The sequence below is a fragment of the Thermogemmatispora tikiterensis genome (assembly GCF_003268475.1).
Classification (GTDB): domain Bacteria; phylum Chloroflexota; class Ktedonobacteria; order Ktedonobacterales; family Ktedonobacteraceae; genus Thermogemmatispora; species Thermogemmatispora tikiterensis.
Genome location: NZ_MCIF01000002.1, coordinates 4148413 through 4206083, shown reverse-complemented (window position 1 = coordinate 4206083; position 57671 = coordinate 4148413). Strand labels below are relative to the sequence as shown.

The window sequence follows — 57671 nt, the reverse complement described above, 5'->3', positions numbered from 1 at the left end:
TAACTCTTCGAGCTGGCGCAAGGTGGCAAAGACCAGGGGGAAGCTACCCTCCTGATAACGGGCCAGGGCTTCGGCGGGCCTGATCCAGAGGCCGTCACTGGTCTCCAGGTGGTCGTAGACAGCCTGCTGCTCGCCAGGAGCCAGGGCGAGAAAGAAGTGGGTATCGAAGCGGCGCGGCATGCCTTCCGGCGTCAGCCAGTGAGCAAAGTAGTGGAGCCGGTCGGTGGCTAGCTGCAACCCCTCACGCTGGGCCAGCTCGACCAGTGAGCCTCGTCGCTCATGAAAGGCACGGCGATAGTCGGCGAAGCGCGCCCTCTCGGCCTCATTCTCCGTCAGGGCCAGCAGCGAGCCATTGCGATAAGCCAGCAAGACCCCAGCTTCCTCAAATAGCTCGCGAATGGCCGCCACTCGTGCTCCCGTGCCCAGGGCTGTCTGCCCCTCGGGGTCGGCCACAGTTTCACGGGCGGGAACAGGGGCGCAGAGCTGAGCGCTCTCCTCGACGGCGCGGTCATCAGCCTTGATGGAGCCACCGGGAAAGACGTAGACATCAGGCATAAATTCGCTTTGGACAACACGCCGAACCATAAAGACCTCCATTCCGGTTCCAGCGTGTCCGTTCCTCAGCAGCATCACCGCTGAGGCCAGGCGGGGCACAACTGCCATAGGTTCTCTCCATCTCCCTTGAGGAAAGTTTCTGTTGACCTGGACATGATACTGTTATAGTACCATATGTGCAGCATCCCCGCAGGCACTGCTCGCCCCCTTTACGGAGGCCACGGCCTGTGGTACGCTGAACATGTTCATGCTCTTTGTGACAGCGATAAACAGGATGCACCCGGCAGAGTAGGATCTATCAGCTCTCGACCGAAGGCAAAGCAGGGCCGAAAAAGTAACTATGGATGCAGAAGCACCAGTGATTAAGCAGTTGCAGAATCGGCACAGTCGTTTCCGCCTGGGCCTGATCGGCGATCCCGTGGCGCATTCGCTCTCGCCGCGCATGCAGCAGGCGGCTCTCGATGCCCTGGGTATCGATGCGGTCTATGAGCTATGGCAAACGCCCGCCGATGAGTTGGCCGCCTGTGTCGCCCGCCTGCTCGATCCGCTCTATCTGGGGGCCAATGTGACTATTCCGCACAAGCAGGCAGTGCTCCCTCTGCTTGACATCGTCGATCCGCTGGCGGCGCGGATCGGGGCGGTCAACACGATTGTGCCGCGTGATGGCTACCTGCATGGCTATAATACCGACGCGCCTGGTCTCTTACATGCCCTACAGGAGCTAGGTGTTGGTAAGCCAAGCGAGAGCACAACGATCTCGCTGACGGGCTATACAGCTATCATCTTAGGAGCGGGCGGCGCGGCGCGGGCGGCAGCTTTCGCCCTGGCCAGCACCGGCGTCGAACGATTGATCATCGTCAATCGCCATCTGGAGCGCGCCCAACATCTGGCGGCAGAGGTCGGCGACTTTCTGACGGCCCAGCGTCAGGAGCTGAGCGTCCCCCAGGTCTTCAGTCTCAGTGATCCCGAGTTCCTGATCCCGCACCCGCTCTCGCTCATTATCAACGCCACCCCGGTCGGTATGCACGAGGATCTCAGTCCGCTCCCCGGCGAAGTGCTGGCGCGTTTTGGCAACGAAACCTTTGTCTTCGACATGATCTACAACCCGGCGGAAACAAAGCTGCTCTGTCAGGCGCGGACCCTGGGAATGCGGGCATCCAATGGTTTGCCGATGCTGCTCCATCAAGGGGCCCTGGCCTTCACGCTCTGGACCGGCCAGCCTGCGCCGCTGGAGGTCATGCGCACTGCCCTCACCGCCGAGTAGAGCCTGGAGCCGCGTGCGCATCAGACAGACCACCCTCCGCATCCTCTTCTTTCCTTGAGCGCTCCCTGAATGGCCGCAGGTTGCCGGGCCCAAGCCAGGCCTGGGCAGGGCAGGGCAGGGCAGTTCCCCAGTGCTGCCAGCAGGAATGGAGCCGCCTAGCACCTTGCCTTTTCCTGTTGGGGGACATACTATTATGCAAGAGGGATCCACCAGCCAGAATAAGGGAGGAACCATCATTGAAACTGGCAAGCTTTTCAACACCTGATAACCCGCGTGTACGCGTGGGTCTGGTGCTCAACGACGAGATTGTCGATGCCGCTCAAGGAGCGCGTGCCCTTGGCTTCAGTGTCCCTGACCAGATGCAGACCCTCATCGAGCAGTATGGGCAGGCGGAGCGGGGTTTGCGGGCCCTGCTAGAGCAGGCCCAACAAGCCAACGGGCGTTTGAGTGCGATTCCCGCTCTGCAGGGAAGTGGCCTCGTGCAGCCACTCTCCGCCGTCCAGCTCGCGGCCCCGATCCCTCGTCCGCGCAAAAATATCATGTGCCTGGGACTGAACTACGCCGAGCACGCCCGCGAATCCGCCGCAGCCCGCGGGCGCGAGGCTCAGCTTCCGCAGCATCCCGTTATTTTCACCAAGGCTCCCACTACGGTCAACGGGCCTTACAGCGACGTGGTCATCGATCCCATCGTCTCGACGCAGATCGACTGGGAAGTTGAGCTGGCCGTCATTCTCGGCAAGGGAGGCAAGCACATCCGCGAAGACGAGGCCCTCAGTTACGTCTTCGGTTACACTGTGCTCAACGATATCTCGGCTCGTGACCTGCAGGCCCAGCACCAGCAGTACTTTCGCGGCAAAAGCATCGACGGCTACTGTCCGATGGGTCCCTGGATCGTCACCGCCGATGAGATCCCCGACCCCCAGCGGCTTACCCTGCGCCTGCGCGTCAACGGGGTCACCAAGCAAGAGGCCACCACTGACCAGATGATCTTCTCTATCCCCCGCATCATCGCCGTGCTCTCCAACGGGATGACGTTGGAGCCTGGCGACATCATCGCCACCGGTACACCGAGCGGTGTGGGCTTCGCCCGCACGCCGCCCGAATTTTTGCGCCCCGGCGACATCATGGAGACCGAGATCGCCGAGATCGGCGTTATGAGAAACCGCATTGTCGGTGTCTCAGAGGCTCGCTAACGCATATTGAGCCTGCCTTTGCCCTACTGCTGAGGCCGACGCTGGTGAGGCCGACGCTGGCGTCAGCGTTGGCCACGTTGGCCATGCCCCAAAAACGCGACGAGGCGACGGATCACGAGAATCCGTCACCTCGTCCGGCCAGGGAGAGGGTTAGCTCTTCTACTTAGTTACCCGACTCAACCTGGCCAATCAACTCACCAGCTTCGCCGCCTTCCCTATCTGCCCGGCGTTCGTACTCCTGGACACTTCTCTACGCCGCCTCCTCATTGCTCCTACCCAGACCAGGAAGGACCACGGTTGGACAGCAGGACGATGAGGGAAGATCAGACTGAGACCTCTTCTTTAATCCAGGGCGGCAGCGTCCCCCAGAGATTGAGCGCGCGAGGGCGAGCATGCCAGAGGCGCGGCGGCGTCGTCACATCTTGATCATAGTACTGCTCCAGCTCGGCAGATAGCTCAACGTGGCAGCCCTCCGGATCGGCGAAGCGCAGGAAGAGATCGTGACCAGCGCCGTGGCGCCCGGGTCCCCAGAGAACGGGTGTCTCCTGGCGGCTGAGATAATCGGCCCAGGCCAGCAGATCGAGGCCGCTGTCGATGCGGAAACCGATGTGATCAACATCGGGGCGCCCCTGGATCAGCACCAGGGTATGATGATCGGTATTGCAGCGCAGCCAGGCCCACTCGCGCAGCAACCAGTCTGAGATATCAAAGCCCAGAGCCTCGGTATAGAACTCGACCATCGTCTCCAGATGTGGCGTCTGCAGGGCCAGGTGCTGGAGAGCCAGGGGGCGCAGACGCGCCTGCCGACGTCCGCTAGCGGCGGCGTACTGCGAGAAGGCCTCATCGGACGCCACCGAGATCTCAATACGGTTGCCATCGGGATCGCGGAACCAGAGCGTATCGCCGCGCTCGCTCTCGCCGTCGCGCGGCTCGAAAGCTAGCTCCACGCCGAGCATATTCAGGCGAGCAGCCAGGGCCGCCAGCTCCGCCTCCGTATCCACCTCGAAGGTCATGTGATGCAGTCGACTCTGAGGCAGCGCAAAACGGCTATCGGCTTTCCCAGGACGGGAATCGCGGGTATCGGCGAAGAGAGCCAAGCAGTGATGTTCATCGCCCAAAGCAAGGAAAGCGCTGGCCGCCTCCACCTCCATCTCCTGTCCCACGGTACGGATCTCGCTTGAGCGCAGATCAAGGCCCACCACCTGGCGATAGAAGCGGGCCTGTGTTGCCACATCGCTGGACCAGAGGCCCACATGCGCTAAGCGTCTGACTTTTACCTTCTGAATCTGCTGCTCGCTCACTGCTGCCTCCAGGGAAAGGAACTGCTGCCGACTGCTGCCGGTGGACCTGCCTGCCGGCTGGTCTAGCTCTTGAGCACCAGCCAGACGGCCAAGGCTCTCTTTTTCTGGGGAATCATACCCAGTATGAGCGAGCCAGGTCAACAGATCTCCCCCAAAGGTCATAGCTTCTCGCCCTCCCCCTCCTCACCTTTACTCTCCACGGCGGCAGAGGGAGCACCCCCCGGCTCGTCTTGTCCGTTGGCCTCAGAGCTAGCGAAGGGCCGCGTCACGGGGATCTCCCCCGGTTGGCCGCTGGCGGACCTGGGAGGCTGTGGCTGGTCAGGCAGAGCGCGCCCCGGCAGCCCAGGCTGCGAGTTACCGCCGGCGCGAGTTGGGCCAAAGCCGAATGCGGCGAGCGGCATAGAGGGGGCGGCCAATGGAGAGGAGCCAGGTCCAGCCGGCGCACCAGCAGAGGAGCAGGGCAGCCTGTCTGGCAAAGGAGCCACGGAAGTAGCCCCGCTGGAGGAAGCGCGCTCATCCCAATCGGAGCGCGCCCCGGCAGCAGGCGAGGGCGGCCAGGAGACCTCAGTCAGGGCCGGCTCCAGTTCGCCGCGCGAGAGGTCGAAAGTCTCCAGCACTCGCACAAGCGAGGGCGGATCTGGCATCGGGGTCTCCGGCGCTCCCAACTGACCAGGCAGGCTCTTCCAGGGCACGCCAGCCGAAGAGGAGGCAGGGAGGGAGGAATCCATCACCGTCTGCTGCGAGAGGGGCACGGAAGGAAAATTAGCGGGCCAGCGCGATCTGAGCGCGAGCAGAGAGACGGCGAGAGCGAGCGCGGCACACAACGGCAGAAACCAGAGATGCCAGAGCACAGCGAGCACAAGCGTCCCCCCGCTCAGCATGGAGGACGCCACGAGCGCGGCCAAAAAGAGGCGCGGCAGCCATTGCGGCAGAGCCGCAGGCAGCGCCGGCGGCAACGACGAACGACGCCGCATCAAGCGGGCGCGGCGGCGCTGAGCGGCCCGACTGGTCTCTACCAGCCGCCGCGCCGTAGCAGGCCAGAGCGCGCGACTCACCCCACGAGAGAGGTTACTCGCGCGCTCAACCAGAATATAGATCTTCTTGTCGCTCTTGCTGTCTTCACTCATCACACATCCACCCCTGTGTAAAGAACAGGGCCACCACCCAGTCCCCCAGAGAGATGACAGCCAGATGATCGATCCTTCCTGTCGCGATACTGAAGTGCCGGCAGGAAGCCGGTGACACCCCAGTGCCTCCGCGAGGGACACGTATGGAGACAGAGGCACGCACCACACCACACATCATCCCTTGCTATATACGATGATACGCCGGGTACCAAAAGGAGATACTGGCCGGACGGTAGTCCATCGTACGAGTCCGCTACGAGAATCGTACACCACAACCAACGAACAACAACCCCACCATCGCGGGAGACCCCCTCACGGGCGGCCTTGAGCCGGCCCTTCCCGAGGCGGGCGGCATCGTCACCCCACCACCACATAGCTACCCCCTGCCGGCCTGCCTGCCTTTGCACGCACGCATCCGGCAGGCGGAGGCAACCCGCCCCGAGTCGGACCATGCTTTCCCGCACCGTCCGCGCCTTAGCTGCAGCCCGGCGGCACCGTATATAGCAGCGCCGCCGCGGTGCGCTTCGGTTCGCGCAGTGGACAACGTGCCCGTACCTCCACGCACCGCTAACGACGCGCCACCACCGAGAGGCCAGAACATGACACACTTCCAGGCACTGGCCGCAGCGAAAGCCAGTTCCTGGCCGCGCACACTCCACATCCAGACCTCTCCGCGTCTGCTCGTGCCCGCGCATTGGCACTTCACTACCGCGACAGGAACACGCTCGTGCGCGCTCCTGCACCGTAGTCAGTCAGAAGGAGCACGCTCCTTCTCTCATACCACCCCCGCTTCTTCAGCTTCAAACAAGCTCGGATCTGAGATCACGCTTTTATTGTACCTCTTTATGCTTCTTCAACGGTTACGATGCTATGAAATTTGAGTTAAGAAACAAAAGTGTGTATCGCAGATTTCTTAACTTTTCAATAGATTTATTATATTTTGCAAAAATATCGTATGGAAAGGCCTCATTGCTAAGCCAGCACGCCAGCACGGCCAGGGAGGTAGTTGGACAGAGCGTTTGCCGGGAAGGAACGAGCAAGCTGGGGAGAAGAGGCAGAGCGGCTTGAGAGAGCAGGTACTCAGAGCGAGAGCCGGACAGGAGTCAGCGCGGCGGGGCGGGCGCGGCGATCGGCAGGCAGGCAGGCAGGGAGACAAAGAGCAGAAGCAGCTAGAGAAATAGGAGAGGAAGGCAGTCAGCAGTCAGAAGAGCGGGCCAGGGCCTGGCAAGTGTGACCAGCTGGGGCAAACGATGGCACCCCATAGCCGCGAAGCGCACAACTGGACCGGGGCCGGGAGAGGACAGCAGGCTCCTTGCGCATGCCCTGCCAGCAGAGCGATGGGCATCAGGAAGGAGCGCCAGCCCTGAACACTCCAGAGAGCACCAACGCCGGCAATCTCAAGCGAGAAAGCAATGCCGGCGCAGTTTTCGCCCTCTCTCTGCCAGAGCAGGTGACGACCTCCATCGCTCTCGCATTACCTACCTGCTATGACGATGGTTCCTCGCGCTCAACCTCCACCTGGAGCGGCCCCTGCAGCCCCTCGGCAGACGGCCCATAGTAGGGTGGGTCCCATTCAAACGTAATCTTCTGACGCTTGATCGGGACAGCGGCCTGCAACTTATCCCAACGGTCTTCACGGGTCATCGTAATTTCCACATGCTGCTCATCGACCTCCAGGCGTTCGGAGATCACCCGCAGCAGATCGGCTTTGATCTGCTCCAGCAGCTCCGGGTTGACCTTCACCCGGTCCTGGACCAGGACCACCTTCAGGCGTTCCTTCGCCAGCTCGCCGGGCCTGGGCCGCTTGCGACTGGCCATAAAATCAAGCATACTCATGCACCATCGCCTCCTTGATCAGGACGGCCAGGACCGTGTGCGCTTCCCAATGACAGCGGGGCCAAAACCCACCAGGCGGCGCAAACGCTCCATCAGCGTTGGCGCCTCCATCAGCTCCTCAAGAGGGATCTCCTCACCCAGAATGCGCAGCGCAGCATTCATAAATGCCTGACCGGCACGCGAGCGCTTATCGTAGACCACCGGCTCGCCCTTATTGGTGGCCACAATAATCAACTCATCTTCGGGAACAATACCCAGCAGATCGATCCCTAGCACCTCTAACACATCCGCCACATCCATCATATCACCGCGTCGCACCATATCCGGGCGCAGGCGGTTGAGAATCAAGCGCGGCTCCGGCTTGCCCGCCGCCTCGACCAGCCCGATGATGCGATCGGCATCGCGCACCGAGGCCATCTCGGGGTTGGTCACAATGATGATCTCATCGGCGCCCACGATGGCATTCCGAAAGCCCTGCTCAATCCCCGCGGGCGAATCGATGAGCACGAACTCGAACTCCTGGCGCAGCTGCTGGCAGAGCTGCACCATCTGCACACTGTTAATGGCGTTTTTATCACGCGTCTGAGCAGCGGGCAATAGATAGAGCTCGGGCAAACGCTTATCCTTAATCAGCGCCTGACGCAGGCGACACTGTCCCTCGACCACATCGACCAGATCGTAGACGATGCGGTTCTCCAGTCCCAACACAGCATCGAGATTGCGCAGCCCGATATCCGAGTCTACTACCACCACCTTCTTACCCTGCATCGCCAGGGCTGTTCCCAGGTTCGCCGTTGTCGTTGTCTTGCCAACGCCGCCCTTTCCCGAAGTAATCGTGATCACCCGGCTATCCATGCGCATGCTCCCTGTCGATTCGGAAAACACCGTTCTTTTCGCACACCTAGCAAAATATTACAGCATCGATCAGTCGCCAGTCAGCCACTCACCTCAGTCAACAGCCAGCCAGAGCAGCAAGCAGCAATTCCGACTCGTCTCGCTTAACTCGTTCTGCGGGCCACTGCTGGGCTTCTTCTACTCTCACCACGGATTCCAGCCGGCTCAGGGAGACGCCTCATCGCCACCCACCCCGACCAGTTTCATCGCGACCAACCAGCAGCGTGGCAGAGAGACTGGCTGGCGAGTGAGAGCGAGCGCAGCCTGACCAGGGGGCCAGAGCAGCGACGCGATGCAACCGCGGATGGAACTGTACCAGCGAACGCCAACGCCCGCCTTAGCGCGGCCTCGCGTCTCACTTCAGGCCCGCCCCGCTCTGCCTGCCTTCTCTCCCTACTTACGCGGCGGGCGACCGTTGAGCCAGGTTTCGACCACAATCTGCCCCTGGCGGATCGAGGCCACCTCGGGACGCGGCTGCACCTCCAGCCCCTCGGGTGGGCGAGAGAGCAAATGGGCGATACGCAGCTGGACCGGCGCCAGGAGAAGCGCGCAGACCAGCGCCTGCTCATTATCGGGATAGCCGGCATGGACCATACCGCGCAAGACCCCCCAGACGATCACATCACCACCCGCCACCACCTCCGCTCCAGGATTGACATCGCCCAGGACCACAATATTGCTGTGGTGGTGAATCGCCTGGCCGGAACGCACCGTCCGACGCAAAAAAAGCGTATCATCTGACTCACGCGGATCACGTTGACCCGTCGTCAGCCCCAGGTCCACAGTCACAGCCCCTGCTCCTGTCCTCTCATAGGGCGAGTATGACGCATATGGCCCGGTAGCGGTATAGGCAGGCCCTCCGTTCACACCCAGCCCCAGCCTGGCCCCCCCGCCCAGACCACCCCGGCGCAGACCGGCAACCTGCTCCAGTGAAGCAATCGACATCCGATAATGCGCCAGCAAATTTTCGAGCTGAACCCGCTCGCTGGCCTGGAGCATCCGCTGCCGGGTATCAACCGTCAGCGTGGCCCCGCGAAAAAAATCAGGGGCCTCGGCCAGCCGCTCGGCCAGAGCCTGCAGCAGCTCACTAAAGGGCGTATCCGGCTCCAGGGTTAAGAGCAGACCGTGACGCGTCCCCTTGATCGCAATCTGTCCCTGCACAGACGGCCTCTCCTCCCTCCGCTCCACCTCACCCGCTACGAACCACGACGGAGCCTCGCCGCCCGTCCTCTTCAGCCGGTCACGCGCACTCGACGTCGCCTGCTCGGCAGAACCCTGCGCACTCATTTCGTTCGCCGCTTTTCTTGTATCAGATTCTTCTTTCTTCATTCAAGCAGGAATTTATCTTCTTTTCCCAGCACTACTCTTTTACTTCTTCTGCCTCACTATCCCCTTCGGGGTGGCCGCCCGCAGTCGAACGGGCCATCTGTTACAAAGAACCACCTTCTGACGCTATCAGGTTACAGTATAAACGCCAGAGCAACAAAACGCAATAGGAGCAGCTTCTTTGCCTCTCTTCGCCAGCCGGCGTTTCTCCTTAGTTCAGGCGATAGCGCGCACCCCCGCCCTCGACTTGCCGCTTGAGAGGTACCTTTGATTGAGGCAAATATTACTTCATTCCTATCTATATATTACGGACTAGACGCCAGCCCTCAGCTCATCTATTATAGTGATATATTCTCCCCGTTTTCCTATCCGTGCGTCCAGGATAGGGGAAGTGATTCACAACTTCTATCAGAAGGCCAGGAGTTCTTTCACTGCAGAGATCACGCTTGCTATTCGGCATGGTCATTGTTCTTGCTGCCTCGGCCAAGGTCAAGGAGGCAACCAGTCAGCCAGCGATGCGCTGACCGCCGCGATCTCTTCGGTTCGCCGGTACCCGGATGGCCATCCAGCGACGCTGTGCCGGCTCTGGCCCTGGCTCTGGACGATCTGAACCTTCAGGAGTTCATCACAATGGCTTTAGAAGCTTTGCAGCGTCTGGATCAGCAAAAGGGCGACCTCCCCTCCCAAAGTTACGTTCCACGAACAATGCCCCAGGCTCTCGGCATGTTCGACATGATGATGATCTTCATGATGATCATGCTCTTCATCAATAATCCAGTAAGTACAATAGGAGCGGGACCTGCCGCCTTTACTTACTGGCTGCTGGGAGCCGTGGTCTTTTTCATCCCTTGCGTGATTGGTGTCGCTCAACTGGGTGTTCTCTACCCCCACGAAGGCTCTACCTACGTCTGGACTCATCGCGCTCTGGGGAATTTCTGGGGCTTCTTCGCTAGCTTGATTTTCTGGATGCCGGGTCTGCTGGCAATGGTTGCCAGCCTGAGCATCGGCATCGCCTTCATTCAGGGCCTCAACTCCTCCTGGCTGACGCAGCCCTGGCAGCAGGGCTTGCTCTGCATCGCCTTGCTGATCATCTCCACCGTGCTGGCACTGCAGCCGATGAGCACCCTGCGCCTGGTGATCAATACGATTACGCTTTTGACCTACGCAGTGGTGGTCTTACTCGGTGGCGCGGCCCTGATCTGGCTGGCAACTGGTCATCGTCCGGCGACGCCCTTCAACGATCTCCATTCCTGGGGCATCGATCCCTCCAACTTCGTGCTTTACGGAAGCGTGGTGCTGGCTTACCTCGGCGCCGATGTTTCGATGATTCTTGGCGGCGAAATGGCCAGCGAGCGTATCGCCTCCCGGCATGTCTCCTGGGGAGCGTTCTTTGTCATTCTCAGCTATCTGGTGATCACCTTCGCTCTCCTGGTCGTCCTCGGTCCCGCTGCTGCCAGTCAGGGGCCTTTTGCGGTGATCAGCGTCATCGATCAGGTCTTTGGGAAGTTCCTGGGCAATGTGGCCGCGGTCTGCGTCATTGCCTATTTCCCAATCTTCACTACCCTTTTGAATGTGGCCTTCGCCCGCCTGCTGATGGTGGCCAGCATCGACCGCTTCTTGCCGCTAGGGCTGAGCCGCTTGAACCGCAATCGCCAGCCCGCGAATGCCATCGTCTTCCAGACAGTGGTGGCTTGCCTGTGCGCCGCCTTGATCTTCCTGCTGCCTTATCTCTTGCCTTTGGGACAGCCCACCGACCTGGCGACAGTGGTCTTTACGGTGACGCTCTCGGTGTTGACTCTGGTCTGGGCTTTCTCGTCGATCTTTATCTTCGTCGACCTGGCGGTCTTCTATTTCCGCCAGCGTGAGCGCTTCCTGCGCCTGCTGGTGGTGCCACTCCCGGTGCTGTGGCTCTGTATTATCATCGCGCCTCTTGCCTGCTTAATGGCAATGATTGTAACATTATTGTACTCGCCGATCCCACAACAGATTAGCAATGGCCAGTGGTGGTACATTGTGGGCGGCTTGACTATGATTTGCCTGGTGGTCTGCGGCATCGCCAGTATGTTCGCTATTAGCCAGGCTGCCTGGCAGGACCAGAGCTTCGAAGCGTGAACGGACCTTGTTTGCTTCCGCTCCAGGGTGCCGGAGCGGTCGTCTCCTTCGCTCTTGCCGCTGGCTAGGCGCAGTTTCGCGACGCGACCCGGCCTGGATCGACCCGATCTGCCACGCACCAGGCTCGAGGTCCGCTCGCTGCGCCCTCTGATTCCTGCCACGCTGCTGCCCCGTCCCGGTGGGGCCACAGCCTCTCTCGCGCACGAGCAGCGAATTGCAATGCTGCCCATTTGCAGTTATTTTGTTGTTTGTAAAGGAGTGGATCGCCATGACGCTTAAGTCTAGCGCACCAACCGAGGAGCAGGGCAACCTGCGATCCGGGACGATCGGCTTGCCCGGTGTGCTCTTCCAGTCGATTACGACAATGGCGCCGGCTTCCGCGGTTTCTTTTAGTTTGAGCGCCGCGGTGCCTTTCTCCGGAGCCGCTCTCCCCCTGGCGGTGACGATTACGCTGGTGGTTAGCGTCTTGATCGCTTTGAATATCGGGGAGCTGGCACGCCACTTGCCTTCCGCTGGCGGCTTCTTTACTTATATCAGCCGCTCGCTCGGTTCGGTGCCCGGCTGGGTGACCGGCTGGATCTTCGATCTGGCTTATCTGTTGATTGTTCCTCTGCAGCTGCTGGTTCTGGGGCCAGTCGCCGCTTCGATTGTGCCTCTGGGTCCCTACGGATGGGCAATCTGGGCTGTCATCTTCGCAGTGGTGATTTTCGCGCTGACTTATTTCGGCATCAAGGTCTCTGCTGATGTGGGCGTGGTGCTGGGCTGTATCGAGATCGGGGTCTTCTTGCTGCTGGCTCTGTGGCTGATTGTGACTGCCGGGAACAATAATACGCTGGCAACCTTCAATCCGGCTTCCAGTGCACAGTCGGGCTTTGGCGGCTGGCAGGGCGTGCTGCTAGGAATGATTTTCACGGTGCTGGCTTTTGCCGGTTATGAGTCATCAGCTCCTCTGGCAGAGGAGACGCGCAATCCGCGCCGTACTGTGCCTCTGGCAATTGTGTTAGCCGCCCTCTTGATCGGTCTTTTCTATGTCTTTTGCTCTTATGCTGCCGTGGTCGGCTGGGGTCCGGCCAAGATCGCCGCTTATGCCAGCGATCCAAACCCCTGGGGGACGATGGCGCAGCGCGTCTGGGGCGGCTTCAGCCTCATTGTGAACCTGGCGATTCTGAATAGCGCGCTGGCGAACTCGAATGCCGGCGTGAATGCCGTGTCGCGCGTGCTCTATGCTATGGGTCGTGTGCGCGCTCTGCCGGGAGTGCTGGCTCATCTGAACCGTTTTGCTTCGCCCGATGTGGCCATTGTTTTCACTATGGTGGTAGGCATTGTACTGACGGTGGCGCTCGGTCTCGCCTTCGGGACAGCGACAGCGTTCGCCCTGATCGGTACGATTATTGTGCTGCCCATTATTCTGGTCTACCTGGCAACCTGCGTGGCGGTGCCGGTCTTTTACCTGCGCGAGCACCCCAGTGAGTTTAATGTCTTCCGCCACATCGTGCTGCCGCTGATCCCAACGGTGGTGCTGCTGATCGTGCTCTGGTTCCAGGCAACGCAGCAGTACGAGGCTCCGTTGACATGGGCCTTCCCCCTGGCAGTGGTCTGGCTGGTGCTCGGAATCATCATCGCTCTGGTGCTGCGCTTCCGCGCTCCAGAGGTGCTGGAAGCGAGCAGCAAGGTCTACGTGGAGGCCGAGTAAGTTCCTCTCTCTGGAAGAGGTCTCCCGCTTGTCGTTAGAGATGCGACGGAGAGGCGGGCCGCCCAACGGCGCCGCCTCTCTTTTTTGTGGTGAGCGGGGGGCGCCTCGCCCTCCGACGCCAACCGTGCCTGAGCTTGCTTTGGCCGCCGCTGCTTTTTACAATAGCGACTAGAGACTCTTTCTCTGGAGATGTCTGGCTGATGAGTTCTTCTCTGCTTCCCCACGATTTTCTGCGTTTTCCGACAGAGCGCGAGCTGGTGCTACGCGATCAGGGGACGCTGGTGGGGGTGATCCCTGAGATCTGCCTGGTTTCGCATTTCCAGGTTGGGAACTGGGAGGTGCTCTATCGCCCCCTGACCACCGGCAATGTGCGCCGCTGGGGCCTGCCACTGATGATCCCGAATTTTTCGCGCCTGCGCAATGGCTTGTTTGTGGAGAAAGGGACCACCTTGCCGATCCATGGCTTCGGTCGCCTGCTGCCCTGGACCCTGCTGGCGGCGGACGAGCATCAGGCTCAGTTGCAGTTGCAGAGTAGCGAGGTGACGCGCGTCTGCTATCCCTATGAGTTTACTTTTACGGTGACGGTGGCGGTGGCGTCCGGCAGGCTGACCTATACGCTGGAAATGGCGAATCGCAGCGCTGAGACGATGCCGATTGCGCCAGGTTTCCATCCGTATTTTGCGGTGGCTCAGGCCGATAAGCCGCGCTTGCAGGTGCAGGGCCTGGCTGGCTTCGAGGCGGCGGCGATCGACTGGGAGCGCCAGCCGCCAGATACGCCTTACCCTTTCTCCGGCGAGGTGACGATCACTTTTCCTGAGCAGGGAACGCTGTCCATTGTAGAGCTGCCCCAGAACGGTCGCTACGCTTTGCATAATATGCAGGTGTGGACGGAGTTGCCGACGCGTCCTGATCATGCCTTTGTCTGCTTTGAGCCAACGGTCGGTAGTGAGGATGCGCTGAATCGGCCCGGCGATCGTTTGGAGATCGCGCCTGGGACCACAGCCTCAATTGTGCTGCAGCTGCACGCCCAGGCACAGGCATGATCAAGACGGCAAGGCACCCTGATCATGCCTGCCTCTCGTGCACAGCTGCCGCTTGCTTGCCACTACTGCCGGGCTGCTGGCTGCGCTCCTGCTCGGCTCTGCTCTGGCTTGTGCTGTCGCCGGAAGGCAGCCCCGGCTAAGCTGATGGCCTGTGCGCGCGAATGCTGGCGCTGAGCCAGCGGCCCTCAAGACGATGGCGCTCTTCCTGGTTGACAAATGGCGGCCAGTCCCAGTCGCCAGGCCCCAGCTCGATGACAATGTCACGGAAGCCAATGGCCGTTAGCAGCTCACGGTAGGCCTCCACGCTGATAGCCCCAGTCAGGCAGGCCGCCCAGGCCCGCGGCTCACGACGGAGATTGAGCGGTAGCTGCCCTTCAAGAACTGGATCGGCCAGGATCAGCCTGCCACCTGGTTTGAGGAGACGGTAGGCTTCGCGTAAGACGCGCTCTTTGTCTGGCACCAGGTTGATGACACAGTTGGAGATGATGATGTCGATGCTTTCCGACGGTAGGGGAACGGCTTCGATGATCCCTCGGAGGAAGCGCACGTTTTCCAGACCGAGCTGGCGCCGATATTGTTCGGCCTTCTCCAGGGCGACCTCGTTCATGTCAATACCGTAGGCCACTCCGCCGGGCTGTAACTGCGGAGCGGCCAGCAGCAGATCAAGGCCCGTGCCGCAGCCCAGGTCGACCAGGCTTTCCCCGGCTTTCAGTCTGGCTTGCTTGAGAGGATTACCGCAGCAGCAGGCACTGGCCAGCAGCTCTGCGGGCAACTCCTTGAGCTGCTCAGGAGCAGAGCAGGCACACTGGCTGGAGGCCCGCTCCTGCTTCCGATCCTCGCAACAGCAGGCCGTCGCAGCATTCAATATGTTTTCTTGATAGTAACGTTGAACGAATGATCGTAGCTCTTCTTCTGATGTAAAAGGCATATCTGCCATGATGGGGCTTTCCTCCTTCCGACTGGTTGGCGCTGGCGCTGGACCAGCGTAGCTTTTTCTTTGTCTGGAAGAGAAGACGCCCTTCCCGCGAAAAGGACGCAGCCAGCCAGACGGTAAGGCGATCCAGGCGAGGGGACAGCGGGAAAGTTAGCGACCGGAGGCTGCAGCACAGGCGCTCTCATTGGGGCAAGCGCCGCCACCTTGCTCGCTTTCCTCGAGTCGCAGACAACAGGAGGTCAGTGGTTGGTAGCCGATGACTCGCCCCAGACGATCAAATTCAAACTGGCAGCAGGCCTGTAGAAGCTGGCGGAGCCGCTCACGCGCCCGTTGGACGCGCGATTTGGCCCCAGAGAAGGAGAGTCCCAGGCGGCGGGCCAGTTCGCGCTGCGAGAGTCCCTCATACTCGGTAAGGATCAATGCTTCGCGATAGGGTGCAGGCAGGCAGCGGATTAGCTCTTGCAAGGATCGCTTGATGGCTGCCCGCGCGACCTCGCTGGCTTGCTCTTGCTCAGAACGCAGCAGAATCTCGCTCGTGACCGCCTGGCTCTGAGGCTGATCCTCTAGCGGTAGAAGATTGCGACGCCGACGGTAGTAATCGCAGACCAGGTGACGGGCGATGCGATAGGCCCAGTGCTCTAGTTTCTCATTAGAACGCAGCTCTTGGGAGTGTTGGTGAATACGGAGAAAAATTTCTTGTAAGAGGTCGTCTACGCTCTCTTCGTCAGGCAGTCGACGACGGAGAAAGAGACGCAGCGGCTCATGCAAGGCAACCCAGGCTCGTTCAGTCACGCTGGACATTGGTGCGGCCTCCTCGTGCACAGACTTTTCTTTTAGAAGACGCGGCTTCGCCTGAAAGGACGCAGAGCCTCTTCTCCTCAAGCGCAGGCGGGGATCAGTCTACGTCCGTACAGCGTCCTCTGCCTGCTGCTCCAGAGCAGCAAGACGGGCCGCGAGGGCTTGAGATCAGCCGCAGCGTAGCACCATGACGGTGGCCGTCTGAGGACAGGCCTCCCTCCACTCTGCTGAGGCGTGCAGGGCCACTGGTACGTCGCCACGAGCGATGGGCTGGAAGCCCAGCCGCTCAAAGAAGGACTCGGCCCCTGCGGTCAAGAGATAGATCTCTCGGATAGCCAGCGCCTGCGCTTCCCGCACTACCGCACGGACAAGCTGACTGCCAATTCCTTGCTGGCGCCAGGGAGGAGCTACCGCTACCGAGCGCAGTAAGACTCGCTCGCCATAGCGTTCCAGACCGGCGCAGGCGACTGGGGTTCCGTCTTTCCAGGCCAGCCAGGCCCGCCAGAGGTCGCGCTCCAGCCCCGCGAGTGGAAGATGGCTTTCACGCAAGAGATGTTGTATAATCGTCAGCTGCTCGCCAGTGGCAGGGACGATCTGCCCAGCTGTAGATTCATCCGTAGTCATCGGCCAGGCCCCCGGGTGATCTCCGTTGATGGTTTTAGCTGGCACGAGCAGGCCAGCACCTGCCTTGATTGTAGACCGCCTTGCCCGGACAGAGCAAGCCCCTGGCCAGCCGCTTGGGGGACAGAAGGTCACCTTCGCTTGCACCTCTACCGAGACTCGTTCGTAAATATCTTTTGAAACGATGGAAAGGGAGTCAGACCAGCGATGCGGATCTCCACTGGGCTGGGCAGCCTGGCAACTGCCGATCTGTCTGGCCGACTGGACTGGTTACTCTCCCGCGCGCTGCGTCTCTCTTGCCAGTGTGCAATTTCCCTTTGTGTGGGATATAATAGGATAGTTATAGGGAGCACCTGAAAGCGTCACGCCAGTGCCAGGGAGCGGGGTAGACGCCGCTCTCAGCCAAAGACGGCGCAACCAGAAAACAGGAACGTCTCGCAATGGAAAAAGAGCCATTATCTGGTCTGTACCACGCGCAACAGCAAAGCAACCATCAAAATAACAATACGCCGCCGCCCCCGTTGCTACCGGTGCCGCCGCGCCAGTCGCAGCGACAGCAGTCATCGCCTAACCAGTCGCGCGGCCCCTCTGGGCAGCCGCCGCGTTCCTCAAACCTGAATTTCTGGCTGCTGCTGGTAGTACTGCTGGTACTGGGGTTGTACTTATATAGCTATATCAGTAACGCCAATAGCAGTTCCTCTCCTCAACGGGAGGAGTTGACATATACTCAGTTCTATCAGGAGATCAACGCCGGCAACATCAAGACGGCGACCTTCATTGGACAGACAGACATCGTCGGCGATTTCCGCCAGCCGGTGGACGGCCATCAACAGTACCACGTCTACCAATTGCCACAGCCACAGACCGATCCGCAGCTGATCCCGCTGCTGCTGTCCAAAGGAGTGACTGTGATTAATCAGGCCCCGCCGGACAACAGCTTTTGGATCAACTTGCTGATAACGGTGCTTCCCTGGGCTTTCCTGCTGGGATTGTTCTTCTTTGTTACTCGTCGAGCGACCCAGGGGCAGCAGGGCATTTTTAACTTTGGCCGCAGCCGTGCGCGCCTGATCCTGGAGGATCGGCCCAGTACGACCTTCGCCGATGTGGCCGGCGTCGATGAGGCTAAGTACGAGCTGCAGGAGGTCGTCGAGTTTCTGAAGACGCCCCAGAAGTTCCAGCGCCTGGGCGGCAAGATCCCCCGTGGTATCCTCCTGGTTGGCCCTCCGGGTACCGGTAAGACTTTGCTGGCGCGGGCCGTGGCCGGTGAGGCCGGCGTCCCCTTCTTCTCGATGTCTGGCTCCGAGTTCGTCGAGGTCCTGGTGGGCGTGGGCGCCAGCCGCGTGCGCGATCTCTTCGATCAGGCTAAGAAGGCCGCCCCCAGCATTATCTTCATCGATGAGATCGACGCCGTCGGACGCCAGCGCGGCGCCAGCATCAATACCAATGAGGAGCGCGAGCAGACGCTGAATCAGCTGCTGGTTGAGATGGATGGCTTCGAGTCGCATCAGGCGGTGGTGGTGCTGGCAGCAACCAACCGTCCCGATGGTCTGGACCAGGCCCTGCTGCGCCCCGGTCGCTTCGATCGCCGTGTGACGGTGGACCGCCCCGATTGGAGCGGACGCCTGGCTATCCTGCGCATCCATACGCGCAATCTGCCACTGGCCCCGGATGTGGACCTGGAGGCCATTGCGCGGGCGACCCCGGGCATGGTGGGCGCCGACCTGGCCAATCTGGCGAATGAGGCGGCCCTGCTGGCGGCTCGCCGCAACCTCGACTACATCGATCGCCGTTGCTTCGAAGATGCCCTTGACAAGATCCTGCTGGGCGCCGAGCGCCCGCTGGTGCTCAATGAGGAAGACTTGCGCGTGACGGCCTACCATGAGGGCGGTCATGCGCTGGTGGGCCTGCTCACACCTCACTCCGATCCGGTCACGAAGGTGACCATCGTGCCGCGCGGCCAGGCGTTGGGTGTGACGATGTCAACTCCCCTGGATGATCGCTATAACTATCCAAAGGAGTATCTGCTGGCGCAGATCACCTACGCTCTCGGGGGCCAGGCCGCTGAGCGAGTCGTCTTCGGCACTATTACGACAGGCGCCCAAAGCGACCTGATGAAGGCGACGGCCCTCGCTCGCCAGATGGTGACGCGCTGGGGTATGAGCGAACGCCTGGGAACGATTTCCTACAGCGAGCGCCCCAGCCCCTTCTCGGGCGTCTCCGAAATGGAGGTCGGCCAGCCCTACGACTATAGCGAGGAGACTGCGCAGCTGATCGATGAAGAGGTTGAGCGCATCGTGCGCTCTTGCTACCAGCAGGCAATCGATCTGCTAACCAGCCATCGCCGCACGCTTGACCGCATCGCGGAGGAGCTGCGCCGCCACGAGACGCTCGACGGCGAGCAGCTGCGCGCTATTCTGGCCGAGACTGGCGCCACAGCGGCCCCCGACGAGCGGGCTCCTCTGGGTACCCCCCAGGTAATCGCTCCACCGGAGCTGACCTCTGCGCCGGTTCCTCCCGAGGTTGGCACCAGCCGCAACGAGTCGGAGCCGCCTGCCTCCGCTGCGCCTGGTAACGATAGCCGTCTCTTATGAGAAAGCGCCGGGCCGGCTTCTCTCCCTTCGGTTCTAGCCAGGCCAGAGCGTCTCAGGGAGGCTGCCTTCTTCGCCAGTGGGAGGTCGACGCCCGGCTCGCTCCTTCGCCAGGCTACCAGGAGGCGGGCAGCACAGCGGGCCTGCCTCCCTCCGCTGGACCAATTGTCAGGCTCGCTGGCTGCTCTGATGACACTCTTTGACTGGCTGCTCTCTCCCATCGTGAAGCTGACTGACAGCGCGCCAGGCTCTGGCTATCGCCTCGCTCAGCGTTCATTCCTCTAGCTCTCCAGTGAAGAACTGCCGCAGCCCTGGATAGTCGCGCATGAGTGTGTCGACAAAGGCTTCCGGCAGCGGTAAAAAGATGCCCTGCGCCTCTGCCAGCGGCGTGCTTTCGTCGCTGGCCAGCGTCAGCACCCCCTGAGCCTGCAGCATCGTGCGCCGCTCTTTGAGCAGCCAGGCGCGCACTCGCAATAATGGCCCATAAGGGACGTAGCGCCGATAGCGCACCTCCAGCTTGCCCGTCATGGTCCACTGAGGCTGTTGAGCGAGCAGCGAGGCCCGTCCCAAGGTCTCGTCCAGGACGGAAGCCACAATGCCGCCGTGAATGACGCCAGGAAAGCCCTGGTGCTCCTCGCGCGGTTGAAAATCGGCGACGATGCTCTGGTCTTCACGACGAAAAACCAGCTGCAGCCCGTAGGGGTTGCGCTGGCCACAGACAAAACAACGCTGATAGTCAGTATCGTCGTTGAGCTTCATAGAACGAGCAGAGGGCGTCCTTCCGTGGAGAATTTTCGCCGGTGGCGCTTGAACGGGGAGTCCCTGGACCTGCCTGCAGCAGGCCCAGGCAGAACGTGCCGGGAAGGCTCTCTTGCGCTCCTCACACCACCGGTCCAGGCTGAGTGTATCACAGCCCGGCGATCAGAGGCAAGCGCTCCACCAGCCGCCTTGAATCTGGCCTGGCATCGGCGCCCGCCCGCGCACCTCCACCAGCCCTCTCTGCCCCTTTCCCTCAAGATTGGTCCCGACCGCGCCAGGAAGCCGAAGAACCAGACTTCGCTTCCTCTTCTTGCGGCAGGGGCTTCTTGTGCAAGTTGACCGGGGTCAGCAGGCCACGCTCCCGCAGGCGGAGGTAGAGAAGCAGCCAGAGGCTCAGCCAGACGCCACCAAGGAGATAGCCGCCAAGGACATCGTTGGCCCAATGGTCTCCGAGATAGATACGCGATGGCCCCACCATAACAATGAAAAAGCCTGAGAGGAGCAGAAGCAGGATACGCCACCAGCTCCGGCCTTGGAAGAGAATGAGGCCATAGGAGAACAACAAGCCCCAGTAGGCCACATAGGCCATGACGTGCCCGCTTGGGAAGCTAGCTCCTCTGGCCGCTTGCAAAACCTCAACCAGCGTGGGCGAGGGACGCGGACGCGCGACCAGCAGCTTGACGCTATGATTGAGTAGCTCGCTGCTCAGACAGTTACCAAGCAGAATCAAAGCTTCCAGGCGCAGGCGTACGAGCCAGAGCAGAATGGCCGTGGCCAACACCAGCCCCGCCGCCAGCAATGGCACACTGCCGATGAAGCTGATTGCCAGCATCAGCGTGCGCAGCCAGGGACTGTGCTCCTCCTGGAATTCGCGCGTAATAGCCACGTCAATGGTCAGTACCGGGTGGACATGAACCCACCAGGCCAGTAGCGCGAACAGACCGAGCAGCAGCGTGTAGAGAGCCAACAAGACTTGACCTCGATGGAATGCCCGATACCAGGGGAGCCGCTCCCTCTGAATCTCTCGCTGCATTTCCTGTAAAGGAGTTTCTCTTTCGCTCCCTTTGATCGCCTGACGCACTTCCCTCTGTTGCCTGGTCCAAGAAGGGCGCTCCGCCATCCTGACCTGCTTCCTCCTCTTGAGCGAGTGGAGGTGCTCGCAACCCAGGCGAGTCGCCTCTTTGTTGTATTATATCTGATGGAGAACCGCAGCCAGTGAACAGGCAGGCATTATCCTGGCTTGAAGAGGGGAAGGAGAGCAAGCAGGATGGCAACGTTCGAGGTACGTTCCGCGCGTCCAGAGGATCGTGAGACGGTGCTCGCTTTTTGCGCTCATACCTGGGAGTGGGGGGACTACATTGCCGAGGCCTGGGATGCCTGGTTAGGGGACCAGCAAGGGAGGCTACTGGTGGCCGCCAGCGACGGGCGAGCCGTAGGTCTACTCCATTTGCGCATGCTCAATGAGTACGAAGCCTGGCTGGAAGGTCTACGCGTTGACCCGGCCTATCGCCGTCAGGGAGTGGCGACCGCTTTGCATCAGGCCGCGCTGGCTGAGGCTATGCGCCTGGGAGCAAGGACGGTGCGCCTGCTCACCGAGGCCAGCAACAGCGCCGCCATCGCTCTGGCCAGGAAAAGTCGTATGCACGAGATCGGTAGCTTTTTCCCTTTTCAGGCTCCCCCTTTGCCAGAACTGCCACAGCGCCTGGCCTCTCTCCCCCGACCAGAGCCGGCACGCGTCGAGGACCTGGAGGAGATCATTGACTACCTCAATGTCTCGAATATCTTCCCTTTGACTGGTGGCCTCTACTACTCGGGGTTTATCGCCTATAGTATTAGCGACCGCTTGCTGAAGGCGAAGATCAACGCTGGCGAGATCTATCTCTTGCGCCGTTGGGAGCGCCTTGATGGGCTGATGATGGTTGAGCAGCGCGAGGGACGCCACGGCAAATACCTGTTCATTGGCTATATCGACGGTACGACTGCCGACACCATCGGCCAGCTCGCCTATGTCCTGCGTCATCTGACGGCGCAGCGTAACCTGGAGGCAGTACGCGCTCACGTTCCCGACCTGCTGATGGTACGCGATACCTTCGCCGGGGCCGAATACCAGGTCGCCGACAGTCCTTACGTCACCTACGAGCGCACGCTGACCTGACTCGCATACACCCGCCGCCTTTATCTCTCAGCGCCAATCAAGCTAACCGCTGTTTTCCCTGGCTCTGGCCAGGTTCCTAGCAGCAAAGCCAGAACAGAGAGAGGCACGCAGAGGGGCCAGGGACAGAAGCAGCAACAGGAAGCGGGACGGAGGGCGCCGATCAGCTACCGCGGACCCAGCAGACCGCCCCGTCTCGCTGGCGAGGAGCGTTTCTCTTCCTACTTACTCAATTCGGCGCGGAGAGACTACTGATGCTGTAGCGGCTTCATGACCGCGCGAGGATTCTTCAGCGCCCGATAGCGCACCAGCCAGCAGCCGTAGTGCATACCACCGCCAACCGCAGGCAACGCCAGCCACTGGCCGTCTTTTAGCTGGTCATGATAGATCAGCTCGGCCATTGCCGCAGCGATGCTTGCATTCGAGAGATTGCCATAATAGCGGAAATTATCAACCAGCTTCTCCATTGTTGAAGCCGGCCAGCCATAATCGTGAATCAGCAGTTCGCCGAGGCGACGCGTGATACGAGAGTTGGCCTGATGGGGGATAATGTAGGCAACCTCGTCATAGGGGAGGCCAGCATGGCGTACGCAAGCATCGACCGCTTCCGCCATAGCGCGCGGGGCTTCGCGGAAGACCTCCTTGCCGTTCATTTTGGTATAGCCCACCAGATTCTGTGAGAGCAGCTGCGCCAGCTCTTTACCTTTCCCCTCGCGATAGAGCTGAAGAATCTTCATGTCGACCTCGGCCATCTCGATGGAATCCTTGCGCAGCGGCGTCTGATAAAACAGAGCCGGGGCCTGGCCAGCATCATAACCACTGATGGCGTAGGTCTCATCTCCCTCCTCGCCGCGCTCCAGCAAGAAGGCCGCGGCGCCTTCGCCGAAAAGCGAGCTGATCTTCCAATCCAGAATGTGCATAATATTAGGCAGCAGGCCCTCCGCCGTCACCAACAACACCAGACGCGCCGTGCTACAAGAAAGGGCCTCGGCACAGACCTGAAAAGCCTCAGTCTGGGAGGCGCAGGCGCCACGCAGCATGGTGGCGCGAATGGGCTTGAGGCCGAGGCGATGCTGGACCTGCCCGGCGATCGTCGGGAAAGCATCGTTATCAGAGGAGGAAGCGCCAATAATCATATCGATCTCGGAAGCTGAGCGACCGGCGCTTTCGAGGGCCCGCTGCGCTGCCACGACGGCCATATCGACCAGCGACTCATCGCGCGGGGCATCGGGACTGTCGATCAGGCCGGGTGCCTCATCACCGGCCATCCGGCGGCACAGCTCCAGTGTGCTCGCGCGCACATGGCGGGTAATGAGACCTGTCACCCGCTCCAGATCCTCGGCCTTGCGCGGATCGCCCAGGCGAGTCGAAATATAGGCAAAAAAATCATTGGTGATGATTCCAGCAGGTGCATAGGTGCCCAGGCCAATCAGGCGCACTCTGGCGCGGGTGTAGATCTCAGGCACAATGTAGGTATACTGCGGCCATGATCCATCTGTAGGGAAGGATGTCATTGCTTGATGAACTCCCTCAATGAGGTTCCATGATCAGGCATAAGACCGATTATTCCAAGTATACCACATTGCCGCTGCTCCCGTCCTTAGCACCGATCTTCTAGCCACCACTCTGAGTAAGAGAGACAGCGGCAACATAGCCTGATGGCTCCGTCCTCACTTGACCTGAGTGATAGGATAGGAAAGGCAGCTATCGCGCTATCAGAGGAGAGAGACGCATGACTGCTATTTCGCCCGGCCAGGAAGCCCCGACCCGGACCGCCCAGAAGCTTCGCCAGGTGCATACGATCACCGACCGCTTTGGCATGCTCAATACCTACCTGATCGACGATGACGGCCTGGTGGTCGTCGATCCTCGCTCCTCCTTAAATGGACAGTTGATCCTGTATTACATCGAGCGCTTTTTGAAGCGCTCACCCGCCGATATCGATCTGATCGTGCTGACCAGCCTGGAGACAAACCAAAGCGGGGGTATCGAGACGCTGCGTCAGCGCTGTGCGGCGCCAGTCGCCGCGCTCTCCAAGATGAGGCGCCGTGCTTCCTCCCTGGGCGAGGAAGGCCGAGGGAACGAAGGCGGAAATCTGAGCATTTCTCTACCCTTTCGCACCGGTGAGCTATTCTCGTTCGACGCCTTGCTCGCTCTCACCACCCCCCATCTACGCCAGATCAGTATCTGGCTACAAGATGTCGGCGGCCTGCCACGCCACGAGGATTGGCGCGTGATCGCCACCAGTGGAGCGGCGCGCGGCCATTTCTGCCTCTATAATCCTTTTTCCTGGGAGTTAATCGGAGGGGCCGCGATCAGCACGACCGAGGGAGGGATGCCCATCCTCCACGCCAGCAGCGACCAGCGGGGCCAGCAGGAGACGCTGCGCGTGCTGCGTGATCTGCAGATTTACTATCTCTACCCGGGTCAGGGCAAGCCGCTGCTCGCTCGCAACGCCGCCGCCCAGATCCGCCTGGATTGGTAGGGCGGAGCGGACGCCAGCAAGACTCAATGTTCTGGGGGCCAGAACGGCTGTGCTTGCGGCTGCACCGGTGACTGTAGCTGCGGCTGGGCCGCAGAAAAGAGCGATTCATTGGAGGCGGAGGCTCCCGCACTCGGGCCCGCTACTGGCGAGCTGACCAGGGGTCTGTATTGAAGCAACACGGCCCCTAACTGCAACAGATCACCACTTTCCAGCAAGCGTGGCCCGCTGAGCGGCTCACCATTCACCAGCGTCGCACCATCGGTCAGATCCTGGAGATAGAGGCTCTCAGAGCGTACCAGCAAGAGAGCGTGACGCGGGGCCAGGGAAGGATCTGGGAGGCAGACCTCGCAGCCCGGATCAGCACCGATCACCAGGGCCGGCCCGTTACACACGAAGCTGCGGCCCACCAGGGTCCCATTGCAGATGAGCAAGAGATGGGTCACCGTGCGCATCGCCGGCAGAGCCTCCGAGGGTGTGGTGACGGTCTGGGGGGCCTCTGAGAACGAGGGCAGCGGCGTCTGCCGGAGCGAGGTTTGCAGCTCGTCGAGCGCGGGCCCGGCCTCAAATGGAGGCTCCCAGGCCGTGGTTAGCATTGGGGGCGTCACCGGCGGCGCTGTGACTGGCGAAGCGGCCTCGCTCTTGCGCAGGCGCACCGGACGCAGTGGATGAGGATGGCGCAACAAAGGATCATCATCAGTCGGGGCCGCCGCGCGCGGCGGCGTGGCCACTTCAAAGAGGAAGCGCAGGGAGCCGATCTCCAGCATATCGCCCGAGTGCACGGGGGCAGAACCAGAGACGCGCTGTCCATTGAGAAAGACACCGTTCAGGCTGTGGCAGTCAACCACATACACCTGGCCATTATCCCAGATCAGTTCGGCGTGATAGCGCGAGGCCAGATCATCATCGAGCCAGATATCGTTTTCTTCTCCGCGCCCCAGACGTACAAAAGCGCGCGTCAGAGCCAACCGCTGACCCTGCAAGCGGCCATTGCGATGTTCCAGCCACCCCCAAGGGGTGTCGGCATTGAAGACAAAAGGAGCAGTCACGCCAGGCGGATGAGGCGCGTAGGGAGCCGGAGATGCAGCCATCTGGGGAGCACTCAGGTTGCGCGTCAAGGCGCGGGTCCCTTGGAGCGCGACGGAAAGAGGGGTCGCGAAGAGGCCGTATCCCAGGGCCGTGGTCAGAGGCAGCCCCCAACCACACAAGGCCACATAGGCCAGCATGGCCGCTACCTCGGCGGGCGGGAGTACTGGTTGCAGAGGTATAAAACGCAGATAAAACCAGATAAGGGCGGGAGCAATCAACAGAGCAGATAACACCCCCACCAGCAGCGCTCCAGCAAGCTGGCGTCTCGTTCCGCGGCGGCCCAGCAGCTTATAGGCGACCTCTCCGGCCATCGTCAACAAGCAACAGAGGAGGCCACCGTAGCAACCGAAGCTAAACCATTCAGGGAAAGCAATGCTACTCGTAGCACTCCCTCCTTACACACGCCCCATCGCTCTAGAGCATCGGCTCAACGCCGGCATGGCGAGCCTCAGAAATCAGAATCCTGTCGATGACAGCATCCTGCTTCTCTTCCTTAGCATAGAGCGCATCGCTGGCAATATTCACGGCATCGCCTGTCATAGCAGCGCTTAGCTGACTTGCATCCCAGTAACCAAAACCCTGTTCATCGGGGGAGAGCGCTACCCCGAGTAAAGTGCGATCGGGCAGCACTACAATGACAGCATGCAGGCCAATACTTTCCACCGCCGAAGCCAGCAAGAGAGTTACCTCGATATCCGAGCCACTACCCTGCTGGAGGATCTCGGAAGGAAGGCGAATGGCCTGAGTTGCCGAGGCTGTGCTCTCCGGTCCAGCATAGGGGACACCCTGGCGCTGACAACGCAGGCCATAGTCAAGTCGTAGGGCATCGAAGATGGCATCGACCTGATCAAGCACCTGGCGCAGAATCGTCCCCGAGTAGCCCGTCATCGCCAGGGGAGCCGGCGGCGGTTGCTGAGGAAGATAGGCCATCGCGCGCGTTACCAGCTCCTCGACCGCGGAAGCAGTCGGCGTTATCCAGGCCGCGATGCGTAAGCGATTGGCCGCCGACCAGGCCATCAGGCGCCGCGAATGGAGCTGCAAGGGGATGGCATTGCTGTAATAGCGCGTACCGCGCACATCGGCGACCGTCACCTGCACCTGGGCCTGACGATCACTGGTCAGCCTTTGCAAGACCCCATCCAGCAGCGGTGGCACAAAACCAGCGCTCTGCATCCGCTCTACCGCACTCACCGTGCGTGTCTCCGTCTGTGAAAAGCCCGCGATGGCTACGCTGATACGCAGTGGCTGCGGGCCAGCCAGGCTGCTGAAGAGTACCTCCACGACAGGGCTCCCGGTGTGCAGGTAAGAGGGATAAAAGGCGGAAAACACTTCCTGGGGAGCATTCACGCAAATACGTACCGGGAGCTGGCCACCACAGTGTTGGCGATCCGCCAGACTCGCCTGCTGATAGTGGGCATAGCTCTGCAAGCCGCCCCAGACATAGCCCAGCCCCAGGCCCGCCAGTCCGCTGACTGCCAGCAACAGCACGATGATCTTTCTGGCCATTGCCTTTTTTCTCGCCCCTTGCTTGCTTTGCACCAGGAGAATGTGCTGTGAGATGAGGGCATTATATCAAAGCGTGTCAGAGCGGACAAAGGGCATAGGACTTGTTGGGGACCTCCTTGCAGAGCGGGCCTGGGCGGGCCTGGCTCCCACCCCCCCAGACCCTCCGCGCTCTCCCTCACCACGAGGAGAGCACGGAGCGGAACTGGAAGGCCCGGATGAGCAGCAGGACGCCAAAGACAATGGCGTAGAGACCAATCAGCCAGACCAGTGCCAGTAAGCCAGCCGCAGGACTCACAGCCAGGGCAATCCCTAAGAGAATGGAGGCCACGCCACCCAGGACCAGCGTCCATTCCAGGCCGAACGCACGTCGGAAACTCAGGGCCGCCGCCACCTCAATCACGCCCGTGAAGATGGCCCAGATGGCTATCAGGGTGAGCAAGACCAGGGCTGTAATGCCCGGCCAGAAGAAGGCCAGCAGGCCCACCACAATGCCGGCCAGCCCTTCAATCAGCAGAATCCACCAGTGGCCAACAATGTTGCGCTCCTGGAGCGCCACCGCCACGGCGACAAGACCATCAACAAGGGCATAGGCACCGAAGAGGTAAATCAATACCAGAAGAGTCAGATGAGGCCAGAGCAGAGCTGCAATACCGAAGAGAATGGCTGCTACTCCGCGTATGGCCAGTATCCACCACGAGTGCTGCGAGATCTGATAACCGGTCATCATACCTGTCACGCTCCTTTTCCTGTGCCACACCGGTCACTCTGTTTCTCCTCCTCATGGGGAAGACGTTGCAGATTTTTCTTTCCCATTAAGGATAACCGCAGCAGAGCCTATCTTGCATCCATTGATTCATAGGGAACACGCAAAAAAGAGGCTCCTGGAGACAACAGCCTGGCTCAACAGACGCGGTTTGAGCAGGCTGTTGTCTCTGCTCCCAGTCGGCTGGCCGCGATAGATACGGTGAGGGCGTGAGGGGACAGCTACGAGCACACAGGGGCGACACGCGCTGACCAGCGCTCTCATTTGCTCAGTCAGGGGAAGCGGATAAAGGCCGGCGGAATGGCATCGGCCAGCCAGACCTGGTCGTTCCCCTGGTAGAAACGGATACCATGTTCGCTGGCCTCACGCGCGCGCACTTCCAGCACCACAGGCTGCGCTGTTCGGCGCCCACTAACCTGTCTGGCGGTAGCGATATCTGCGGAGAGAGATGCACATATTGCCGGCGCATCGGTTTGAGTCCCTCACGTTGGATGGCGGGGAGCACCGCCGGCGAGGTTCCGTGATAGAGGATCTCTGGCGGGATGGCTTCTTGTTTGGGCAGACGACGCGGCAGCGAATGCCCGTAGAGGGCCCGTATCTTGCCATCGCGCAGTTCGTAGCGCTGCTTCTCCGCACTGGCTATCATGATCTCTAGATCTTCCTCTCGCACGTCGCGCCAGCTCGCCCGGTGCTGGCGCAAGGCCCGCAGCAGCTCAGCGACCGGGACCCAGCCCTCTTCATCTAGCTGGAGTCCATAAAGGTATGCCGCCGGGGCCCCCTGGATTCATCCAGGGGAGGAAGGCGGCTCCCTCCTGGCTCTTTGCCGGGGGTCGAGATAGCAGCCTCTCTCCTGGTATCCTTGTGCTATGAGGCTTCAAGGCACTGACCTGTGAGTCAGCAACGGCTTCGCCCCACCTGGCGGGGGGAGGGTCAACCCAGTCACAAGGCTTTGCTGTCCTACGGGGCAGTGGGCTGTTGTCAACCAGCCCTGAAGCCCGGGCCGCTGCGGCTGCGGGCAAGCCTCTGGCTTGAGCCGGGGGGTCGTTGACACAGTGCCGGCTGATGGCGCAGGGCATGCGCCACCGTCCGGCTCAGACTGCGATAATCGAGAGACCTCTCCCCTCTCTGCTTCATGAAATGATCCCAGCTCCTTTCCAGCTCTCTCTGTGCTCTCAATGATTCCCCAGAAGCCAAAGCGCCTTCTTTGGATGAGGATAAGCTTATGAAGCAGGTCAACGTCTCTCTACGCCCTTCTACCCTTTACCTGGCCTGACATTCTTCTCACCTCCTGCCAGCCGCGAGTCTTTTGATGTATACTTTTCTATGTACAGGGAGAAGGACTAGAAAGGGCCAGAACAGGCCCCTCCTCAACTTCAGGGAGCCTTGGTTAACCGCGTTACGCCTGCTTTTCAGGATGAAAGCAGTCTGCCTCAGAAAGGAATCGCAACATGTCCAGACGCAGGCTTTGTCTCATGCTCCTCCCGGGCGCGCTCTCCAGTTTGCTGATCCTTGTTCTCGTTGCAGGTTTGGGCCTCGTAATGCCCGCGTTGCAGGGAGAGCCGGCCCGCGCCGCTTCACCCGTGACCCTCAGTGTTTCCGGCATGACTGCCACAATCAGTAATGGCATCTTTACGATCAAATTTAACAGTTCGGGGACGGGCTATTCGCTGGTCTGGCAGGGCAAGGAGCTGATTGGGCCAGCCAAGGGCTTTTACAGCTCGATCAACGGCGGCACGGGCTTCAGTCCCACCCAGCTCACTGTCGTGACCAATACCTCTAGCATGGTCGATATCGCCTACATCAGTAGCTGGGGTGAGCTGCACTACGTGGTCCGCAGTGGCGTTAGTGGCCTCTACTCCTACTTTCTGGCCACCGGCATCGGGACCGTCGGCGAGTTTCGCACGCTCTACCGTGTCGACGGCTCGATCTTTCGCACAGGCTACAACGGCGTTGAGACCGCGATCGCCTTCCCCACGCTCAGCCAGATTCAGTCGGCTACCGAGCTGCAGGACTCCACCTATCAGCTCAGTGATGGTACCATCTATACGAAATACGATGCGGCCACCTACTTGATGAGTCAAGATTTGCTCCACGGTGTCTATGGCAACGGCTACGGGGTCTGGCTGATCTCTCCCAGTCATGAGTACAACAACGGAGGGCCGCTGAAGCAGGATCTGACGGTTCACGTCGATAGCAGTACTGGCGATGCCGTCGTTCTGAATATGCTCATCAGTGCACATTTTGGCACACCAGAGGTGACGATCCCCAGCGGCAAGCTCTTCGGTCCCTGGCTTGTCTACTTTAACAATGGCAGCATCAGCGATGCCCAGACCCAGGCCGCGCTCCAGCAGCAGCAGTGGCCCTATAGCTGGCTCTCCAATCCGGCTTATCCGCTCACCCGGACCACGGTGACGGGTACCCTGCACCTGGCCGATGGGCGTCCCGCCGCCGGCGCTCAGATTACGCTGGCCCAACCCGGCGGCGATGTCTACGCCCAGGGCGCTGGCTACATCTTTACGACAGTGGCCGATAGCGCTGGCAACTTCACCCTTCGCCAGGTGCGTCCTGGCAGCTATAGTCTCTATGCCTGGGCCAACGGTGGCAGTATCGGGGATATCACCGATCAGTACGAGCTGGATAATGTGAACGTCAGCGGTACGAGTACCAACCTGGGAACCCTGACCTGGACGCCAGTGCGCTACAGCACCCTCCTCTGGCAAATCGGTACCGCGGACCGCAAGGCGGCGGAGTTCCGTCTGGGCAATCTGCCGCGCCAGTATGGTCTTTGGAACCAGGTCCCAGCAAATCTGACCTACACTATCGGCTCCAGCACGCCAGCAAACGACTGGTATTATGCTCAGACGGCGGTCGGGACCTGGAATGTCAACTTCTCTTTGAGCCAAAGCTACAGCGGCGACGCTCATCTGACGGTGGCGCTGGCCGGCATGACACGCACCGCCGCTGTGACGATCCGTGTCAACGGGACAGCCATCGGCAGCTATCCCGCTTACACTAATGATGCGGCAATTTACCGCAGCGCTAACCAGAGCGGCTACTACCATTTGATGGTCTTTAGCTTCCCGGCCTCGCTGCTGAAGGTCGGCAGCAATACGGTGGCCTTCGTAATGACTTCGGTCAGCAGCGGCGGTGGCGCTATGTATGATACGCTCAAGCTGGAGGTGGGACCCCAGGTGACCGGTGGTGGCACGACGACTACTCCTACGCCTGCGCCCACCTCAACACCGACAGCGCAGCCTACAACAACGCCCACCCCTACGCCGACAGCGACAACGACGGGCAACGCCTGCCGCGTGAGCTATAGCGTCACCAGCCAGTGGCCCGGTGGCTTCACGGCCAGCATCACCTTGACGAACAGCGGGACAACCACAATCAACGGCTGGACGCTGACCTTTGTCTTCAGTGCCGGCCAAACGGTCACTCAGGGCTGGAATGCTACCTTCAGCCAGCAGGGGAACCTGGTGAGCGCTAGCAGCCTGAGCTATAATGCGGTTCTGGCTCCAGGTACCGCGACAACGCTGGGCTTCAATGGAAGCTGGACCACCAGTAACCCTGCGCCAGGTTCATTCACCTTGAACGGCCAGAGCTGCACGCTCACCTGAAGCCATAGAATCTTTTCCCCTCCTCCTTTGGACAAGGCGCCTGGGGTCAGAGACTGACTGCAGGCGCCTCTCTTGATCTCTCTTCTCCTCACTCCTGACCAGCAAGACAGCGCTCCGCCGAACCTTTTTTGGCTCTCGCTCCGCCGCTTCCCCGGCTTGAAGGCTCGCGGTGCTAGCCTTTTCGTTTATCAATGCAATACTTAACCAGCCTTCTCCGTTACTGCGGGTAAAATGATCACAGACCGGCTCTGATGAGCCGAGGTTTTGTCTATGCTCAGATATCAAGAGGCACAGCAGCTACAGACACTCATTCAACAGGAAGCTCCAAAGGTGGAGGCACGTATCTTGTCCGAGGTAGGGCAACCTGACTACTACTGTCTGGCCATCTATCTGCATGGCCAGCCACGCTTCGTGGTCCGCTCGCTCGATCAATGGAACCAGCGCAAAAAGATGCTGAAACCTTGACAGATCGGGCCTTGCCTGGCAAGCCAGGGCCTTGAGTGATAAGAGGCACACCAGGAGGCCTGTCCTGGGCCAGAGCAGGTCACAGAGCAGGTCAGTGCTCACCAGGAGCAAGTGCCTTTACTTTTTTCTCCGCGTAGAGAGACGGCTCGCCAGTCGAGAGAGCGGCCTTCAGACTGACAGGCAGAGAGACCAGCCAGGCAGCAGCACGGCCAGTTGAGGCTAGCATGCGCTATAATTTCAGCATAGCAGCAAATTCTACCAATGGAGGTACGCAGGCATGAGCGTTGATCCCACGCCTGCAGCGACGAGGGCTTATCGCAGCCGTGTGGGGCTGGTGGCTGACTCGCCGCAATTCCCTGGAGCCTGGAACGAGATCGTCGAGAAGGTCAAGATTGCCGATGAGCTGGGCTTCGACTCTGTCTGGCTGGGCGAGTCCTGGGGCTACGAACTCTTTACTTCGCTGGCCGACCTGGCTCGTGTGACCAGGCGTATCAAGCTTGGCGCCGGCATTGCCAATATCTACTCACGTACTCCGGCCCTGATCGCCAGCACCGTGGCCACGCTAGATGAGCGCTCTGGGGGGCGTATGATCCTCGGTCTCGGCCCCTCGGGCGCCAATGTCATTGAGCACTGGCATGGCGTGCCTTTCGAAAAGCCTCTGCAGCGCACGCGCGAGTATGTCGAGATCATCAGGATGATCCTGCGTCACGAGAAGCTGGTCTATCACGGACAGTTCTTCAAGCTGGAGCGCGGCTTTAAGCTGCGTTTCACGCCGCTGCGCGCGGATGTACCGATCTACGTGGCGGCTATGGGGCCGAAAAATGTCATTCAAACCGGAGAGATCGCCGACGGGGTGCTGCCGGTCTATTGGCCCGGCCATAAGTGGCAGGAGCTGCGTCAGCAGTTGGACGAGGGTGCACAGCGAGCCGGACGCCCCCCTCACAGTGCCTTGATTGCGCCGTATATCACCAGCGTGATTCTGCCCGAGAACGCCGATGAGCAGATGCGCCAGGCGGCTCGCTACCAGGCTGCCGCCCCCCTGGCCTACTATATTGGGAAGATGGGAGTCTATTACGCCGAGATGCTGACTCGCCACGGCTATGGCCCCCAGGTCCAGGCTGTCATCGAGGGCTGGAAGCAAGGCATGAAGAGCGCTATCGAGGCTGTCGATCCAGAAATGCTGGATGCTGTGAGCATTGTGGGAACGCCACGCGAAATCGTGGCCAAGCTGGATCTATGGGCCGAACGCGGCGTGGATCAACCGCTGCTCAACATACCAGGCGGCTCGGTAGACGAGGCCGGCCAGCTTCTGAGCGCTCTGATGGAGGCCCTGCGCTCCTGAGCTTGAGCTGATCTGGCAGAGCTTGCTTGACGCTACCAGGGGGCAGACGGCCCAGGCCACGGACGCGCTGCTCGCGCTCTTCGGCAGCCACGTCCCTGGCCTGGACGCAGTCCTGCTCTCCACTCATCCGCTCCTGCCGCCCGGTCTCGCGCGGTCCTGGCGAGGAGGTCAGCGCCTGGCCAGGTTCAGGTTGTCGCGACCCTGACGGTGTGCAAAGGCCGCGGCATGTTCCAGCCGACGTTTGATCGAGGGATGGTCGTGAAAGAGAATCTCGACGAGCGGGGCCGGTTCAGCCTCGGCGAGGTTCTGGTTCGCCAGACGCGTCATCATGCTCTGAAAGGCCTCGCTTTTGCCCGTCGTCAGCAGGGCATATTCGTCGGCCTGGTATTCGAGATAGCGGCTGATGGCGTTCCCCAGAGGCATGAAGATCAGGCCGACGGCAGCACTGACCAGAGCAATCAGCGGCAGAGTCGCCGGATCGGCCAGGCCATGATAGCCGAGCTGCGGCGTGGCCAGCCAGTGCAGCGTGACATTGATCAGATAGAGGGCAACCAGGGTCAAAAGCGACTGGCTGGCGATGAGCTTCCAGATGTCTCCGTGGACATGGTGGCCCAACTCATGAGCCAGGACGACTTCGATCTCGTCGGCTGTGTACTGATCGAGTAGCGTATCGCCGATGACGATGCGGCGTGTGTTCCCCAGCCCCATCAGGGCCGCATTGGCTGCGGTAGTTTTGCTGCTCATGTGCATAGTGAAGACGCCGCGTACGCGCGTGCGGGCACGCTCGGCCAGGGCCAGCAGGCGCATTTTCAGCTCGCCGTCAGGCAGAGGGGTGAAGCGATAGAAGAGCGGCAGAACCAGGATGGGGGCCAGATTGGCCAGCACCACCGAGAAGAGGAGCATCACCAGCGCTACCCAGAGCCACCAGGTCAGCGGCTGCCTGGCCAGTAGCAGATAGATGAGTTCCAGGGCCGCCAGTTCCAAAACGATGCTCAATAGCAAGCCCTTGAGCAGGTCGCCTAGCCAGGCCCCCAGCGTCTGCACGGAGAGGCCGTAGCGCCGCGGCAGGATGTAGCCGCGATAGACGGTGAGAGGGGCACTGATCAGCTCGTATACCAGCAGTAAGACCAGGAAGTAGCCAGCCACCTGCAGCGGATACCAGCCAGCCAGTGGTTGCCAGACCAGCGGCTGCAAGAGGTCGCGCAGCCAGAGGTCGAGCCGGAAGAGAAAGAGCGCCACCAGACCGACGGCGGCGATGGCTAAGCCCACAAGCCAGAGGCGCCGCCGGATGCGCGCATACTCACGCGCCTGCTGCTGGCGCTGGGGATCAAGCTGGACAGTCGCAGCTGGCTTCTCTTCTCTCTGCTGCTCTGATTGTGTAGACTGCTCTCGTTCCATAAGCGCTACCTTCCTCCACGTGATGGTCAGCGGCAGTGCTCTCCCAGGCTAGCACGTTTCAACTTGTTCCGCTTTATCTTAACCCACAGACTCCTGCCAGGGCAAGTCAGCCCCAGCAGCCTGCTCTTGCCGCTGAAGCCTGAGAAGATCGATCTGGTCCAGGCGTTTCACTAAGGACGGGTAACCGCGGTTCCTGGGTCGTTCCGTCCGCCCCCCCAGCGCACGCCCGGGAGTGAGGTTTGCCAGGCGAATCATCGCCCTCTGGTAGGCTCGCATATCCCCAGTTTGCTCCAGAGCGAATCTGTCCGCACGCATCTCCTGACGATAGACGATGGAATTAAGAAGAAGTCTGTAGTACAGCCAGAAAGCAAAAAGCGCCATGATCAGCGCAGCCAGACCAGGCTCGCTGCTCAAGGGGAATTGAGAGACAATCATGAGTTGCCAGAAGAGCAGCCAGGCCAGGTATAAGAGGAGGCTGAGGGCAAGACGCCATAGCAGGTCGCCATGAAGATGATGAGCAAACTCATGAGCAACGATCACCTCTATCTCATCGGGCTGGAAGCGTTTGAGCAGGCTATCCGTCAGCCAGATGCGGCGTTTTGGCCCCCAGCCGGTGGCATAAGCGTTGGCTATAGCCAGTTGCTTCTCAGTCTCATAGACGTAAATGCCCTCCAGCCTGAGCTTCTGGCGCTGCAAGAGATTGGAGCAGCGCCGCTGAATTTCACCCGGAGGCAGGGGATAGTAGGCTCCGGGCAACAGCCCAGCCGGTTTGCCTGCCCAGAAGCACGAGAGAAGGTAACAGGCGGCGATAAGCAGCCAAACAGGTAGCCACCACCAGGCCGGACTGGCCACCTGCAGTAAGGAGGCCAGTCCTACAAGCAGAGTCCAAGCCAGCGTCAGGCCCAGCCAGCGAGCACACTGGAAGCGAAGCCAGCCCTTTGGCGAAGAACGCAGGAGATCGAAGGCCCTGATCTGCTGGAGCAGCAGAAGATGCAGCGGGACCAAGACTAGCAGGCTGACGAGAAGCCATATGCCCAGAAAGACCGCCAGGGTACCTAAGAGACGCCAGGCCAGATAAGCCAGCAACGAGCCGCCGCCTAACCAGGAGAAAGATACCTGTATCGAGATCAAGTGCAGGGGACGGAGCCAGACGAAGGCCAGTAATAAGCACCCGATGCTGGCCAGCCAGAGCCTTATTTGGCTGCTGAGGGAGCGCTGGACGGCCAAGGCTTTCTGCTGATGCGCCATGTCTATGAGGACGACCTCCGGCTCAGGCTGTTTATGCTGATCAGCCCCCGCTTCGTGCTGGAAGAGGATCGCCAGTCTCTGCCGGATAAGCTGGCGCGCTCGCTCCACAGCATCGGGCCCCGCCAGGTAGTAAGAGAGCGGGGGGAGTTGGCACACAATTAACCCTAGCAACAGATGCAGCTCCTCAATCTTTTCATGATCGAGAAACCCGGCTTCAGTGGCGGCTGCCGCCAGAGCGTGACGCGCCGTTTCACTGATCCCGCCTTCGACACCAACCTCTTTGTCAAGCCCGATACTGTAGAAAAGGACTTCTAGCAGATGCTGGCGCAGGGCATCAAGATCGATCCCCAGTTGGACCAACGAGGCGCCCACCTCTCCCTGGGAATCGGCTAACAGCCCAGCCAGAAGGCCAGGTCCCGTCAGCCAGGACCGTCCTGCTTGCAACTCCATCTTGCAAGCTCTTACCAGCACCTCCTTCGCTCTATAACTATAGCGCTCATAGCCGGGGATGTACTGCTCCATATGCATGGTGCTCAGATGGCTCACCTCTCTTCTCTTTCCACCGAGAAGGCAACTGCTTGCCTCCCCTGGTAACCTTGCTGGATGAGGAACAGATCGGCTCTCTTGAGGCGCTCCAGGAAGGGAGTAAAGAGAGCGCCACTGGCTAACTGGCCATTGATATTGATTAACCGGACAAGGGCATTTTTAAAGGCCAGGACATTACCCGTTAGTTGAAGGGCCTGCCTGTCACAGGCATACGTACCCCCGATCCGCAGCAGGCGGTAAGTCAGAAGACAGAGTAAACCTACACCAAGCGCCAGGAAGCAACCCGGGAGAGAGAACAACTGGAGAAGCTCAACGCCCAGCGGACCAGGAGCGAGAAACCAGCCTACCAGGCCAACGACCGCCAGCAACGGTAGCCAATGCAGGGAAAAGAGTAAGGGGCGGCGCAGGGCCAGGCCACGCGCAGTGTAGGGTGCTACTGCTATGGCCAGCAGGATCTCGACCTCCTCGGGAGGGAAGGCCTGCAGCAACGTCTCCGAAAGATAGATGGTCAGACGTCCGGCCCACCCCGTGGCCAGGAGGATAGCCGCAGGGAGCAGCACTGATGAGCCCAAGACGCAGAAGCGCGCTCGTAGCTGCCGGCGTGCTAGCAGATCAGCACAGCGCTGAACGACCTCACCTGACGGCCACTGCTGAACGGGCCAACCGTTCCAGGGGAAAGGTCGCTTGCCCCAGGCAGCCTGTCCCAGATTGAAGCAGACAAAAAGCAGCCAGAGCAGCAGCCACCACCAGAATGGCAGCAGCGCTTTGAGCAGTGAGGCCAGGATGACCCCTACCAGATAGACGCCCGTCCAGGCAAGGACAGCCTGCCCCCAAGCGCGCCAGAAGAGATCTCGCCGCTGCCCGAGGATGCCCTCAATGGTCAGTGTTTGGAAGCTAGCGAGCATAACTAGCAGGAGGGTCAACACAACCAGCAGGAGCCAGACCCCTAGCAGCACGGTCACCGAAAACAGCGGCTGCCAACCAGGGAGAGGCTGCCAGGCCAAAGGCCCGCCGCGCTCTAGCGCAGCGAACCAGTTGGACAGATCGAAGGGCAGAGGCACCCCTAAAGCATTGTTGCTATTGAGAATAAGTAGCCCGAAAACCGACAGCGCTCCTATCAGCAATCTCCACAGGAGCAGGTGTCCGCTCGCCTGCTGTAGCTCTATCTTGAGCTGGACCTGGCGCTCCAGGTCCAGGAGCACCAGCTCAGGCTCAACGCTCTGCCCAGCGAGCTGGCCAGTCGTGGCCGCTGGCTGCAGGGTGGCCCAGACCTGGGCGCGCGCCAGACTGAGGGCTACCTCTGGAGCTGGCAGGACGCTCATCAACGGATTGAGGCGGCAGGCCAGGACGCCAAGGAAGAGATGGCCCGGTTCAATTCGCGTGTGCTGGAGCGAATCAGCCTCCGCCACAGCGGCTCTCAGGATCTGCCGCGCTAGAGGAGTAAGCCCTTCATGAATCTGGTCGACCTCCCACATGCTCGCCTCCGCTTGCTGGCCCTGGCCCAGCACTTGTGCCAGACGGGCGCGATCCACTCCCAACCGCAGGAGCAGGCTTCCAATCACCTCCCCCGGCTCGTCGAGCAAGCTCAAGAGCAGGTCGTGGCCATCAAGCCATACTCTTCCCGCTCTTAATGCATGATACGTCGCAGCAGCCAGGGTCGCCTTGGCCCGATAGCTATAGCGTCCAAACGCGGGAATCCGCCTTGCCCCCCAGTCATTGCCTCTTTCTGACTTCTGCTGCATTGTCCCCTTCTCTCACTCTTTGCAAAATCTGTAGATGTACATCTATTATAGACGGTATTTCTCTCCTGGCAAGAGGCTTGTATGAGGTAAGACGAGGAGAGATGCACATCTCAAGTTCAGACGAAAGAGATTACTGCCACCAAAAGAGCAGATCAGGGGACCTTTTAGGAGAAGCTCCTACACGAGGTGAGAGATAGTTTGCGGCGGGGGAGAGCCGTCGGAGAGCGCCAGTGTCCGGCCTGCGCGGCTCTCCCCGGTACGCCTGCCAGTCAGGCAGACCAGACCGGGGAGAAGCAGCCATGAATGCTCTTAGAGCCTGTGAAAAGTGCAGTTGACCTTACCGAAGTGAAGCGAGTCGCCATCGTTGAGAGGAGTGGCCTTATCCGGCTCCAGACGGCGCCCATTGACGCGGGTAGCATTCGTACTGTTCAGGTCCGTTAGCGTAAAGGTGCTGCCGATATGCTCCAAAAGCGCATGAACGCGTGAGACCGTATCGGCATGCTCCATAGGACTCAGATCGATATCAGGCTTCAAGCCACCCAGATCGTGATCATAGCGTCCTACAACCAGGCGCTCACCAGTCAGAACGACTTCGCGGCCATCGCTAAAGATCAGCCGTCCCCAGGGAGCGTTGGGATCGGGGCGTGGCTCACTGGCCGGACGAGCCTTGATCGGCTGGGGAGGGCCTGGTGGCGGCGGCACAGGAGCAGCAGGGGCCGCTGGTGCTGGCGGCTGATAGGCCGGTATCTGACTGGCGGGCATAGTAGAGGCCGCAATGGTCGGCTCGGCATTAGAGTCGGCGCCAGCCTTCGTACTTCCTCCCTGGGTACCAGGCCCGGGGATAAAGGTCACCGTTGGCTTTGGAATCACCGGAGGCTGGGCCGGTACCTGGGAAGCGTAGGGCTGGATCGGCGGCTTCGCTGGCGATGCAGGAGGAGGGGCGGCTGGCGGCTTCGCCGGTGCTGGAGACGGAGCCGGCTGAGCAGGCGGCTGGGCGCTCCGCGCTCCTGGACCCTGGGGCTGGAAGGTGGAAGCTCCACACTTCGGGCAGAAGGCCGCATTAGGCTTTAGCTCCGTCTTGCAATTGGGACAGAGCTGCTTGAGCGCTCGCCCGCAGCCCGAGCAGAAGGTATCGCCCGGCTCATAGGGTGTATTGCACTGGGGACAGCGCAGACCGGCGCCGGGCCTGGCCACGGGCGCCACAGGGGCCGCCTGAGCTGGCGCGGGCGGAACGTAGGGCGGCACATAGGACGGCGAACCCGGTGGCGGCGTCGGCACCGCTCCATAGGGACCTGTCGACATCGCTGGCCCTCCCCACTGCTGCTGAACCTGCGGCAGAAGAGAGGGTGGGATGGGACCAATCTGCACCTCGGGACGCTGCTGACGCACCAGGCCATCAACGATATTGAGCACCTCATTGGCCAGGCTCGCCTGGCGCACGGCCCCAACACCAGCCGTAATAGCCAGTGGCAGCAGCACAGGGATCACCATCGCCCCCACGGCGCCAATCGTCCCCACCGCCGCTTTATCCATCCAGCGCTGCTGGCCGATCATCGCCAGCACTCCCCCCGAGACCCGTTGCAGCGTCACCGAGAGAGCGGCCTGCATCCCGAGCACCGCTTCGAAGTCGCCTCCCTTCTTCAACTGCACCAGCGCCTGATCGGGATTACTAAACTGCTGCGTCTGATACCCCCTGGCGCGATAGACATTTTCCAGGTCGGTAGCCAGACGCGGTATATCGATTTCTTGCGATGTATAAAATCGGGCATCCATTGGTCTCTCCTCTTCTGCGGTAGCGAGGCGCTTCTTACTTGCCCTGTCGGTTCAGCAGTAACCGCTGCCCTCCTCGCACCTCACTGCCAGAGAGTAGCAGCACAGGGCACAGGCCCAACCAGAGCAAGGGAGGGCCGCGCCGTACCCCACCGGCTCTAGCAACGGCGCGGCCTCACCTAACTCACCAGCAGGTAGATCTGGAGCGATTCGACAGAAGGTATGCCAACACTATCAGCTTCGCAGAGCCTCCTCCTGTCTACTGAGCAGGCTCTGCGGGCGGAGGAGGCGACTGCGGTCCAGACGGCGCAGGAGGAGGCTGTGGCGGCTGCCAGCCAGGGAAGCCAAAACCAGGCGCAGGTGGCCAGCTCTGCACCCCCGGCTGCTGCTGCCGAATCAGACCGTCGACAATCCAGAGCACTTCATTGCTCAGCGCCGCCTGGCGCACGGCCCCAATGCCCGCTGTAAAGAGCAAAGGCCATAGCGGTGGAATGGCCATGCCAGCCACTCCCACCACCGCCTTCTCGGCCCACTGCTGCTGACCCGTGGTAACAGAGATCCCCCCAGCCGTGCGTTGGATCACCACGGCCAGCGCGGCCTGTAAGCCCAGGAGCCGCTCAAAGTCGCCTCCCTTTCTCAACTGTACCACTTTGTGATCGCTGTTGCCAAATTGCTGCGTCTGATAGCCCTTCGCCTGCAAGATACTCTCCAGATCATGGGCCAGACGCTCCAGATCGATATCTCCAGTGTTGTAGAAACGGGTACTCATATACTCTCCTATTCTGCTTTGTCTCAGCCTAGCTGCTTCCCTGGATGAGGTCCCTGCCACGGAATCGCCGCCAGCTCCCGCCGGCACTTCCTTTCCACCAAGCGGAAGGTTTGCTTGCTTCGTAAAGATATACGACTCGAAGAAAGAGAGGTTAAAAATTTGACCATGATCTGGGCTGGGTTCCGAACCCCCGAGGGAGTGCCGCCTGCTTCCCCGCCTTCTCTTCTGTCTGACGCTGTGAACAATGCTATAATAGTAAAATGCGATGGCTTCCCACGGCGGTCCCTGGCCGCCACCATTGCCAGCACATTGCCCTACTTATTTGCTTGCTTGCTTGCTCTGGCAGTGAGGCCAGAGCCATATCATCAGCTTAGCTGGAGAAGAGAAGAGAAGAGAAGAGGCCCTATGGTTGAAGGACTATCCCACTCGGCTTATGAAGAAGAGGAAGGGGAAGAGGAGGTTCCCCCCAGTTCGCTCGCTTCGCGCAATACCCTCCGCTACATTATCCTGGGATTGCTCGGTACGCGGCCCATGACAGGCTACGACATCAAACAGGCTTTCGATCGAGCCATTGCCAGTTACTGGAACGCGGGCAGCAGTCAGATTTATACGACGCTCAAAAGCCTCAGACACGAAGGTCTGGTCGAGGTTGAGGTCATTGAGCAGAAGAGCCGCCCCAATCGCAAACTCTACCGCCTGACGCCACGGGGACAGGCCGAGCTAGATCGCTGGCTTAGTGAGCCGATCCCCGAGCGCTTCACCAAGGACGAATTTCTGACCAAGCTCTTTTTCTGCGGCGAGACCTCCGACGCCACGGCCCTTCAGCATCTTCTCCAACATCGTGAAAGCCTGCTCCGGCAACTGCAGCACATGGAATGGGCGCGTCAACAATATGCCAACCGGCCTACACGCCGCCCTCGCCTGCTAGAGTATCAGATGCTCGTGCGTGAGTACAAAGAGGCAGTTTTGCGCGCCGGCCTGGAGGTCACCGAGCGCGCTATTGCACACCTGAAGCAACGCCTGTCAGATCACGGCTAGTCCGATCACTATCTCCAAACAGCTACCTCTTACACGAGAGCCTGTCCCCCAATAAGGCTACTTTCCTCTCCTCCCTGGTAGCCAGCAACGAACCTGTGTTATCCTTGGAGAGGAATCTCGCATCCTGCACATTTCGGGCCCTCCTAAGGCAGGAACAGGACTGAGCCAGGCGAGAGGTGCCATGAGAGATATAGGTCCTGGTCACGGTCTCTCTTGTAGAGCTTTCCCAGTCCCTATGCCATGTGAACCACGATGAGCATCGTGTGTCAGGTGAATGCCTGCATGTGAGGCACACGCATACAAGACCGGACGAAGAGAAGCAGGGGAAGCCAGAGCAAGCTGTCACAAGACCAGCACCAGCCACGCGCACCCTGTTCGAGCCCAGCAAAGGTCTTTGGAGCAGTCTGAGCCTTCCCGCACTATCAGGTTCGCAAGGCACAAAGGAGCATCAATGAGACCATCAACAGTCACCCTCGAGTCAGCAGGAGAAGCAGAACAGGAGCTTCCCTCGGAAAGCTACGTACCCAAGGCCATGCCGCCTGTGCTAGGGACCTTTGATCTCACAGCGGTCTGCGTTTTGGGCATGCTGTATCTGACAAACTCAACCACCGCCGCCAGCAGCGGTGCGGCGTCCTTGCTTCTCTGGCTACTTGGAGGCGTCTTCTACTTCCTGCCGTCCGTGATCGTCTCTGCTCAACTCGGCGTGCTGTTTCCACACGATGGCAGCCTTTATAACTGGACCCACCATGCCCTCGGTCGCTATTGGAGCTTTCTCATCGGCTTCTGCTGGTGGTTACCCGGTCCTCTGCTCATCGTGACTTCCGCCGCTACGATGATCAGCTATCTCCAGGGGCTGAACCACAGCTGGTTGACCGAGCCCTGGCAACAAGGGCTAGCGATTCTGGCTCTGATCTTACTGTCGGGCTTGCTCGCCAGTCGCCGCCTGCGTACCGCGCAACACCTGGTCAATGTCGGCTTCTGTGCCAGCTTGCTCAGCATCGTTCTCATCAGCGGTGCTGGGGCCATCTGGCCGTTGCGCGGTCACCAACCAGCTACCAGCTTCCGCACCTTTTCCGACTGGACCCCCACGCTAGAGCGCCTGAGTCTCTTCGGCCTGATCTGTGGAGCCTATGGAGGGGCCGCTATGCCTCTGAATATGGGGGGGGAAATCTACGAGCACGAGGCCATTCCGGGCTATCTGCGCTGGAGCACCCTGGTTGTGCTCTTCGGCTATCTGGCCAGCACTCTGACCCTCTTGCTTGTGCAGGGAGCCGCGGCAACCTCCAATCCGTTCGCCCTGATCTCAGTGGTGGACAGCGTTCTAGGGAAGGTGGCCGGCAACATTACCGTGGTGGCCCTGCTCTTTGCTTACTTAATGGCCGCTACGGCTTACAATTACTCGTTCGCCCGCGTGCTCTTAGTGGGAAGCATCGACCAGCGCCTGCCTGGGCGCCTCGGGCAGCTCAACCGCGAGCGTGTGCCAACCAGCGCCATTGCTCTCCAGACGACGATCGCAGCGCTGCTGGCCTTGCTGATCTTTCTGGCCATCCCCTATATCCTCTTCTTTGCCGACGCCCGCAATTTCTCGCTGATCTTCTACAACGTCAGCATCGCTTCGGTGGGAACAGTCTGGCAGACAATCCTGGTCTTCATCTATATCGACCTTGCGCACCTGCTCCTGAAACAGCGGGAGCAGGTGGAGTCCAGATTGATTATGCCACGCTGGCTGCTCTGGCCAGCCATTGTCATCGGCCCGCTTGCCTCGCTCGTCTCGGTCGTCTCCTCACTGCTGGTCTCCTGGATTCCCCAGCAGCTCGACAATGCCCACTGGCAATACAGTGTCATCGCCCTGACGAGTATCATGCTCGTTGCCGCCCTCATAGGCAGCCTCTACGCGAGCAGTCAGACAAGCTGGCAGCGCATGAGGATGACCGGGCCCTAGATCGGGCAGCCCTGTCCTGCCGTTCACAGGCGCCCGATCACCTGACCTGTCTGGCCATTTTGCCAGCCTGGGTGGTCAGGCGCCTATTTCTCCCGCCGTTCTGCTTCGCTGCCCTTCGCCCGGCCATACGGAGCGAGAGGCCGGGCGCCTCCTCGCAGACAAGGGCCGTTGCGCTGAATGGGAAGGAGAGGCCAGACTGGCGACACGCAGCACGGCTCATCGAGGCAGAGCAGGCTCCAGGCGCTTATTCGGAGCGCTCACCAGGACGCTGAAAGCGCGGAGGCCGCTTCTCCAGAAAGGCTCGCATCCCTTCCTGAGCATCGGGCAGCTGTGAGCTTGCTGCCATCACCTCCAGCGCGTAGGCATAAGCCTGGGGTTGCGGCAGATCAATCTGCGCATAGAAAGCCTGCTTGCCCAGGCCCTTAGAGATAAAGCTGCCGCGCGTCGCCGCCTCTAACAAGCGCTGGGCCTCCTCCACCAGGCACTCGGGCGGCACCACCCGATTCACCAGCCCCCACTCATATGCTGTCTGAGCATCGATCGGCTCGCCGGTCAGCAGCATCTCCAGGGCGCGCTTGCGTCCAATATTGCGACTGACCGCCACCATAGGTGTGGTGCAGAACCAGCCCCCTTTTCCGCCTGGGGTGGCAAACTTCGCCTCGGTCGAGGCCACCGCCAGATCGCAGGTGGCCACAAGCTGGCAGCCTGCGGCGGTCGCAATGGCATGTACGCGGGCCAGCACGGGTTGAGGAATGGCCTGAATCGTATTCATCAAGTGAGTACAGACCTGCAAGAGGCGGCGCATCGCCACCAGGTCCTGACCTACCATGTCGGCGAAGTCATGGCCGGCGCTGAAGGCCGGACCATTGGCGGCCAGGATCACCCCCAGCACAGGACTCTCCCCCACCTCATTAAAGGCCGCTGTCAGCTCCTCCATCATCTTGAGCGAGAGAGCATTGCGCCGCTGAGGATGATTCAGCGTGATGGTGGCATAGTCGCCCTCATAACGTACCTCGACCAGTTCATACTGCATGGTACAGACTCCTTTCGTCGCACTGGCTCCCATTGACAGAAGTGACAATTGTCAACGACAATGCAGCCCTCATCTGCACGGCGCCGGAGCGAGCAGGTAAAGGATCAGCAGAAAGTAGAGTGCAGAGCCGCTCGCTCGCCCGTGCGACTCAGGCCGGCAACTGGCCTGCCAGCGCCTGCACATAACGCTCAGCCGAGCGCATGACTGCCGCGTGGGCCTCGGACAAGACCACGCGCTCAAACCAGGCCCCGTAGAGGCGCTCGAAGCGATACGGGGCAATGGCGGCGCGGATACGCTCCACCTCGAAAGCAGGCAGCGGAATCAGATTGGGGTAGCTGTACATAAAGCTGACCCAGCGTCGGTCGGCCACCACCTGGATGATATCGCCACTGAGCAGCGCCCCCCGACCCTCGGCCCCATCAGGCCAGTAGAGGACCGTGCCCCCAGGGAAATGGCCTCCCAGGCGTATGAGCGTCAGCCCGCCGAACAGATCAAGCCGCTCCCCCGACCAGAAGAGCAGACGCACGGAGGGACGCATCACCCAGCGTTGGTCGGCGGCATGCAGGTAGACAGGAACCGAGAAGCGCTCGGCCCACTCCACCATACTGCTATAGTAGTGCGGATGCGAGATAGCAATGGCCCGTAAACCGCCAAGAGCCTGAACCCGCTCAACCGTCTCCTCATCAAGGAAGGAAATGCAGTCCCAGAGAAGATTGCCTTCGGTGCTCTGCACCAGCAAGGCGCGCTGACCAATGGCAAAAGCTGGCTCGCTGCCAATGCCGATCAGGCGCGGCTCATGCTCCTTAAAAACGTTACGCAGGCCGCTGGCCCGCAGCTCAGCCAGGGTCGTCCAGCGCTGGCCCTCATGGCCCACGTATTGTCGCTGATCAAGACAGATGGGGCACTCAGGGGGTGGCTCCTCACTGGGAGCGAACTGGGTACCACAGGTGACACAGATCCAAAGCTCCATGGCTCTCGTGCCTCCTCGAACCAGCCGGGCCGGTGGTCAACAAGATGGGCCACCAACACTAACAACTTCCCGGGGGCAACCAGACAGGCACTGCTTCCCCACTGGCGCAGGCCAGGCATGGATACAGCCCAAACTGCGGGGCGTGTGCCTGGTGTACCTGGTCACCTGGCCAGCAACATCATATCACCCGTGGAGCTGGACTTCCAGGCAGGGCAGGGACCTGGGGAGAGGCAACGGGCGGCGACAGCACAGCAGGGAAAAGGGAGTTTTGCAGTGGGATTATGCTTCAGTGAGATGCAATGTTATTCCACTCTAAAAATTAGCCAGGGCGATAACCAGCGATCAGCTGCAGGCACTGCAGGCAGAGGATCGCTGGCCCCGCCCTGATTACACGCTCGCGCGCCGGCGAGCGAGAATCTCGTAATCACATGTGCGTGCTGTGAGCACCGCGCTGGCACTACCGCGGCCCTGGCAGCAACGAGAGGGCAGAGGCCGCCGGTCGTGCAGCACCGGCCAGACACCAGGGCTTGCGCTACACGTTGGTCGAGTTCATGACCTTATTGAGCGTAGTTCGCTTGATGCGATAGCAGTGGCGACGACCCTTATGGGGCAGCAACACAGCATCAAGGACACCATGTTTTACCCAACGGCGCACGGTAGTCGCATCAACGCGCAAGACTCTGGCAACCTCGCTAATGGTCAGTAGTTCCTCCATGATCTGTCCTTTCTTTGTAGAATGTCGTGCCGGGTGCCCGAGAGCTTCTCTCCCCCTTACCCCCTCGGGCACAGCGTACCCCTCTTCTGGTATCGGCAGGGGTGCTACTCTTGCAGGCACTTCCTGCTTTGCTGAATATACCATTCCCCATTTACAATTGTCAATACCAATTGCATAGTCTGTAGGGAGAAATTTCTGTACAGAAGTCACATAATTCACTCGCGGAGAGTGGACAGGATCGACAAGGCGGGGGAGAGTAGGCTATAATTGGATGGCAGTCTCTCTAAAATGGGGCAGAAGCCATGCAAGAACCCAGAACCTGGCGCGAGTTCCTCGCTGCTGTTATTCGGGATACCAAAGAGAAACAGCGCATAGCCAACGAAATGGGCGTTGACCCGGTCACGCTCACCCGCTGGGCGACGCACGAATCGTCTCCGCGGCCACGCTCGCTGCTCAATCGCCTGGTTGAGGCGCTACCGCCCCATCGCGAGCAGCTGATCCAGCTGATCCGCCAGGAGTTCCCGGACGCGCTGGAGGATGACCCCGGCTCGGTTTTCATCGACCCGGTGGTGAAGGATGTACCGCCGGTGCTCTATGCGCGTATCCTCGAAGCCCACGCGACGGTCGTGGAGAGCCTGCGCTCCTGGACGATTATGAACCTGGTGATGCAGCAGCTGATTCGCCAGCTCGATCCGCAGCATATCGGTATTGCCGCCAGCATTGCCCAGTGTCAACGTCCGCTTCCTCCCCAGCAGAAGGTGACCTGTCTCCGGGAGGTCTTTCTGGAGAAGAGTCAGGCCCTGACAAGCATCGCCCGCCGTGGCTACTTTCTGGGGGCCGAGTCGCTGGTCGGCTACGCAGTCATCCAATGCCGCCCGATCGTGGTGCAGAATCTGCAGGAGGCCTCCGACTTTGTCATTCCCCAGGCTCTAGTCAGCGAGGCCCGCAGTGCCGCCGCTTACCCCCTGCAGCGCGCGGGCCAGGTGGCCGGTGCCTTACTGATCATCAGTACGCAGCGCGACTACTTCTTGCACGGACGGCAGGCGCTCATCCAAAACTACGCCTATCTGCTGAGCCTGGCTTTTCGTGATGATGAGTTCTATGATATCAAAGACATTGAGCTGCGCCTGATGCCCTCTGAATCTGTCCAGAATGCCTATATGGCAACCTTCAATCAACGCGTGAATGAACTGCTGAGTCAGGCCGAGCGACGGGGCCAGCCGTTGACACGTCGCGAGGCTGAGGAGCAGGTGATGGCGGCGTTCTTGGCCACTCCTGTGCAGTCGCCGACGGAGCAGGCCCCTGAGTGAGCACAGTCAGCTCAGCGCATGCCACGCTCCAGGGAAGAAAAGAAAGGATCGCATGGGCTATGTTGACCGGTCTCCAGCAGGTTGAGACCCTCTTGAACAGCAGCGGCACCTATATTATCGACGCGGAAAATACGGCTGAGCTGGCTCGCCTGCTGCATCATGGCCAGCTGGCAAGCCGGGCTATGGGCGGCCCCCTGCCGGAGCTGACAGATGTCTCGGGCCTGCAGGATGTGCTTGATGTGGCCTGCGGCCCTGGTGGCTGGGCTTTGGAGCTGGCTGAGACCTATCGCCATCTACGTGTGGTCGGTATCGATATCAGTCAGCGGATGATCGAGTTCGCTCGCACACTGGCCGCGACTCAGCAGTTGCCCAACGTCTCTTTCCAGGTCATGGATGCCTTAAAGCCGCTGGCTTTTAAGGACGAGAGCTTTGATTTAATCAATGCTCGCTTCATCTCAACGTTCATGCCGGCCCGCTCATGGCCCGCTTTTCTACAGGAGTGCATGCGCATTTGCCGCCCCGGCGGCATTATCCGTCTGACAGAGGCAGATCTGCCGATCTGCAATAAACCGGCTTGCGAGGAGCTGTCTCTCTTGCTGGCCCTCGGACTGACACGCGCTGGCTATACCTTCTCGGAGACACGGCACCACCTCGATGTGTTGCCCATGCTGGAGCGCTTGCTACGCGAGGCCGGCTGTGTCTCGATCCAGATGCGCGCCTATGCCGAGAGCATTTCCGCCGGCACGCCTCGCTACGAGGATTGGTATCAGAATGGCCTTGTCTCTCTTAAGCTGCTCGAACCGTTCTATCTGAAGGTGGTCGGCTTGAGCCATGAGGCCTTCAATCGCCTCTATGAACAGGCGCGCGCCGAGGCAGCGGATGAGAGCTTCTGCGGCCTGCAGTTCTTTTTGACGGTCTGGGGTTATAAGCCGCGGAGCTAGTGCTCATGGCCCGCAATATAGGCACGGATACTGGGCAATCGCGCCAGACGCCGATAGGCGTGGTTGCGCAGTGCAACGCGCTGTTCATGTTGCCGCCGGTCCTCCGGCCAGTCACGATAGTGGCTGAGATCGATGCCCTGCTCCAGAAAGGCATTCTGGAGCGCTGTCGGCTCCTCATCAAAGCTCATCAATTCAGCCAGGTCGATAAGCAGGGCCCGCCTCTGCCCCTGGGGGAAGTGCTCTACTTCGCGAGCCACAATGGTAAACAGCTCTTGCTGATAAACTCTTTCCAGGGCCTGCTCTGTCGCTTCCCCTGCCTCCATCCCTCTGAGCACAGGCAAATACTCCCCACCTGTGTGAATCAGGCGTCGCTCGCGCCGATAGAGGTCCAGGCAACAGTTGCAGGCAATGGTGAACAGCAGATGCTCCGGCGACCGCACAGGTTCGATCTCTCCACGCTCAACACGTGGCTGACGCTCGATGAAGCGCCTGACACTCTCCTGGACGATGTCTTCGACCAGATCTTCTTCTTGACCGCGCCAGGCCGCGACGCTATAGCGCGCAATCAGCCGCCGTACCAGACGACGCAGTCGAGCATAGAGTTCTTCCCAGTTCAGAGCCAACGGGTGTGGACTGCCCATCTGTCCTTCTCCTCCCGGCAAGCAAGAGTGAGGGCTACTCGCTCTCCTGTATAACTAAAGAGAATTTCGATCAATACACCTCTTTTCTCTATCAAGATGTATTGAATGTGTTTCTGTACCGAGATAAAAGATAGCTGGAAAAAGGCCGCAGAGAAATCCAAAACCGGAGACATTGCAGTCCCTCTTAGAGGCCATTGGCCGGACATTCCGAGACCACCAGGGCGACAGAGCGCCTCACTGGTCCGCGCAAGAGAGGAGGGCATCCGTAGCGAGCCGGAGGCGGGGAAGAGGAGGAAGGAGCCAGGTCTCAAATGAAGCTGCGCTCTGACAATGGGACAAGCGAGAAGCCGCCAGCTTTGAGACGAGAGGGGAACTTGCCATGCTTCGAATCACATTTCATCAGCAGCTCAGGCGTGAGCGACAGCGCCGGGGCTGGTCACAGGAGGATCTCGCCGCGCTCATCGGCTCGGACAAGAAAACAGTGCAGCGCTGGGAGACCGGCGATGGTCTGCCTCGCCCCGCTCTGTTGCGTAAGCTGTGCGAGGTGCTGGAGAAGAGTCCTGAAGAGCTAGGGCTTATCGAGCAGCCCCGCACGCAGTGGGGGGCGAAACCTGCCCCTGTCCACTTCTTTGGTCGTACGCAAGAGCTACAGACGTTGCGCCAGTGGTTTGCAGAATGCCGCCTGATTGCGGTCTGTGGCCTGGGGGGCATCGGGAAGACGACGCTTGTTGCGCGCCTGGTTGAGCAGGTGGAAGCTGAGATTGAGTACGGCTACTGGTGCTCGTTGCGCAGTGCACCGCCGCTGAGTCAGGTGCTGAAGGACTGGTTGCTCTTCTTTTCCAATCAGCAGCTGAGTGCTCCACCTTCTTCAGTGGAGGAGCAGCTCTCGCTCTTGATGGAGCTGTTACGCCAGAGCCGCTGCTTGCTGGTGCTCGATAATTTCGATGCCCTCCTGCAAAGTGGCCAGCGGGCCGGCGCCTATCGCCCCGAGTACGAGGTCTACGGTCGCTTATTAGAGCGCCTGGGCAGTGAGGCACATCAAAGCGTGATTCTGGTGACGAGCCGTGAGAAGTTGCGCGAGGTTGAGCGTTTGAAGGGCCAGAGCAGTCCGGTGCGCTCACTGACCTTGCAGGGTCTCAGTGGTGAGGCCGGGCGAGCTATTCTTGAGGAAAAGGGCGTCTCTGGCAGCGCGGAAGAGGTGGCCAGTTTGCTGCGCCGCTATGGGGGGAATCCTCTGGCGCTGCGCCTGGTGGCGGAGACGATCCGCGAGTTGTTCGCTGGCCAGATTGCGGCCTTCCTCGCCGAAAACCAGGCCGCCTTCGGCGATATTCGTGAGGTATTGGAGGAGCAGCTCCGGCGTTTGGCGCCGCGCGAACATGAGGTACTCTCGTGGCTGGCAATTGAGCAGGAGGCGGTTACCCTGGAAGAGTTGCGAGCCGACCTGCTGCGACCAGAGGCTCAGCGAGAGCTGATCGAGACGCTGGATTCGTTGCGCCGCCGTTCGCTGATCGAGGTTCATGAGCAAGGGCAGTTTACGCTGCAACCGGTGATCATGGAATATATCCAGGATGAGCTGGTGCGCCGCGCCTGTCAGGATTGCTTGCAGGAGACGTTCCTGACCTGGGAACAGTTTGCTTTTGTGAAAGCGCAGGCACGTACCTATGTGCGCGAGAGCCAGGTGCGCATGCTCCTGGCGCCGCTGGCCGAGATGGTGTGCAGCGAGCTGGGCCAGACGGCTCTTAAGGAGCGGCTCCAGCGGGCGCTCGAACGAGAGCGGCAGGCGCGTTACCCGCATGGCGGCTATCTTGCTGGCAATGTGCTTCAGCTGCTGATCTACCTCCAGTGGGATCTGCGCGAGTTTGATTTCTCAAGACTGACGATCCGCCAGGCTTATCTGCAACGAGCACGCCTGCAGGAGGTGAATTTTGCCTTCGCTCGCTTCGTGGCGACGGTCTTCCAGAGTACTCTGACCAATGTTCTGGCCAGCGCTTTTCGTCCCGACGGGCAGCGGCTGGCTGTGGGGACGGCGAGCGGCGAGATCCGTCTGTATGATGGCGATTGCGAGCATTTGCTCCAGCAGCTGGAAGGCCATACCGATGGAGTATGGGCCCTGGCTTTTACTCATGACGGGCGACGGCTGGTCAGCGGCAGCGATGACCGGACGCTGCGTCTCTGGGACCTGGAGAGTGGTCGCTGTCTGAGTGTGCTGGAGGGGCATACTAATCGGGTGCGGGCCCTGGCGCTCAGTCCCGACGATCGCCTGTTGGTCAGCGGCAGCGATGACCAGACTTTGCGTCTCTGGGACCTGGACACCGGGCAGTGCCTGCGCACGCTGGAGGGGCATCAGGGGCGAATCTGGGCGGTCGCGTTGAGTGCTGATGGCCAGTGGCTGGCTAGCGGCGACGGCGCGGGCACGCTGCGGATCTGGCAGCTGCCAGGCTGGGAGCAGCCTTTGCATATGTTGCAGGGACATCGCGATCAGGTACGTTCGCTGGCTTTTGGGGCGGCTGGAACGTTGCTGGCTAGCGGCAGCGACGACGGCACGGTGCGCTTGTGGGAGGTAACGAGCGGGGCAGAACGGGCCATCTTGCGCGGCCATGCGAATCGTGTCTGGACGGTGGCCTTTAGTCCTGATGGCCAGTGGCTGGCCAGCGGCAGCGAGGATACGACCGTTCGCCTCTGGCGGACGCAGACGGGAGAGCAGGTTGCTACGCTGGCGGGCCATACTCATGGCGTGCGTACGGTCAGCTTCCACCCTGCGAGCCGGCGGCCCTGGCTGGTGAGCGGCGGTGATGATCAGACGATCTGTCTATGGGACTGGGCAAAGAGACATGTGCTGACACGCCTGCACGGCTATACGCGCCGCATTCGGTCGCTGGCTTTTGATCCTGTGGGCCGCTGGCTGGCGGCAGCCTATGAGGGGGAAGGAATCGCGATCTGGGACTGGAGCAGCGGACACCTGTCGCGACTACTCCACAAGTCGCGGCATGAACCACTGAGTCTGGCTTTCAGTCCCGACGGGCAATGGCTGGCCAGCGGTGGACAGGATGAGGTAATCTGGCTCTGGTCGATGCCCGACGGCCAGGCGCAACGACAATTCGTCGGTCATCGCGACTGGGTGCATAGTCTGGCCTTCAGCCCTGACGGCCACTGGCTGGCCAGCGGCAGCGAGGATGAGATTGTGCGCCTGTGGGATCTGGCCAGCGGCCAGATGGTGCATGAGCTGCGAGCCGGCTGCTGGATTCGGGCTTTGGCCTTCAGGCCGGGAGACGAGGGGGGCCGTTGTCTGCTCGTCAGCGGGGGCGACGATACACTTTTGCGCCTCTGGGACGTCAATAGCGGCAGCTGCGTGCGTACGCTGACGGGCCACAGCCGCCCGGTGCGCGCGCTGGCTTTCAGCCCCGATGGTCGCTTGCTAGCCAGCGGGGCCGAAGATAGCCAGGTGCTGCTCTGGGAGATCGAGGGCGAGGCCCGCCCGCAACGTCTCCAGGGCCATCGCGGGCGGGTGCGCTGCCTTGCTTTTAGCGGCGATGGTCAGTGGCTGGCAAGTAGCGGCGATGATCTGAGGCTCTGCCTCTGGCAGCGCAATGGCAGGCTGCACCATGTGCTAAGGAGTGGTCACGAGTATATGGTGCGCGCACTGGGCTTTGCACCGGCTAAGGCAGGCTCTCTGCTGGCCAGCGGCGGCAACGAGGGAGAGATCCGCCTCTGGGAGGCCGCAACCGGGCGCCTGGAGCGCATTCTTAGCCTGCCGCGCCCCTATGAAGGGATGAACATCGAGGGAGTGCAGGGCCTGAGCGCCCTGGAGAAACAGGCCCTGCTCGCGCTGGGCGCTGTTGAAGGGGCCCGCTCGGAGACCACGCCCAGCTAACCACCTGACCCCCTGGCGCTCTAAACCAGAGGCTCCTGGGTGCTGGTGAGGCGGCGCGCACGCTCACGCTCTTTGAGCTGGCGGCGCAGGATCTTGCCCGAGGGCACGCGCGGTATAGCCTCGATGAATTCCACCCGCTGCAGTTTTTTATAGCCCGCTACCTTGCTGTTGACAAAGGCCATCAGTTCCTCGGACGTGGCCGTCTGGCCGGGGCGGAGGACAACAAAGGCCTTGGGAATCTCTCCGGCTTCAGGATCATCAACACCAATGACGGCAGCATCGAGAACAGCAGGATGCTCCAGCAGGACGGCCTCGATCTCGGCAGGGGCAATGCTGAAGGCTTTGTACTTGATCATCTCTTTCTTGCGATCAACGATGTAGAGGTAGCCGTCAGCATCGATGTGGCCGATATCACCGGTGTAGAGCCAGCCGTTGCGCAGGACACGTGCCGTCTCAGCCGGATCTTTCCAGTAACCAAGCATGACCTGGGGGCCGCGCACGACGATCTCGCCGTCCTCGCCGACCGGCAGCTCACGCTCTCCAGTCTCAATATCGACGATTTTCTGTTCAGTGTCATAGACCGGCAGGCCGCCGCTGGCCGGGCGAATGCGCGCGGGATCAAGCGGGGAGAAGTGGGTATCGGGCGAGGTTTCGGTCAGGCCATAAGCCTGAATGACGTTGATACCGGTACGCTCGCGCAGCCGGATCGCCAGCTCGGGCGCTAAGGGGGCAGCAGCAGACATCAGGTATTTGACTGTCCTCAGCCTGGCAAGCTGCTCGTCGCTGGCGTTGAGGAGTGTCTGGACAATCGGCGGAACGGCAAAGAACCAGGTGACGGCCTGCTGTTCACAGAGGGCCAGGGCCGTATCCAGTTCGAAGCGTTCCATGAGGATTTGCCTGCCGCCGGCGATGAGAAAGGTACCGGTCAGCAGGACGCCATAGATGTGGTAGAGAGGCAGGAAGATCAGGGTGGCATCCACGGGCGAGAGGTTGGCCGCGGTCACGACCTGGAGATGATTGCAGACCAGATTGCGGTGTGAGAGCATGACACCGCGTGGCAGGCCGGTGGTGCCCGATGAATAGGGGAGAGCCAGCAGGTCATCGGGGGCAATGTCAACAGGCTCAGGACGCCGCGGCGAGGATTCGCGCAGCAGACGAGCGAAGGGGACGGCCTGCGGCAGCGCTTCAGGCACCTGGGACCCGGTGACGATGATATGGCGCAGCGCCGGGAAGGTCTGCCCCTCTAGAGCACTCTTGAGCATGGGCACAAGCTCGCGTTGAACCAAAATAGCGCTCGCTTCGCTATTCTCTAGCTGATAGGCGATTTCTCGCTCCTTGTAGGAGGGGTTCATAGGGCTGATGACGGCGCCAATGGAGGAGGCCGCCAGGAAGGCGATGGTATATTCGGGACGGTTGAAGGTGAAGAGACAGATGATGTCCCCTTTGCCCAGGCCCAGCGCGCGTAAGCCGTTGGCCAGACTATTGGTCATGGCAATGACTTCGCTGTAAGTCAGGCTGAGGTTGTGGTAGATAATGGCGGGCCGCTCGGGTTGCCGCTCTGCCACGGCTCGGACCAGGGTATCATAGGGAGCTTCGGGGTAGCCCAGCGGTGGGCGGAAGAGTTCGGGAGCAGTCTGCTTGTCGACCATGCCTGAAGTCCTTTCTTCAAAGGCCAAAAGAACGTCGCTCCTTTGCTTATGAGCATAACTTGCCCGCCCGCGCCGGTCAAGACCATATCACTAGCCGCTTGACGGCATGTTTCTAGCGTCTCACTACGCTCTGCCACTCTTTGTATATGCTGGCTTCCACCTTCTTGCTGATCTTGACAATTCTGAATTTTTCTTTGATCTCAGGGGTCATCAATAGTACTGAAGCGTTCTCCTTTAGCTGAAGCAAGCCCTCCCCTCAAGCCTGCTGAGCTAGCGAGGGCAGAAAGATACAAATTTCTATACGTAGATACGTTTCCTTTTTTAGAAACGGGGAAAGAAACCTTTGACAGTCTCGTGCTCGTGCAAAGCCAGAGGGGCAGGGTAGACTGCCTCCCGCAGTCCTGCCTGCACTGTTCGTTAGAGAGAGTGCTTTGAGCCAAAGGAGCGAACTGAGATGGGCAATGATCCTCACCAGCCGCAGAGCGGTTACGGGCAAGAGTTCCAGCCAGCAGGAAAGGGAGGAGATGAGACCCCGCCGCCCCCGCCTGTTCCGGGAGGCTACGGGCCAACGCAGTACGCCGGCCCGACGCAGTACGGATCACTATACGAGACTCCACCACCACCACCGCCGGTCTATCCAGAAGGGGTCTTTGCTTCTCCCAGGGCCGGCCAGTATGGGATACCATATCCGGTGCCGCCACGCCGGTCCTGGCGCTGGCTCTGGATTACTCTGGCCATTATCGCCGGGGTCATTGTGCTTGCCTGCGGCGGCTGTACCTTAGTGGGTTTCATCGCTGCTCTTACGACCAACGCCAATTCGACCGTCAATGACTATTACTCAGCTATTCAACAGCAGAACTATAGCCAGGCCTATTCCTACCTGGCGATCGATACGCTGACTATCCAGGGGGAGCAGATTAGCGCAACACAGGGGAGCTTCGCGCTGGTAGCCCAGGTTATCGATCAACAGGCTGGGCCTGTGACCAGCTATTCGATCACAAGCAGCAGTACCAACGGCGATACGGCAACAGTGGTTGTCCATGTCACTCGTTCCAGCGGCGTGGCTTATGATGTGCATCTGCGGCTGACCAAGATCAATAGCGAGTGGAAAATTACTCAGCTAGATAATATATAATCCTGGTCAGCCGCACGCTTAAGGCAGGCCAGCATAGCATAGCCACGAGCACGCACATCAGCCTCGGCAACGCGGAGACGCGAGGAGGGAGCCGGTTACCGATGGATAGAACGGAGCAGCCTGACCGTCAAGCCACTATCTTTACTTTTGTAATCTGCGCTCGCGAGGATCATCGTCTTCTCTACCTGCTCCTCCCATTTATGAACTACTTAGAGTTCTTGCCGGGCTCCGTTCTCCGCATATCCACAGATCTACGGCCCGATGCTCACATGGAGGCGGAGTTACGTCGGCATATCGAGTCCGCCGATGTGCTCCTGCTGTTGATCAGTCCCGACCTGCTGGCATCGCCGATCTACGCAAGAGCCATCTCGCTAGGATTAGAGCGCGCGCGACGGGGTGAGCTACAGCTGTTCCCCATTCTTGCCCGGCCTACCCCGCTTGAGGGAACACCGTTCGCTTCTTTGCAATTGCTCCCTCGCACGGGGCGTCCTCTGAGCGAAGAAATTGCCAGGGAGCAGGCGCTGCGGGAAATCCTTCATGAGGTCCTCCTGATCTGCAGAGAGCTTCAGAACCGGCGACGCCTTTCGCCTCCCTCACTGGCTGCTTCTTCGGAGAGCAGGACACGCGGATTGACAGCGTCAGGGCTGCCTCCTACGAGCTACCGCCTGGATGAGGTCTTCAAGCGTACGGGTCTGCCCACAGTGACCTTTGTGCCGCCTTCCATCTTCGAGCACCTGAAGCTGGCTCTTGTTGAGCCGGGGCGCAGCGTGGTCATCGAGGGGCCTTCGGGCATCGGCAAGACCACGGCGGTGCAAAAAGCCGTCCAGCAACTCAGAGAGGAAGAGATACTTAGAGCAGAGCGACCGACGATCACTCTCTTGAGTGCCCGTGCGCCCGCTGACCGCCAGCGGCTCCGCACTCTCTCAGAGTGGCATCGCGGTGTGGTGATTATCGATGACTTCCATCGCCTGGAGCCTGACTTGCGCCAGGAGCTGGTCGATTATTTGAAGCTGCTGGCGGATACCCAACCCAAAGATCGTAAGCTGGTGATCATCGGTATTCCAGGAACGGGCCAGAGCTTCATCAGCTCCGTCTCTTTCGATACGGCTATGCGCTTCGATCGCTTTAAGATGGGCCACGCCAGCGATGAGGAGATTTTGCAACTGATCAGGCAGGGAGAGCAGGCTCTCAACGTGATCTTTGACTGTAAGGAGGATATTCTTCGCCTGGTTGATGGTAGCTTTATTCTGGCTCAATTCCTCTGCTATTATCTTTGCATGCAAAATAATATTATCCAGACGCAGCCATCACCAGTTGCTATTCGGCATCACCTTGCTAAGGCCGTTCAGAATGTGATGGAAACGCTGGAGAGAAAATTTGACCTTGCCATCAAGCAATTCGCCGCTGCTGGCGGGCCTTACGATCAGACCAGCCTCGCTTTGCTGGAAGAGCTGAGCCAGAGCCGTGAGGGAGTGCTCTGGCCTTCACTT

Annotated in this window: 43 protein-coding genes and 1 pseudogene (2 of these 44 only partly in view); 18 read left to right on the top strand and 26 right to left on the bottom strand. The window is 60.4% G+C overall.

Annotated features, from left to right (window positions below; genetic code table 11):
* On the bottom strand, positions 1–663 hold the 5' portion of the coding sequence (locus A4R35_RS16790) for an NUDIX hydrolase (protein WP_112431358.1). It extends 159 nt beyond the left edge of the window; only the first 663 of its 822 coding nucleotides appear in the window; it begins with the start codon at positions 661–663; its stop codon lies beyond the left edge, outside the window.
* Positions 664–895: 232 nt separating this feature from the next.
* On the opposite strand from A4R35_RS16790, the gene aroE reads away from it, so the two are divergent.
* Together aroE and A4R35_RS16780 are read left to right on the top strand one after the other, a co-directional pair.
* Positions 896–1819 carry a shikimate dehydrogenase gene (aroE, locus tag A4R35_RS16785; protein ID WP_112431356.1) on the top strand — a complete coding sequence of 308 codons (924 nt, stop codon included), beginning with the start codon at positions 896–898 and terminating at the stop codon, positions 1817–1819.
* Between the two features lie 236 nt (positions 1820–2055).
* Positions 2056–3012 (top strand): fumarylacetoacetate hydrolase family protein, encoded by a 957-nt coding sequence (locus A4R35_RS16780; protein WP_223258374.1) that lies wholly within the window; start codon positions 2056–2058, stop codon positions 3010–3012.
* A 323-nt stretch (positions 3013–3335) separates the two neighbouring features.
* On the opposite strand, the gene A4R35_RS16775 is transcribed toward A4R35_RS16780, so the two are convergent.
* From A4R35_RS16775 to A4R35_RS16755, 5 genes are all read right to left on the bottom strand, one after another.
* A complete protein-coding gene (locus A4R35_RS16775) occupies positions 3336–4475 on the bottom strand; it encodes a VOC family protein (protein WP_112431354.1) in 1140 nt (379 codons plus the stop codon).
* Positions 4472–5440, bottom strand: coding sequence for a hypothetical protein (locus A4R35_RS16770; RefSeq protein WP_112431352.1), 969 nt, complete (start codon positions 5438–5440; stop codon positions 4472–4474). The genes A4R35_RS16775 and A4R35_RS16770 overlap by 4 nt, the downstream gene beginning before the upstream one ends.
* A 1485-nt stretch (positions 5441–6925) precedes the next feature.
* Entirely contained in the window at positions 6926–7276 is a 351-nt protein-coding gene (gene minE, locus A4R35_RS16765) for a cell division topological specificity factor MinE (RefSeq protein ID WP_112431350.1), read from the bottom strand.
* A gap of 18 nt (positions 7277–7294) precedes the next feature.
* Positions 7295–8131: a septum site-determining protein MinD gene (gene minD / locus A4R35_RS16760; protein ID WP_112431349.1), complete on the bottom strand. Its 837-nt coding sequence runs from the start codon at positions 8129–8131 to the stop codon at positions 7295–7297.
* 432 nt (positions 8132–8563) lie between these two features.
* On the bottom strand, positions 8564–9331 hold the full coding sequence (locus A4R35_RS16755) for a septum site-determining protein MinC (protein ID WP_223258373.1): 768 nt from the start codon (positions 9329–9331) through the stop codon (positions 8564–8566).
* Between the two features lie 795 nt (positions 9332–10126).
* Here A4R35_RS16755 and A4R35_RS16750 point away from each other — a divergent pair.
* The 3 genes from A4R35_RS16750 to A4R35_RS16740 all read left to right on the top strand — a co-directional run bounded on the left by A4R35_RS16750 (position 10127) and on the right by A4R35_RS16740 (position 14344).
* On the top strand, positions 10127–11608 hold the full coding sequence (locus A4R35_RS16750) for an APC family permease (RefSeq protein WP_146747247.1): 1482 nt from the start codon (positions 10127–10129) through the stop codon (positions 11606–11608).
* Positions 11609–11876: 268 nt separating this feature from the next.
* On the top strand, positions 11877–13301 hold the full coding sequence (locus tag A4R35_RS16745) for an APC family permease (RefSeq protein ID WP_112431344.1): 1425 nt from the start codon (positions 11877–11879) through the stop codon (positions 13299–13301).
* Positions 13302–13501: 200 nt separating this feature from the next.
* Positions 13502–14344 carry an aldose epimerase family protein gene (locus A4R35_RS16740; RefSeq protein ID WP_112431342.1) on the top strand — a complete coding sequence of 281 codons (843 nt, stop codon included), beginning with the start codon at positions 13502–13504 and terminating at the stop codon, positions 14342–14344.
* Between the two features lie 136 nt (positions 14345–14480).
* On the opposite strand, the gene A4R35_RS16735 is transcribed toward A4R35_RS16740, so the two are convergent.
* The 3 genes from A4R35_RS16735 to arsN2 all read right to left on the bottom strand — a co-directional run bounded on the left by A4R35_RS16735 (position 14481) and on the right by arsN2 (position 16700).
* Positions 14481–15281: a methyltransferase domain-containing protein gene (locus A4R35_RS16735; RefSeq protein WP_112431340.1), complete on the bottom strand. Its 801-nt coding sequence runs from the start codon at positions 15279–15281 to the stop codon at positions 14481–14483.
* 147 nt (positions 15282–15428) lie between these two features.
* Positions 15429–16079, bottom strand: a complete 651-nt coding sequence (gene sigZ, locus A4R35_RS16730; protein WP_112431338.1) for an RNA polymerase sigma factor SigZ — start codon at positions 16077–16079, stop codon at positions 15429–15431.
* 165 nt (positions 16080–16244) lie between these two features.
* Positions 16245–16700: an arsenic resistance N-acetyltransferase ArsN2 gene (arsN2, locus tag A4R35_RS16725; RefSeq protein ID WP_112431336.1), complete on the bottom strand. Its 456-nt coding sequence runs from the start codon at positions 16698–16700 to the stop codon at positions 16245–16247.
* Positions 16701–17137: 437 nt separating this feature from the next.
* Between arsN2 and ftsH the strand changes: the two genes are divergently transcribed.
* Positions 17138–19288: an ATP-dependent zinc metalloprotease FtsH gene (gene ftsH / locus A4R35_RS16720; RefSeq protein WP_112431334.1), complete on the top strand. Its 2151-nt coding sequence runs from the start codon at positions 17138–17140 to the stop codon at positions 19286–19288.
* Positions 19289–19558: 270 nt separating this feature from the next.
* On the opposite strand, the gene A4R35_RS16715 is transcribed toward ftsH, so the two are convergent.
* Positions 19559–20044: a PaaI family thioesterase gene (locus A4R35_RS16715; protein ID WP_112431332.1), complete on the bottom strand. Its 486-nt coding sequence runs from the start codon at positions 20042–20044 to the stop codon at positions 19559–19561.
* Between the two features lie 253 nt (positions 20045–20297).
* Positions 20298–21077 carry a phosphatase PAP2 family protein gene (locus tag A4R35_RS16710; RefSeq protein ID WP_189361947.1) on the bottom strand — a complete coding sequence of 260 codons (780 nt, stop codon included), beginning with the start codon at positions 21075–21077 and terminating at the stop codon, positions 20298–20300.
* 234 nt (positions 21078–21311) lie between these two features.
* Here A4R35_RS16710 and A4R35_RS16705 point away from each other — a divergent pair, with 234 nt between their 5' ends.
* The gene (locus tag A4R35_RS16705) at positions 21312–22199 is read left to right on the top strand and encodes a GNAT family N-acetyltransferase (RefSeq protein WP_112431328.1); all 888 of its coding nucleotides are present in this window, start codon (positions 21312–21314) and stop codon (positions 22197–22199) included.
* Positions 22200–22444: 245 nt separating this feature from the next.
* Here A4R35_RS16705 and A4R35_RS16700 read toward each other — a convergent pair whose 3' ends face one another.
* Positions 22445–23710: a 3-oxoacyl-ACP synthase III family protein gene (locus A4R35_RS16700; protein WP_112431323.1), complete on the bottom strand. Its 1266-nt coding sequence runs from the start codon at positions 23708–23710 to the stop codon at positions 22445–22447.
* Between the two features lie 218 nt (positions 23711–23928).
* Between A4R35_RS16700 and A4R35_RS16695 the strand changes: the two genes are divergently transcribed.
* Positions 23929–24681 (top strand): MBL fold metallo-hydrolase, encoded by a 753-nt coding sequence (locus A4R35_RS16695; RefSeq protein WP_112431321.1) that lies wholly within the window; start codon positions 23929–23931, stop codon positions 24679–24681.
* A gap of 23 nt (positions 24682–24704) precedes the next feature.
* Here the strand turns inward: A4R35_RS16695 and A4R35_RS16690 are convergent, their stop codons facing one another.
* The 4 genes and pseudogenes from A4R35_RS16690 to A4R35_RS25350 form a co-directional block, all read right to left on the bottom strand.
* A complete protein-coding gene (locus tag A4R35_RS16690; protein ID WP_112431319.1) occupies positions 24705–26078 on the bottom strand; it encodes an FHA domain-containing protein in 1374 nt (457 codons plus the stop codon).
* A gap of 103 nt (positions 26079–26181) precedes the next feature.
* Entirely contained in the window at positions 26182–27273 is a 1092-nt protein-coding gene (locus A4R35_RS16685; RefSeq protein ID WP_112431317.1) for a hypothetical protein, read from the bottom strand.
* Between the two features lie 175 nt (positions 27274–27448).
* The gene (locus A4R35_RS16680; RefSeq protein ID WP_112431315.1) at positions 27449–28000 is read right to left on the bottom strand and encodes an HdeD family acid-resistance protein; all 552 of its coding nucleotides are present in this window, start codon (positions 27998–28000) and stop codon (positions 27449–27451) included.
* Positions 28001–28308: 308 nt separating this feature from the next.
* Positions 28309–28820, bottom strand: a pseudogene (locus A4R35_RS25350) (RNA 2'-phosphotransferase).
* A 664-nt stretch (positions 28821–29484) separates the two neighbouring features.
* Between A4R35_RS25350 and A4R35_RS16670 the strand changes: the two are divergent.
* The 3 genes from A4R35_RS16670 (at position 29485) to A4R35_RS16660 (ending at position 33463) form a co-directional block, all read left to right on the top strand.
* Positions 29485–31656 carry a polysaccharide lyase family protein gene (locus A4R35_RS16670; protein WP_112431313.1) on the top strand — a complete coding sequence of 724 codons (2172 nt, stop codon included), beginning with the start codon at positions 29485–29487 and terminating at the stop codon, positions 31654–31656.
* A gap of 270 nt (positions 31657–31926) precedes the next feature.
* Positions 31927–32121: a hypothetical protein gene (locus A4R35_RS16665; protein ID WP_112431311.1), complete on the top strand. Its 195-nt coding sequence runs from the start codon at positions 31927–31929 to the stop codon at positions 32119–32121.
* Between the two features lie 277 nt (positions 32122–32398).
* Positions 32399–33463: an LLM class flavin-dependent oxidoreductase gene (locus tag A4R35_RS16660; protein ID WP_112431309.1), complete on the top strand. Its 1065-nt coding sequence runs from the start codon at positions 32399–32401 to the stop codon at positions 33461–33463.
* A gap of 168 nt (positions 33464–33631) precedes the next feature.
* Here the strand turns inward: A4R35_RS16660 and A4R35_RS16655 are convergent, their stop codons facing one another.
* The 5 genes from A4R35_RS16655 to A4R35_RS16635 all read right to left on the bottom strand — a co-directional run bounded on the left by A4R35_RS16655 (position 33632) and on the right by A4R35_RS16635 (position 40936).
* A complete protein-coding gene (locus A4R35_RS16655; protein ID WP_112431307.1) occupies positions 33632–34861 on the bottom strand; it encodes a M48 family metallopeptidase in 1230 nt (409 codons plus the stop codon).
* Between the two features lie 78 nt (positions 34862–34939).
* Complete coding sequence (locus tag A4R35_RS16650; protein ID WP_112431305.1) at positions 34940–36655, bottom strand: M48 family metallopeptidase; 1716 nt, start codon at positions 36653–36655, stop codon at positions 34940–34942.
* Positions 36652–38397: a Clp protease N-terminal domain-containing protein gene (locus A4R35_RS16645; protein WP_112431303.1), complete on the bottom strand. Its 1746-nt coding sequence runs from the start codon at positions 38395–38397 to the stop codon at positions 36652–36654. The genes A4R35_RS16650 and A4R35_RS16645 overlap by 4 nt, the downstream gene beginning before the upstream one ends.
* 309 nt (positions 38398–38706) lie before the next feature.
* A complete protein-coding gene (locus A4R35_RS16640) occupies positions 38707–40170 on the bottom strand; it encodes an FHA domain-containing protein (protein WP_112431301.1) in 1464 nt (487 codons plus the stop codon).
* A 256-nt stretch (positions 40171–40426) separates the two neighbouring features.
* Positions 40427–40936 carry a hypothetical protein gene (locus A4R35_RS16635; protein WP_112431299.1) on the bottom strand — a complete coding sequence of 170 codons (510 nt, stop codon included), beginning with the start codon at positions 40934–40936 and terminating at the stop codon, positions 40427–40429.
* A 405-nt stretch (positions 40937–41341) separates the two neighbouring features.
* Between A4R35_RS16635 and A4R35_RS16630 the strand changes: the two genes are divergently transcribed.
* Positions 41342–41974: a PadR family transcriptional regulator gene (locus tag A4R35_RS16630; RefSeq protein WP_189361945.1), complete on the top strand. Its 633-nt coding sequence runs from the start codon at positions 41342–41344 to the stop codon at positions 41972–41974.
* A gap of 451 nt (positions 41975–42425) precedes the next feature.
* On the top strand, positions 42426–43916 hold the full coding sequence (locus A4R35_RS16625) for an APC family permease (protein ID WP_189361943.1): 1491 nt from the start codon (positions 42426–42428) through the stop codon (positions 43914–43916).
* A gap of 244 nt (positions 43917–44160) precedes the next feature.
* On the opposite strand, the gene A4R35_RS16620 is transcribed toward A4R35_RS16625, so the two are convergent.
* The 3 genes from A4R35_RS16620 to A4R35_RS16610 all read right to left on the bottom strand — a co-directional run bounded on the left by A4R35_RS16620 (position 44161) and on the right by A4R35_RS16610 (position 46634).
* Entirely contained in the window at positions 44161–44949 is a 789-nt protein-coding gene (locus A4R35_RS16620) for an enoyl-CoA hydratase-related protein (RefSeq protein ID WP_112431293.1), read from the bottom strand.
* Between the two features lie 148 nt (positions 44950–45097).
* Entirely contained in the window at positions 45098–45919 is an 822-nt protein-coding gene (locus A4R35_RS16615; protein ID WP_112431291.1) for an MBL fold metallo-hydrolase, read from the bottom strand.
* Between the two features lie 532 nt (positions 45920–46451).
* On the bottom strand, positions 46452–46634 hold the full coding sequence (locus A4R35_RS16610) for a helix-turn-helix domain-containing protein (RefSeq protein WP_052890794.1): 183 nt from the start codon (positions 46632–46634) through the stop codon (positions 46452–46454).
* A 302-nt stretch (positions 46635–46936) separates the two neighbouring features.
* Between A4R35_RS16610 and A4R35_RS16605 the strand changes: the two genes are divergently transcribed.
* A complete protein-coding gene (locus A4R35_RS16605) occupies positions 46937–47944 on the top strand; it encodes a GAF domain-containing protein (RefSeq protein ID WP_112431289.1) in 1008 nt (335 codons plus the stop codon).
* 59 nt (positions 47945–48003) lie between these two features.
* Positions 48004–48885, top strand: coding sequence for a class I SAM-dependent methyltransferase (locus A4R35_RS16600; protein WP_112431287.1), 882 nt, complete (start codon positions 48004–48006; stop codon positions 48883–48885).
* Here A4R35_RS16600 and A4R35_RS16595 read toward each other — a convergent pair.
* Positions 48882–49526, bottom strand: a complete 645-nt coding sequence (locus A4R35_RS16595; protein ID WP_112431285.1) for an RNA polymerase sigma factor — start codon at positions 49524–49526, stop codon at positions 48882–48884. The genes A4R35_RS16600 and A4R35_RS16595 overlap by 4 nt on opposite strands.
* A 379-nt stretch (positions 49527–49905) precedes the next feature.
* Between A4R35_RS16595 and A4R35_RS16590 the strand changes: the two genes are divergently transcribed.
* Complete coding sequence (locus tag A4R35_RS16590; RefSeq protein WP_112431283.1) at positions 49906–53397, top strand: WD40 domain-containing protein; 3492 nt, start codon at positions 49906–49908, stop codon at positions 53395–53397.
* Positions 53398–53417: 20 nt separating this feature from the next.
* On the opposite strand, the gene A4R35_RS16585 is transcribed toward A4R35_RS16590, so the two are convergent.
* On the bottom strand, positions 53418–55046 hold the full coding sequence (locus tag A4R35_RS16585; protein ID WP_146747244.1) for a class I adenylate-forming enzyme family protein: 1629 nt from the start codon (positions 55044–55046) through the stop codon (positions 53418–53420).
* Between the two features lie 454 nt (positions 55047–55500).
* Between A4R35_RS16585 and A4R35_RS16580 the strand changes: the two genes are divergently transcribed.
* Both A4R35_RS16580 and A4R35_RS16575 read left to right on the top strand, forming a co-directional pair.
* A complete protein-coding gene (locus tag A4R35_RS16580; protein WP_112431279.1) occupies positions 55501–56181 on the top strand; it encodes a DUF4878 domain-containing protein in 681 nt (226 codons plus the stop codon).
* 101 nt (positions 56182–56282) lie between these two features.
* Positions 56283–57671 carry the 5' portion of a TIR domain-containing protein gene (locus A4R35_RS16575; RefSeq protein ID WP_112431277.1) on the top strand. It continues 675 nt past the right edge of the window, so 1389 of the gene's 2064 nt are visible here — the first part of the coding sequence; it begins with the start codon at positions 56283–56285; its stop codon lies beyond the right edge, outside the window.

What these genes read in the sequence shown, in the direction of transcription:
- A4R35_RS16665 (WP_112431311.1), top strand. Translation starts at nt 31,927, where the DNA reads ATGCTCAGATATCAAGAGGCACAGCAGCTACAGACACTCATTCAACAG.
- A4R35_RS16735 (WP_112431340.1), bottom strand. Translation starts at nt 15,281, where the DNA reads ATGGCAGATATGCCTTTTACATCAGAAGAAGAGCTACGATCATTCGTT.
- A4R35_RS16700 (WP_112431323.1), bottom strand. Translation starts at nt 23,710, where the DNA reads ATGACATCCTTCCCTACAGATGGATCATGGCCGCAGTATACCTACATT.
- minE (WP_112431350.1), bottom strand. Translation starts at nt 7,276, where the DNA reads ATGAGTATGCTTGATTTTATGGCCAGTCGCAAGCGGCCCAGGCCCGGC.
- A4R35_RS16750 (WP_146747247.1), top strand. Translation starts at nt 10,127, where the DNA reads ATGGCTTTAGAAGCTTTGCAGCGTCTGGATCAGCAAAAGGGCGACCTC.
- A4R35_RS16715 (WP_112431332.1), bottom strand. Translation starts at nt 20,044, where the DNA reads ATGAAGCTCAACGACGATACTGACTATCAGCGTTGTTTTGTCTGTGGC.
- A4R35_RS16605 (WP_112431289.1), top strand. Translation starts at nt 46,937, where the DNA reads ATGCAAGAACCCAGAACCTGGCGCGAGTTCCTCGCTGCTGTTATTCGG.
- arsN2 (WP_112431336.1), bottom strand. Translation starts at nt 16,700, where the DNA reads ATGACTACGGATGAATCTACAGCTGGGCAGATCGTCCCTGCCACTGGC.
- A4R35_RS16655 (WP_112431307.1), bottom strand. Translation starts at nt 34,861, where the DNA reads ATGGAACGAGAGCAGTCTACACAATCAGAGCAGCAGAGAGAAGAGAAG.
- A4R35_RS16585 (WP_146747244.1), bottom strand. Translation starts at nt 55,046, where the DNA reads ATGGTCGACAAGCAGACTGCTCCCGAACTCTTCCGCCCACCGCTGGGC.
- aroE (WP_112431356.1), top strand. Translation starts at nt 896, where the DNA reads ATGGATGCAGAAGCACCAGTGATTAAGCAGTTGCAGAATCGGCACAGT.
- A4R35_RS16680 (WP_112431315.1), bottom strand. Translation starts at nt 28,000, where the DNA reads ATGATGACCGGTTATCAGATCTCGCAGCACTCGTGGTGGATACTGGCC.
- A4R35_RS16745 (WP_112431344.1), top strand. Translation starts at nt 11,877, where the DNA reads ATGACGCTTAAGTCTAGCGCACCAACCGAGGAGCAGGGCAACCTGCGA.
- A4R35_RS16635 (WP_112431299.1), bottom strand. Translation starts at nt 40,936, where the DNA reads ATGAGTACCCGTTTCTACAACACTGGAGATATCGATCTGGAGCGTCTG.
- A4R35_RS16615 (WP_112431291.1), bottom strand. Translation starts at nt 45,919, where the DNA reads ATGGAGCTTTGGATCTGTGTCACCTGTGGTACCCAGTTCGCTCCCAGT.
- A4R35_RS16775 (WP_112431354.1), bottom strand. Translation starts at nt 4,475, where the DNA reads ATGACCTTTGGGGGAGATCTGTTGACCTGGCTCGCTCATACTGGGTAT.
- A4R35_RS16580 (WP_112431279.1), top strand. Translation starts at nt 55,501, where the DNA reads ATGGGCAATGATCCTCACCAGCCGCAGAGCGGTTACGGGCAAGAGTTC.
- A4R35_RS16600 (WP_112431287.1), top strand. Translation starts at nt 48,004, where the DNA reads ATGTTGACCGGTCTCCAGCAGGTTGAGACCCTCTTGAACAGCAGCGGC.
- A4R35_RS16695 (WP_112431321.1), top strand. Translation starts at nt 23,929, where the DNA reads ATGACTGCTATTTCGCCCGGCCAGGAAGCCCCGACCCGGACCGCCCAG.
- A4R35_RS16670 (WP_112431313.1), top strand. Translation starts at nt 29,485, where the DNA reads ATGTCCAGACGCAGGCTTTGTCTCATGCTCCTCCCGGGCGCGCTCTCC.
- A4R35_RS16685 (WP_112431317.1), bottom strand. Translation starts at nt 27,273, where the DNA reads ATGGCCAGAAAGATCATCGTGCTGTTGCTGGCAGTCAGCGGACTGGCG.
- A4R35_RS16625 (WP_189361943.1), top strand. Translation starts at nt 42,426, where the DNA reads ATGAGACCATCAACAGTCACCCTCGAGTCAGCAGGAGAAGCAGAACAG.
- A4R35_RS16610 (WP_052890794.1), bottom strand. Translation starts at nt 46,634, where the DNA reads ATGGAGGAACTACTGACCATTAGCGAGGTTGCCAGAGTCTTGCGCGTT.
- ftsH (WP_112431334.1), top strand. Translation starts at nt 17,138, where the DNA reads ATGGAAAAAGAGCCATTATCTGGTCTGTACCACGCGCAACAGCAAAGC.
- A4R35_RS16710 (WP_189361947.1), bottom strand. Translation starts at nt 21,077, where the DNA reads ATGCAGCGAGAGATTCAGAGGGAGCGGCTCCCCTGGTATCGGGCATTC.
- A4R35_RS16705 (WP_112431328.1), top strand. Translation starts at nt 21,312, where the DNA reads ATGGCAACGTTCGAGGTACGTTCCGCGCGTCCAGAGGATCGTGAGACG.
- A4R35_RS16645 (WP_112431303.1), bottom strand. Translation starts at nt 38,397, where the DNA reads ATGCAGCAGAAGTCAGAAAGAGGCAATGACTGGGGGGCAAGGCGGATT.
- minD (WP_112431349.1), bottom strand. Translation starts at nt 8,131, where the DNA reads ATGGATAGCCGGGTGATCACGATTACTTCGGGAAAGGGCGGCGTTGGC.
- A4R35_RS16660 (WP_112431309.1), top strand. Translation starts at nt 32,399, where the DNA reads ATGAGCGTTGATCCCACGCCTGCAGCGACGAGGGCTTATCGCAGCCGT.
- A4R35_RS16595 (WP_112431285.1), bottom strand. Translation starts at nt 49,526, where the DNA reads ATGGGCAGTCCACACCCGTTGGCTCTGAACTGGGAAGAACTCTATGCT.
- A4R35_RS16690 (WP_112431319.1), bottom strand. Translation starts at nt 26,078, where the DNA reads ATGGCCGGAGAGGTCGCCTATAAGCTGCTGGGCCGCCGCGGAACGAGA.
- A4R35_RS16620 (WP_112431293.1), bottom strand. Translation starts at nt 44,949, where the DNA reads ATGCAGTATGAACTGGTCGAGGTACGTTATGAGGGCGACTATGCCACC.
- A4R35_RS16630 (WP_189361945.1), top strand. Translation starts at nt 41,342, where the DNA reads ATGGTTGAAGGACTATCCCACTCGGCTTATGAAGAAGAGGAAGGGGAA.
- A4R35_RS16640 (WP_112431301.1), bottom strand. Translation starts at nt 40,170, where the DNA reads ATGGATGCCCGATTTTATACATCGCAAGAAATCGATATACCGCGTCTG.
- A4R35_RS16770 (WP_112431352.1), bottom strand. Translation starts at nt 5,440, where the DNA reads ATGAGTGAAGACAGCAAGAGCGACAAGAAGATCTATATTCTGGTTGAG.
- sigZ (WP_112431338.1), bottom strand. Translation starts at nt 16,079, where the DNA reads ATGTCCAGCGTGACTGAACGAGCCTGGGTTGCCTTGCATGAGCCGCTG.
- A4R35_RS16740 (WP_112431342.1), top strand. Translation starts at nt 13,502, where the DNA reads ATGAGTTCTTCTCTGCTTCCCCACGATTTTCTGCGTTTTCCGACAGAG.
- A4R35_RS16590 (WP_112431283.1), top strand. Translation starts at nt 49,906, where the DNA reads ATGCTTCGAATCACATTTCATCAGCAGCTCAGGCGTGAGCGACAGCGC.